46 protein-coding genes, 1 tRNA gene and 1 pseudogene (1 of these 48 only partly in view) are annotated in these 57,671 nt (G+C 70.9%); 31 read left to right on the top strand and 17 right to left on the bottom strand.

Annotation, left to right across the window (positions count from 1 at the left end):
* The first annotated feature begins 3 nt into the window (after positions 1 to 3).
* The 3 genes from AB0A90_RS17680 (at position 4) to wrbA (ending at position 2,027) form a co-directional block, all read left to right on the top strand.
* Complete coding sequence (locus AB0A90_RS17680) at positions 4 to 762, top strand: HipA family kinase (RefSeq protein ID WP_357248459.1); 759 nt, start codon at positions 4 to 6, stop codon at positions 760 to 762.
* Positions 759 to 1,127 (top strand): DUF3037 domain-containing protein, encoded by a 369-nt coding sequence (locus AB0A90_RS17675; RefSeq protein WP_357248456.1) that lies wholly within the window; start codon positions 759 to 761, stop codon positions 1,125 to 1,127. Before AB0A90_RS17680 ends, AB0A90_RS17675 begins: the two co-directional genes overlap by 4 nt.
* A gap of 282 nt (positions 1,128 to 1,409) precedes the next feature.
* Positions 1,410 to 2,027 carry an NAD(P)H:quinone oxidoreductase gene (gene wrbA, locus AB0A90_RS17670; protein WP_357248453.1) on the top strand — a complete coding sequence of 206 codons (618 nt, stop codon included), beginning with the start codon at positions 1,410 to 1,412 and terminating at the stop codon, positions 2,025 to 2,027.
* 87 nt (positions 2,028 to 2,114) lie between these two features.
* On the opposite strand, the gene AB0A90_RS17665 is transcribed toward wrbA, so the two are convergent.
* On the bottom strand, positions 2,115 to 4,034 hold the full coding sequence (locus tag AB0A90_RS17665; RefSeq protein WP_357248450.1) for an anthranilate synthase family protein: 1,920 nt from the start codon (positions 4,032 to 4,034) through the stop codon (positions 2,115 to 2,117).
* A gap of 209 nt (positions 4,035 to 4,243) precedes the next feature.
* Here AB0A90_RS17665 and AB0A90_RS17660 point away from each other — a divergent pair, with 209 nt between their 5' ends.
* The 3 genes from AB0A90_RS17660 (at position 4,244) to AB0A90_RS17650 (ending at position 8,712) form a co-directional block, all read left to right on the top strand.
* A complete protein-coding gene (locus AB0A90_RS17660; RefSeq protein ID WP_357248448.1) occupies positions 4,244 to 5,656 on the top strand; it encodes an FGGY family carbohydrate kinase in 1,413 nt (470 codons plus the stop codon).
* Between the two features lie 99 nt (positions 5,657 to 5,755).
* A complete protein-coding gene (locus tag AB0A90_RS17655) occupies positions 5,756 to 8,293 on the top strand; it encodes a nitrate- and nitrite sensing domain-containing protein (RefSeq protein WP_357248445.1) in 2,538 nt (845 codons plus the stop codon).
* Between the two features lie 5 nt (positions 8,294 to 8,298).
* Complete coding sequence (locus AB0A90_RS17650) at positions 8,299 to 8,712, top strand: roadblock/LC7 domain-containing protein (RefSeq protein WP_357248782.1); 414 nt, start codon at positions 8,299 to 8,301, stop codon at positions 8,710 to 8,712.
* A gap of 80 nt (positions 8,713 to 8,792) precedes the next feature.
* Here AB0A90_RS17650 and AB0A90_RS17645 read toward each other — a convergent pair whose 3' ends face one another.
* Positions 8,793 to 10,136, bottom strand: coding sequence for a GH1 family beta-glucosidase (locus AB0A90_RS17645; RefSeq protein ID WP_357248442.1), 1,344 nt, complete (start codon positions 10,134 to 10,136; stop codon positions 8,793 to 8,795).
* 842 nt (positions 10,137 to 10,978) lie between these two features.
* On the opposite strand from AB0A90_RS17645, the gene AB0A90_RS17640 reads away from it, so the two are divergent.
* A complete protein-coding gene (locus AB0A90_RS17640) occupies positions 10,979 to 13,885 on the top strand; it encodes a glycoside hydrolase family 48 protein (RefSeq protein ID WP_357248439.1) in 2,907 nt (968 codons plus the stop codon).
* A 317-nt stretch (positions 13,886 to 14,202) separates the two neighbouring features.
* Here the strand turns inward: AB0A90_RS17640 and AB0A90_RS17635 are convergent, their stop codons facing one another.
* Positions 14,203 to 14,925: a DUF3159 domain-containing protein gene (locus AB0A90_RS17635; protein WP_357248436.1), complete on the bottom strand. Its 723-nt coding sequence runs from the start codon at positions 14,923 to 14,925 to the stop codon at positions 14,203 to 14,205.
* Between the two features lie 82 nt (positions 14,926 to 15,007).
* On the opposite strand from AB0A90_RS17635, the gene AB0A90_RS17630 reads away from it, so the two are divergent.
* Complete coding sequence (locus AB0A90_RS17630) at positions 15,008 to 15,895, top strand: phosphatase PAP2 family protein (RefSeq protein WP_357248434.1); 888 nt, start codon at positions 15,008 to 15,010, stop codon at positions 15,893 to 15,895.
* An 8-nt stretch (positions 15,896 to 15,903) separates the two neighbouring features.
* Entirely contained in the window at positions 15,904 to 16,572 is a 669-nt protein-coding gene (locus tag AB0A90_RS17625) for a maleylpyruvate isomerase N-terminal domain-containing protein (RefSeq protein WP_357248431.1), read from the top strand.
* Positions 16,573 to 16,661: 89 nt separating this feature from the next.
* Here the strand turns inward: AB0A90_RS17625 and AB0A90_RS17620 are convergent, their stop codons facing one another.
* Complete coding sequence (locus AB0A90_RS17620; RefSeq protein WP_357248428.1) at positions 16,662 to 17,525, bottom strand: DUF1028 domain-containing protein; 864 nt, start codon at positions 17,523 to 17,525, stop codon at positions 16,662 to 16,664.
* A 40-nt stretch (positions 17,526 to 17,565) separates the two neighbouring features.
* Positions 17,566 to 18,780 (bottom strand): low temperature requirement protein A, encoded by a 1,215-nt coding sequence (locus tag AB0A90_RS17615; RefSeq protein WP_357248426.1) that lies wholly within the window; start codon positions 18,778 to 18,780, stop codon positions 17,566 to 17,568.
* A gap of 153 nt (positions 18,781 to 18,933) precedes the next feature.
* Here AB0A90_RS17615 and AB0A90_RS17610 point away from each other — a divergent pair, with 153 nt between their 5' ends.
* Positions 18,934 to 19,917 (top strand): LLM class F420-dependent oxidoreductase, encoded by a 984-nt coding sequence (locus AB0A90_RS17610; RefSeq protein ID WP_357248779.1) that lies wholly within the window; start codon positions 18,934 to 18,936, stop codon positions 19,915 to 19,917.
* Entirely contained in the window at positions 19,914 to 20,705 is a 792-nt protein-coding gene (locus tag AB0A90_RS17605) for an SDR family oxidoreductase (RefSeq protein ID WP_357248423.1), read from the top strand. The genes AB0A90_RS17610 and AB0A90_RS17605 overlap by 4 nt, the downstream gene beginning before the upstream one ends.
* On the opposite strand, the gene AB0A90_RS17600 is transcribed toward AB0A90_RS17605, so the two are convergent.
* The 6 genes from AB0A90_RS17600 to AB0A90_RS17575 all read right to left on the bottom strand — a co-directional run bounded on the left by AB0A90_RS17600 (position 20,702) and on the right by AB0A90_RS17575 (position 31,431).
* On the bottom strand, positions 20,702 to 21,505 hold the full coding sequence (locus tag AB0A90_RS17600) for a class I SAM-dependent methyltransferase (protein WP_357248420.1): 804 nt from the start codon (positions 21,503 to 21,505) through the stop codon (positions 20,702 to 20,704). The genes AB0A90_RS17605 and AB0A90_RS17600 overlap by 4 nt on opposite strands.
* A 116-nt stretch (positions 21,506 to 21,621) precedes the next feature.
* Entirely contained in the window at positions 21,622 to 23,952 is a 2,331-nt protein-coding gene (locus tag AB0A90_RS17595; RefSeq protein ID WP_357248417.1) for a transglutaminaseTgpA domain-containing protein, read from the bottom strand.
* Positions 23,946 to 25,115, bottom strand: a complete 1,170-nt coding sequence (locus tag AB0A90_RS17590) for a DUF58 domain-containing protein (RefSeq protein WP_357248414.1) — start codon at positions 25,113 to 25,115, stop codon at positions 23,946 to 23,948. Before AB0A90_RS17590 ends, AB0A90_RS17595 begins: the two co-directional genes overlap by 7 nt.
* Positions 25,116 to 25,129: 14 nt before the next feature.
* Entirely contained in the window at positions 25,130 to 26,125 is a 996-nt protein-coding gene (locus AB0A90_RS17585) for a MoxR family ATPase (RefSeq protein ID WP_357248411.1), read from the bottom strand.
* A 27-nt stretch (positions 26,126 to 26,152) separates the two neighbouring features.
* Entirely contained in the window at positions 26,153 to 28,780 is a 2,628-nt protein-coding gene (locus AB0A90_RS17580; protein WP_357248408.1) for a fibronectin type III domain-containing protein, read from the bottom strand.
* 188 nt (positions 28,781 to 28,968) lie between these two features.
* Positions 28,969 to 31,431, bottom strand: a complete 2,463-nt coding sequence (locus tag AB0A90_RS17575; RefSeq protein ID WP_357248405.1) for a hypothetical protein — start codon at positions 31,429 to 31,431, stop codon at positions 28,969 to 28,971.
* Between the two features lie 232 nt (positions 31,432 to 31,663).
* Here AB0A90_RS17575 and AB0A90_RS17570 point away from each other — a divergent pair.
* From AB0A90_RS17570 to AB0A90_RS17560, 3 genes are all read left to right on the top strand, one after another.
* Positions 31,664 to 31,747 (top strand) — tRNA-Leu (locus AB0A90_RS17570).
* A gap of 282 nt (positions 31,748 to 32,029) precedes the next feature.
* On the top strand, positions 32,030 to 32,356 hold the full coding sequence (locus tag AB0A90_RS17565; RefSeq protein WP_357248402.1) for an AbrB/MazE/SpoVT family DNA-binding domain-containing protein: 327 nt from the start codon (positions 32,030 to 32,032) through the stop codon (positions 32,354 to 32,356).
* Entirely contained in the window at positions 32,349 to 33,368 is a 1,020-nt protein-coding gene (locus AB0A90_RS17560; RefSeq protein ID WP_357248400.1) for a tyrosine-type recombinase/integrase, read from the top strand. The genes AB0A90_RS17565 and AB0A90_RS17560 overlap by 8 nt, the downstream gene beginning before the upstream one ends.
* 1,011 nt (positions 33,369 to 34,379) lie before the next feature.
* Here AB0A90_RS17560 and AB0A90_RS17555 read toward each other — a convergent pair.
* Positions 34,380 to 34,808 carry a hypothetical protein gene (locus AB0A90_RS17555; protein WP_357248397.1) on the bottom strand — a complete coding sequence of 143 codons (429 nt, stop codon included), beginning with the start codon at positions 34,806 to 34,808 and terminating at the stop codon, positions 34,380 to 34,382.
* A gap of 491 nt (positions 34,809 to 35,299) precedes the next feature.
* Between AB0A90_RS17555 and AB0A90_RS17550 the strand changes: the two genes are divergently transcribed.
* The 15 genes from AB0A90_RS17550 (at position 35,300) to AB0A90_RS17480 (ending at position 50,505) form a co-directional block, all read left to right on the top strand.
* Complete coding sequence (locus AB0A90_RS17550) at positions 35,300 to 36,208, top strand: hypothetical protein (RefSeq protein ID WP_357248394.1); 909 nt, start codon at positions 35,300 to 35,302, stop codon at positions 36,206 to 36,208.
* A 24-nt stretch (positions 36,209 to 36,232) separates the two neighbouring features.
* Positions 36,233 to 36,601: a hypothetical protein gene (locus tag AB0A90_RS17545; protein WP_357248391.1), complete on the top strand. Its 369-nt coding sequence runs from the start codon at positions 36,233 to 36,235 to the stop codon at positions 36,599 to 36,601.
* A gap of 141 nt (positions 36,602 to 36,742) precedes the next feature.
* Positions 36,743 to 37,333, top strand: coding sequence for a hypothetical protein (locus tag AB0A90_RS17540; protein WP_357248388.1), 591 nt, complete (start codon positions 36,743 to 36,745; stop codon positions 37,331 to 37,333).
* A gap of 202 nt (positions 37,334 to 37,535) precedes the next feature.
* The gene (locus AB0A90_RS17535) at positions 37,536 to 39,383 is read left to right on the top strand and encodes a hypothetical protein (RefSeq protein WP_357248385.1); all 1,848 of its coding nucleotides are present in this window, start codon (positions 37,536 to 37,538) and stop codon (positions 39,381 to 39,383) included.
* A gap of 13 nt (positions 39,384 to 39,396) precedes the next feature.
* Positions 39,397 to 40,893: an SCO6880 family protein gene (locus tag AB0A90_RS17530; RefSeq protein WP_357248383.1), complete on the top strand. Its 1,497-nt coding sequence runs from the start codon at positions 39,397 to 39,399 to the stop codon at positions 40,891 to 40,893.
* A complete protein-coding gene (locus AB0A90_RS17525; protein WP_357248380.1) occupies positions 40,890 to 42,464 on the top strand; it encodes a hypothetical protein in 1,575 nt (524 codons plus the stop codon). The genes AB0A90_RS17530 and AB0A90_RS17525 overlap by 4 nt, the downstream gene beginning before the upstream one ends.
* Entirely contained in the window at positions 42,464 to 44,317 is a 1,854-nt protein-coding gene (locus AB0A90_RS17520) for a TraM recognition domain-containing protein (protein WP_357248378.1), read from the top strand. The genes AB0A90_RS17525 and AB0A90_RS17520 overlap by 1 nt, the downstream gene beginning before the upstream one ends.
* Complete coding sequence (locus AB0A90_RS17515; protein ID WP_357248375.1) at positions 44,317 to 44,916, top strand: hypothetical protein; 600 nt, start codon at positions 44,317 to 44,319, stop codon at positions 44,914 to 44,916. Before AB0A90_RS17520 ends, AB0A90_RS17515 begins: the two co-directional genes overlap by 1 nt.
* Entirely contained in the window at positions 44,913 to 45,173 is a 261-nt protein-coding gene (locus tag AB0A90_RS17510) for a hypothetical protein (protein WP_357248372.1), read from the top strand. Before AB0A90_RS17515 ends, AB0A90_RS17510 begins: the two co-directional genes overlap by 4 nt.
* Positions 45,170 to 45,394: a hypothetical protein gene (locus AB0A90_RS17505; RefSeq protein ID WP_357248369.1), complete on the top strand. Its 225-nt coding sequence runs from the start codon at positions 45,170 to 45,172 to the stop codon at positions 45,392 to 45,394. The genes AB0A90_RS17510 and AB0A90_RS17505 overlap by 4 nt, the downstream gene beginning before the upstream one ends.
* Positions 45,391 to 45,894: a hypothetical protein gene (locus tag AB0A90_RS17500; protein WP_357248366.1), complete on the top strand. Its 504-nt coding sequence runs from the start codon at positions 45,391 to 45,393 to the stop codon at positions 45,892 to 45,894. The genes AB0A90_RS17505 and AB0A90_RS17500 overlap by 4 nt, the downstream gene beginning before the upstream one ends.
* Complete coding sequence (locus AB0A90_RS17495; protein WP_357248365.1) at positions 45,891 to 46,973, top strand: M23 family metallopeptidase; 1,083 nt, start codon at positions 45,891 to 45,893, stop codon at positions 46,971 to 46,973. Before AB0A90_RS17500 ends, AB0A90_RS17495 begins: the two co-directional genes overlap by 4 nt.
* Before the next feature lie 194 nt (positions 46,974 to 47,167).
* Positions 47,168 to 47,701, top strand: a complete 534-nt coding sequence (locus AB0A90_RS17490) for a MarR family transcriptional regulator (protein ID WP_357248362.1) — start codon at positions 47,168 to 47,170, stop codon at positions 47,699 to 47,701.
* Complete coding sequence (locus AB0A90_RS17485; protein WP_357248359.1) at positions 47,698 to 49,095, top strand: amino acid permease; 1,398 nt, start codon at positions 47,698 to 47,700, stop codon at positions 49,093 to 49,095. Before AB0A90_RS17490 ends, AB0A90_RS17485 begins: the two co-directional genes overlap by 4 nt.
* Before the next feature lie 81 nt (positions 49,096 to 49,176).
* Entirely contained in the window at positions 49,177 to 50,505 is a 1,329-nt protein-coding gene (locus AB0A90_RS17480; RefSeq protein WP_357248357.1) for an MFS transporter, read from the top strand.
* Positions 50,506 to 51,436: 931 nt separating this feature from the next.
* Here the strand turns inward: AB0A90_RS17480 and AB0A90_RS17475 are convergent.
* Positions 51,437 to 51,814, bottom strand: coding sequence for an Lsr2 family protein (locus AB0A90_RS17475; protein ID WP_357248355.1), 378 nt, complete (start codon positions 51,812 to 51,814; stop codon positions 51,437 to 51,439).
* 242 nt (positions 51,815 to 52,056) lie between these two features.
* A complete protein-coding gene (locus AB0A90_RS17470) occupies positions 52,057 to 52,422 on the bottom strand; it encodes a hypothetical protein (protein ID WP_357248353.1) in 366 nt (121 codons plus the stop codon).
* A gap of 257 nt (positions 52,423 to 52,679) precedes the next feature.
* Here AB0A90_RS17470 and AB0A90_RS17465 point away from each other — a divergent pair, with 257 nt between their 5' ends.
* Complete coding sequence (locus tag AB0A90_RS17465; RefSeq protein WP_357248350.1) at positions 52,680 to 55,529, top strand: hypothetical protein; 2,850 nt, start codon at positions 52,680 to 52,682, stop codon at positions 55,527 to 55,529.
* A gap of 150 nt (positions 55,530 to 55,679) precedes the next feature.
* On the opposite strand, the pseudogene AB0A90_RS17460 reads toward AB0A90_RS17465, so the two are convergent.
* From AB0A90_RS17460 to AB0A90_RS17450, 3 genes and pseudogenes are all read right to left on the bottom strand, one after another.
* A pseudogene (locus AB0A90_RS17460) lies at positions 55,680 to 55,814 on the bottom strand (IS5/IS1182 family transposase); the annotation flags it as partial.
* A gap of 38 nt (positions 55,815 to 55,852) precedes the next feature.
* A complete protein-coding gene (locus tag AB0A90_RS17455) occupies positions 55,853 to 56,131 on the bottom strand; it encodes a hypothetical protein (protein ID WP_357248777.1) in 279 nt (92 codons plus the stop codon).
* A 35-nt stretch (positions 56,132 to 56,166) separates the two neighbouring features.
* Positions 56,167 to 56,604 (bottom strand): phage DNA packaging protein J, encoded by a 438-nt coding sequence (locus AB0A90_RS17450; RefSeq protein WP_357248774.1) that lies wholly within the window; start codon positions 56,602 to 56,604, stop codon positions 56,167 to 56,169.
* Between the two features lie 15 nt (positions 56,605 to 56,619).
* Between AB0A90_RS17450 and AB0A90_RS17445 the strand changes: the two genes are divergently transcribed.
* On the top strand, positions 56,620 to 57,671 hold the 5' portion of the coding sequence (locus AB0A90_RS17445; RefSeq protein ID WP_357248347.1) for a PIN domain-containing protein. It continues 67 nt past the right edge of the window; only the first 1,052 of its 1,119 coding nucleotides appear in the window; the start codon lies at positions 56,620 to 56,622; the stop codon falls past the right edge of the window.

The raw sequence follows: 57,671 nt of genomic DNA, 5'->3' as shown, positions 1-57,671 counted from the left end.
GGCGTGCTCCGCCAGGTCACCGCCATCCGCTACGTCACCCCGCTGCGCGAGGGTGGGTCGCTGCCGGGCGTGGTGGAGGCCGACGACCTGGGCACGTACGTGGCGAAGTTCCGCGGCGCCGGTCAGGGACCCAAGGCGCTGATCGCCGAGGTGATCTGCGGCGAGTTGGCCCGCCGTCTGGAGCTGCGGGTGCCCCCGCTGGTCGTGCTCGACATCGACCCGGTCATCGGGCGAGCCGAGCCCGACCAGGAGGTGCAGGAGTTGCTGCGCAACAGCGGCGGGGCCAACCTGGGGATGGACTTCCTGCCCGGGGCGCTGGGCTTCGACCCGCTGGCGCACCCCGTCGACCCGGTGCTGGCCTCCCGGGTGCTCTGGTTCGACGCGTACGTGGAGAACGTCGACCGGAGTTGGCGCAACCCCAACCTGCTGGTCTGGCACCGGGAGTTGTGGCTGATCGACCACGGGGCCTCGCTGTACTTCCACCACAACTGGCCGCGGGCCGAGGCGGCCGTGCACCGTGCCTACCGGGCTGACGACCACGTGCTCGCGCCGTACGCCTCCCGGCTGGCCGACGCCGACGCCGAGTTGGCGCCCCGGGTCACCCCGGAGTTGCTCACCGAGGTGCTGGCGCTGGTGCCGGGGGAGTGGCTGACCGCCGCCGACTTCGAGACGGCCGACGCCGCTCGCGCCGCGTACCTGGCACATCTGTCCCGCCGGGTCGCCCGCACCGCCGACTGGCTGCCGCAGGGGAGCGCGGCATGAGGCACCCCTTCGAGTACGCGCTGATCCGGCTGGTGCCCCGCATCGAGCGCGGCGAACAGATCAACGTCGGGGTGCTGCTCTACTGCCAACAGCGCGACTTCCTGGCCGCGCGTACGCACCTGGACGCCGACCGGGTCCGCGCGCTGGCGCCGGACGTCGACCTGCCGGCGGTGGCCGCCGTGCTCTCGTCCCTCGACCGGACCTGCTCCGGCGACGGGCCGGCGACCCGGATGCGGCTCGGTGAGCGGTTCCACTGGCTGGCCGCTCCGCGCAGCACGATGATCCAGACCGGGCCGGTGCACACCGGGCTCACCGCCGATCCGGCGGCCGAGCTGGAACGGTTGATGGCGGCCCTGGTCCACTGAGCGGCGGCGGCCCGGGCTCGGCCCCTGATCGCGCTGCGCCAGCTCCGTTGCTGGCGAAGCGCGATCCCCCGTTCAGGTGCTCGGTGCGGGGCGGCGGTTGGTTCCCGCCGGCACCGGTGACATCAGGATCGCGGTCCGTACGGGGCGCGGGGTCGAAACAGTCGGGAAGTTGCGGAAAACTTGAGCCGGCGGACCGGAACAGGGGTCCGCGTGCCCTGCCGTTAGAGGTCGCGCCCAGCGGGTAGTCGCGGGAGCTGACCCGAGACGAGAAGGGGACATCCGATGGCTGCCCAGACCAAGGTAGCGGTGATCTACTACAGCGCCACCAGCATCACGTACCAGATGGCGCAGGCTGTCTGCGAGGCTGCCGGAGATGCCGGCGCCGACGTACGCCTGCGTAAGGTCCGCGAGCTGGCGCCGGACGAGGCGATCCGCTCCAACTCCGGCTGGCAGGCGCATCACCTGGAGACCCAGGACGTTCCCGAGGCGATGGTCGACGACCTGGCCTGGGCCGATGTGGTGATCATGGGTGCTCCGACCCGGTACGGCATGATCGCGGCCCAGTTGAAGCAGTTCATCGACACCACCGGTCCGCTGTGGGCACAGGGTGCGCTGGCCAACAAGGTCTACGCCGCCTTCACCTCGACGGCGACCTCGCACGGCGGGCAGGAGACCACGCTGACCTCGCTCTTCAACGTCTTCTACCACTGGGGTGGCGTCGTGGTCGCCCCCGGCTACACCGACACCAGCCAGTTCATCGCCGGCAACCCGTACGGTGCCTCGCACACGAGCAACAACGGGGAGATCGCCCCGGACGCCGTGGCACTCGGGGCCTGCGCGCTGACCGCCCGACGTGCGGTGCTGCTCGGCACCGCGCTGAAGGCGGGCATGGCCGGCTGACGACGGCAGGCGACCGGTGGCGCGGGCGGGGGCTCTCGGCCCGTCCACGCCACCGGTTGCATCCCGCACTACCCGGCGGCGGGACGGCTATGCGCGCCCGCCCGTGGCGGACAGCTCGTCGGCGCTCGGTGCCGGCAGCAGATCAGTCAACAGCTCGCTGAGCACCGCGAGCCCGTCCGGGCTGAGCACCGACTCCGGGTGGAACTGCACCCCGGCGAAGCCACGCCCCCGCAGGGCGTGCACGGCGCCGTCGCCCGCGTCCCGGGCCAGCTCCACCGGCCCGTACGCGCTGGCCACCCGGTCCTCGTCCGCGCGCGCCGTGAACGTGGAGTAGAACCCCACCCGGCGGTCCCGCCCGAACAGCGACACCTCCCGCTGCGTCCCCTGGTAGGGCGCCTCCCGGCGATGCAGAGCCAGCCCCAGCAGCCCGGCCAGCACCTGGTGGCCGAGGCAGACCGCGAGGGTGGGCCGCCCGGTCGCCAGCAACTCGGTCAGCAACTCCCGCAGCGCCACCATCTTCGGCTCGTCCAGGCTGCCCGGGTCACCCGGCCCGGGGCCGACCACCACCAGGTCGTAGCCGTCGACGGGCCCACCCGCGTGCCACGGCCGCAGGCTCACCGCGAGGCCCAGCGCGCCCAGTTGGTGGGCCAGCATCCCGGTGAAGGTGTCCTCGGCGTCCACGATCAACACTCGGCGGCCGACCAGTCCGGGCAACCCGGACGCGTCCGGCGCCCGCTGGTCCAGCCAGAACCGTGCCAGCGGCGCGTTGCGCGCGGCCAGCGCGTCGCGTACCTCCGGGTCGTCGGCCAGCCGGGCGACCGCGCCGCCGCCGGCGGACGCCGCCGGCCCGAGGCCGAGCGCGGCCAGCACACCGGCGGCCTTGGCGTGCGTCTCTGCCACCTCACCCGCCGCCGTCGAGTGTCGGACCAGGGTGGCGCCCACCGGCACCCGCAGGTGGCCGGTGGGGGAGATCTCGGCGGTACGGATCAGGATCGGTGCGTCCAGCGTCTGCCGACCGGCCTCGTCGTGACCGAGCAGCGCCAGCACCCCGGCGTAGTAGCTCCGGCCGCGGCCCTCGTGCCGGGCGATCACCCGGCAGGCGTTCTCCATCGGGCTGCCGGTCACGGTCGGGGCGAACATCGTTTCCCGAAGCACCTCCCGGACGTCGCGGGTGCCCCGCCCGGCCAGCAGGTACTCGGTGTGCGCCAGGTGCGACATCTCCTTCAGGTACGGGCCGATCACCTGGCCGCCGTCCTCGGCGACGGTGGCCATCATCTTCAGTTCCTCGTCGAGCACCATGTACAGCTCCTCGACCTCCTTCGGGTCGGCGAGGAAGCGCAGCAGCGCCGCCCGGTCCGCGGTGCCGCCGCCGGACCGGAAGGTGCCGCTGATCGGGTTCATCATGACCAGCCCGTCGTCGACGCTCACGTGCCGCTCCGGGCTGGCACCGACAAGCGTCCGGGTGCCGGTGTGCACGACGAACGTCCAGTACGCGCCACGTTCGGCCACCAGCAACCGGCGTAGCGCGGCCAGCGCGGCCACCAGCGGTCGGCCCTGCACGGTGGCGTGCAGGGTGCGGTGGATGACGAAGTTCGCGCCCTCGCCGCGGCCGATCTCCTCGGCGAGCACCCGTTGCACGGTCCGGGCGTACTCCTCGTCGGTGACGTCGAAGGCGGCGTCGCTGGTGCGGACCGGTTCGTCGGGCAGCGTGGCCAGGGCGTCGGCCAGCGCGATCCGCCGATGCTCGCGGACCTGGAGGCACTCCAGCGGAGCGCCGTCGTCGACGCAGGCGAAGCCGCGTTCGGTGATCTGGCGGTACGGCACCAGGGCCAGCGTCCGCGCTCCGGGCGTGCCCGGCGGCAGCGGGATGTCGGCCAGGCGCTCGACGGTGTCGACCGGGCCGGTGAACAACTCCAACTCGTCCGCGCCCTCGCGACGCAGCAACGCGAAGGGTCCCGGGTCGGCGCCGCTGGTCACGGCGGTGAGCAGGTCGGTCAGGTGGGTCATCGAGTGTCTCCGTGGGGCCGGGCGCCGCCGGTCGAGGCGGCCATCCGGGCCGGGGAGATCCGGCGGCCGCCTCGATGGCGGCCGCGTGGATGGAGCTACGCGCGGAGGGTGGCCGCCGGGTCGGCGGGCCACCAGCAGGTCGGATGCGCGAGCATGTGATCCACCCTACGCGCCCGGCGCCCGCCCGGCACCGGGTAACTTGACCGGCGATGAACATTCTCGCGCTCGACCTGGGTACCTCCTCGGTACGCGGGCTCGTGCTGGACCCCGACAGCCGTCCGCTGCCCGGTGCCCTGGCCCGGCGCAAGGTCGACCTCGCCATCGGCGACGACGGCACCGGCACGCTGTCCGGCCCCGGCTACCTCGCCTGCCTGATCGAGTGCCTCGACGAGTTGGCCGACGCGGGGCACCTGCACGACGTGGACCTGGTGGCGGTCTCCGCCCAGTGGCACTCGGTGCTGCCGCTGGACCGCGACGGCACCCCGATGGGTCCGGTGGTCACCTGGCTGGACACCCGGCCCGCGCCGGTCGGCGGTACGGCGGGACCTTCCGACCCGGACGGCTTCCATCAGCGCACCGGCTGCTGGTGGCACCGCTCGTACTGGTCGATGCGCCTGCCCTGGCTGCGCGAGCAGTCCGGCAGCCCGATCGCCCGGTTCGTCGGCCTGCCCGAGTACGTGCTGGGCGAGCTGCTCGACGACGCGCCCATGTCGGTGTCCCAGGCCTCCGGGACCGGTCTGCTCGACCTGCGCACCCTGCGCTGGGACGAGGAGGCGCTGACGCTGGCCGGGGCGCGGTCGGGGGACCTGCCGGTCCTCGGCGGGTTGGACTGGCACGGCCGGCTCCGGGCCGAGAGGGCCCGCCGGTGGCCGCAGCTGGCGCAGGCCCGGTGGTCACCGCCGGTGGGCGACGGTGGGGCGTCGAACGTCGGCTCGGGCTGCGTCGACCCGAGCCGGGCCGCGGTCACCGTGGGCACCTCGGCGGCCGTACGGCTGATGCAGCGCATCCCGGCCGGCGAGCCGATGCCCCGTCTCCCCGAGCGTCTGTGGCGCTACCGGGTCGACCACGACCACGTGGTCACCGGCGCGGCGTACGCCTGCGGCGGCAACCTGTTCGCCTGGGCGAACCGGGAGCTGCGGTTGCCCCAGGGCGCTGAGCTGGACGCGGCGCTGGCGCTGGTGCCGGTGGGCGGTGGCCGACCGGCCGACCCGCGCTTCGGTGGCGACCGGCCGCCCGGTCTGCTGCCGGCGGGCAGCGGGCAGCTCCGCGACCTCAGCTTCAGCACCACCTCGGTGGACATCCTGGCCGGGCTGATGCAGGGCTTGTGTGACCTGGTCGCGGAGGATCTCGCGGTGCTGGAATCCACCATCGACAAACCGGTGGGCGTGGTGCTGGGCGGCGGCGCGGTGGCCGCCTCGGTGTGGTGGCGGCAGGCCTTCGCCGCGGCGCTGGCACCGCGACCGGTGTCGCACCAGCGGAACCCGGAGATCGGTGCCACCGGGGCGGCACTTGTGGCGCTGGGCCGGTTCGGAGACGCGATCGGGCTCGCCGACATCGGCCGGACGGACGAGCTGGTCTTACCGACCACGGCAGGACGTTCCCACCCGCAGTATCCTTCCTGAACCTCCGCGTCGCCCGGGCCGTTGACAGCGCTCCCGAGCCTGGTTGGATGGACTGCGCTCCCCGGACCGCGGTGGACGCGGTAGGACCGAGGAGGCAGGGTGGCGGTGGGTTCCGACCCGGCGAGCGGCACGGTGTCGAGCCACCGCCGACGCCGTTTCGACGTCCGAGTCGTGCCGCATCGGCGTCGGTCACCGTTCCGGCTGCGGGACTGGCGGATGAGCACGAAGCTCGCGACCGTGCTGATGGTGCCGTCGATGGCGTTCCTGGTGCTCGCCGGGGTGCAGACCAGCGCGCTGGTCGGGCGGACGACGGCGTTGAACGACTTCTCCCGCCAGGTCGGGATCGGCCGGCAGATCACCACCGCGGTGCACCAGCTCCAGCAGGAGCGCGACCGCTCGGCCGGGGAGCTGGGTGAGCGGCGCGGGGGCGGCGACCGGGACAACGCGGCGTCCAACCTGAAGCCGTTGCAGACGGTGACCGACCGGGCGATCGTGGACCTGCGTCGGGCCGCCGAGCCGCTCGCGGACGCCGACGCGTCCTGGCGGGTCGCCTACTCCGAGGCGATGGAGGCGTACGACCAGGTTGTCGACATCCGGCCGGCGATCCCGCCGGCGGTGCTCAGCAGCGACACGATCCTGAGCAACTACCACCGGGCGATCAGCGCGATGCTCGACCTGCTGGCCGAGCCGACCCCTGGTCAGGACCAGCCCGCGTTGAACAACGCGGTCCTGCGCTACGTGCAGCTGGCCCGGGTCAAGGAACTCTCCTCCCGGCTGCGCGCCCAGCTCTACGCCGCCTCCCGCGCCGGCGGGTACGGCACCGAGGACCGGGTGCTCCTCGCGGACCTGCGCGGCCAGCAGTTGACCGCGCTCGGCGCGTTCCGGGTGGCCGCGACCGACGACCAGATCCGCCGCTACGACGAGACCACGGTGACCCCGGAGTTCCAGGTCGCCACACGGCTGGAGGAACGCAGCCTGCCGGCCAGCGACGCGCCGCCGAAGGTGCTGCCGTCGGAGCAGTGGTGGGCGGCCAGCCAGCAGCGCCAGGACCTGTTGCGCCAGCTCGAGGCGGGGGTGCTGGACGACGCGGTGCGGCAGGCCGACGATGCCAGCAGCGGTCAGCTTCGGACCACCCTGCTGGTCGTCGGCGGCATCGTCGTGGTCCTGCTGGTCGCCCTGCTGATCTCGTTGCTCATCGGACGGTCGGTGGCCCGTTCGATGCGGCTGTTGCGGAGTCAGGCGCTCCGGATCGCGCAGGTCGAGCTGCCGGACGCGCTGGACCGCCTCAAGACCGTCACCGGCGGGGTGCCCGCCATCGACGTCGCGCCCGCGGTGGTCCGCTCGCTCGACGAGATCGGCGAGCTGGCCGAGGCGTTCGTGGCGGTGCACCGCAGCGCCGTCACCGTCGCCGTCGAGCAGGCGCTCATGCGGCGCAACGTCAACGCGATGTTCGTCAACCTGGCCCGCCGCAGCCAGGTGCTCGTGGAACGCCAACTGGAGCTGCTGGACGACCTGGAGCGTGAGGAGAGCGACCCGGACCAGTTGGAGAACCTGTTCAAGCTCGATCACCTGGCCGCGCGCATGCGCCGCAACGACGAGAGCCTGCTGGTGCTCGCCGGCACCGACTCGACCCGACGGTGGAACCGGCCGGTCGGGATCGGTTCGATGTTGCTGGCCGCCGCCGCGGAGATCGAGCAGTACCAGCGGGTCCGCATCGAGTCGGTGTCCGACGGGTATGTGGTCGGGCACGCCGTCGGCGAGCTGGTGCACATGTTGGCCGAGTTGCTGGAGAACGCCACCGCCTTCTCCCGCCCGGACACCCTCGTGGTGGTGACCGCCAGGGTCGAGGCCGCGACCGCGCTGATCGAGATAGTCGACAGTGGTCTCGGCATGAGCCCGGCCGCGCTGGCCGAGGCGAACGCGGTGCTGGCCAGCCCTCCGGCCGCGGATGTCGCGGCGGTGGAGCGGATGGGTCTGTTCGTGGTCAGCCACCTGGCCGCCCGGCTGGGCGTCAGCGTGCGCCTCGACGGGGGCCAGGACGGCCTGGTCGCCCGGCTCGTGCTGCCCGCGGTGCTGTTGGCGCCGGAGGGTCCGGCGGAGCTGGATCCACCCGCGCCGGCGCGGATGCTGGCGACGAGCGCTGCGCGGGAGATGGTGGCGCCGCCCGGGGGCGCCCGGGAGGCAGACGCCCCGGGAGTGGGCTTCGGTGCCCGGGACCTGCCGGTGGCCGGCCGGCGGCCGGGGGCGGCCGTGCCGCGTCAGGCCCGTCCGGTGCCGGTGCGTTCCGAGGACGTGCTGACCCCGGCCGGCGATCCCGGCGCAGGGGCGGGCTGGTGGTCGCGACAGGGTCCGTCCGCTCCGGCGGTGCCCGCCGCGGCGGTGCCACCGGCCATCCCGGTGACCGCCGGCACGAACGAGCGCGGACTTCCGGTGCGGGTGCCGATGGCGCAGTTGAGCGCGGTCACCCGTACGGCACAACCGACCTCGGCGCCGAACCGCGTCGACCTGGACCCGGAAGCGGTCGGTGGCATGCTCTCCCGGCTCTACAGCGGGGTGCGGCGCGCCGAGGCCGAGGACACCACCGAGATTTCCGGGCCACCGCCCGGGGCGCACGACGAAGGGGGACGACGACAGTGACGACGTTGAGCCAGGAGGCGCGTGACCTGAGTTGGCTGGTGAGCGCGTTCGCGGACCGGGTGCCGGGCGTGGCGCACGCGGTGGTGGTCTCCTCGGACGGGTTGCTGGTGGCGATCTCCGATCATCTGCCGCGCGACAACGCGGACAAGCTCGCGGCGGTGACCTCCGGGCTGATGAGCATCACGGCGGGCGCGGCGCAGATGTTCGACGGCGATATCGTCAAGCAGACGGTGGTCGAGATGGGCCGCGGCTACTTCCTGGTGATGCAGATCCGCGACGGTTCGATCCTGGCCACCCTGGCCGCCGGGGACGCGGACATCGGTGTGGTGGGTTACGAGATGGCCCGGCTGGCCAAGCAGGCGGGGGAGATGCTCACCCCGGCGCTGCGAGCGGAGTTGCAGCAGGCGCTGCCCCGCTGAGCGGCCGGTCCGGGACCCGGACGGTCACCGGCTCACCCGAGCCGAGCCGTCCGGGCCCGGCACTCCGGGTGGCGGCCCGCTCAGAAGCCGCCGTCGGTGATGACGGAGCGGTACCAGGTGGCGCTGCTCTTGAGCACCCGCCGCTGGGTCGGGTAGTCCACGTAGACAAGCCCCCAGCGCTGGTCGTATCCGGCGTCCCACTCGAAGTTGTCGAGCAGCGACCAGACGTGGAAGCTCTCCAGTGGCACCCCGGCGGCGATGGCCCGGTGCACGGCGGTGAGGTGGTCGCGCAGGAAGCTGATCCGGCCGGTGTCCTGGACGGTGTCGTCCGCCCCCAGCGTGTCCGCCGTGGGCAGGCCGTTCTCGGTGATGGTGAGGGGAATCGGGCCGTAGTCACGGGTGACCCGGGTCAGCAGGTCGTACATCCCGTCGGGGTAGATCTGCTGCCACTCGGCCACCGAGGTCGACCAGCGTCGTACGGTGCCGCCGTCGCCGGTGACGTAGATCGGCGTGTAGTACTGAACGGCCAGCAGGTCGATCGGCGCCGAGATGATCTTCAGGTCGCCGTCGCGGATGCCCTGGACCATCCGGCTCTGCGGACCCAGGTCGGCCAGCAGGTCCTCCGGGTAGCTGCCCTTGAGCAGGGAGTCGAGGTAGAGGCGGTTCTCGTAGCCGTCGTAGAGGTGGGCGGCGGCGGCTGCCTGCGGGGAGTCGTCGGCGGGGTAGCAGGGGTGCAGGTTGAGCGCGGGGCCGATCCGGCTGTCGCTGCCGCTGGCCCGCAGCGTGCCGACGGCGAGACCGTGCGCGAGTTGCAGGTGGTGGGCGACCAGGTAGGCGGCGTCCGGGTCCTGTCGGCCGGGGGCGTGGTGACCGGTGAGGTAGCCGTTCTGCACCACGGTCTTGGGCTCGTTGATGGTGAGCCACGCCGGCACCCGGTCGCCCAGGGCGCGGAAGAGCACGTCGGCGTAGTCGGCGAAGCGGTGGGCGGTGTCGCGTGACTCCCAGCCGCCGGCGTCCTGCAGTGCCTGCGGGAGGTCCCAGTGGAACAGGGTGGCCATCGGGGCGATGCCCCGCTCGTGCAGGCCGTCGATGAGCCGGCGGTAGAAGTCGAGCCCGCGCTGGTTGGGCAGGCCGCTGCCGTCGGGCTGGATCCGTGGCCAGGAGATGGAGAAGCGGTAGCTGCGCAGCCCGAGGTCGCGCATGAGGTCGAGGTCCTCGGCGTACCGGTGGTAGTGGTCGGCGGCCACGTCGCCGGTGTCGCCGTTACGGGTGCTGCCCGGGACGCGGCTGAAGGTGTCCCAGACGGACTCTCCGCGCCCGTCCTCCTTCGCGGCGCCCTCGATCTGGTACGCCGAGGTGGCCGCGCCCCAACCGAAGTTGTCGGGGAAGCGCAGTGGGCCGGCGGGCCCGGTAGGTATCGACATGGATTCTCCTCGTGGATACGGGGCCACCGCCGAGATTCGGGAGCGCTCCCAGAATAGGCCAGGGGCGGCCGGCCCGGTCAGCTGGCCGTCATGGCGGCCGGCGGTGGCGGGTCGAGGCGGTTGGAGGCCCCAGACAGCGAACAAGGCCGCCGGGCGGCGCGGCGCGCCTGTCCCGTCGGCCTCTTTTCCCATCGTGTACGGGGGTTTAGTGTGGGGACGGGGGAGGGCAACCCCCGTCCCCACCGTAACTGCACACACACGGGCGGAATTTGGGTCCTGCCGTGCGTGTCGCGCGGGAGCCGGGCCACGCGAGTGGCTCTGGTTCCACCTCCCTCCGTAAGGCGGGACGATGGCTGACGACGGCGTCCGGGCTGGCCCGTCGTCGGCCCTCGGGTTGGTTCGCCGGGCCCGTCAGAAACGACCCCAGCGATCTTCTTGTTGGAACCTTGTCGATGGAAGCGCTCCCATCGACCGATGTTGCGACTGTAACGCCCGTCACCGCTTTGTGAAAGACCCAAAACGAGATCGAAACAACGGGCTGAACGAGTGGCGTGTGCGCTTGTTGTGGGAGCGCTTCCATGGCAGACTGTCGATTCAACGCGACAGGAGCCACATCGCGTGAGCGCGGGTTCACCGAGGGCAGCCGGCAGCACGATCCCGGTCACGGTCACCCGATCGCAGCCGGCGGGACCCCCTCCCGTGCGGGCCGCACCGCCCTACCCCGGCCGGGCCCGGGGGAGACCACCTTCCCGGCGCCTCGAATCTCCCGCGGACCACCACCCTCGCGGGCAGGCGCCTTCGCCGGGGACCGTCCCGGCCTGGTCCGAGGAGACACCGCGCACATGAGACAACTGGCAAGACGCCGTCGAGTGGCGATCATCGCTGCCGCCGCGCTCGCCGCCGGCGGGGTGACCCTGCCCGCCGGCGCCGCACAGGCCGCGCCCGCCTGCGACGTGGTCTACGCGACCAACGACTGGAACACCGGCTTCACCGCGAACGTGACGATCAAGAACCTGGGCGATCCGATCAGCAACTGGACGCTCAAGTGGACCTTCCCGAACAGCGGCCAACGGGTCGTCCAGGGTTGGTCGGCCAAATACAGCCAGACCGGCAGCGAGGTCACCGCGACGAACGAGTCGTACAACGGCAACCTCGCCGCCGGGGCCTCCACCACGATCGGCTTCAACGGCGCCCACTCGGGCAGCAACCCGAAGCCCACCTCGTTCACGCTCAACGGCACCCCGTGCAACGGCACCCCGGCCAACCTGCCGCCGACGGTCTCGCTCGGCCTGCCGACCGGGCCGTTCACCGCGCCGGCCGACGTGCCGCTGACCGCCACCGCCAGTGACCCGGACGGGACGATCAGCAAGGTCGAGTTCTACCGCAACGGCCTGCTGATCAACACCGACACCTCCGCGCCGTACGCCTACACGCAGGAGGACCTGCCGGCCGGCAGCTACACCGTCCAGGCCAAGGCGTACGACAACGCCAACGGCATCGGGGTCGACGAGAAGGCGTTCACCGTCGGTGCCGCCAACGGCCCGACACTCGTCGCCACGCCGTCCGCGGTGAGCGTCAGCGAGGGTGGCACCTCCACCTTCAACCTGAAGCTCAGCGCCGCGCCGACGGCCAACGTGCCGGTCACCCTCACCCGCACCGGCGACACCGACGTCACGGTCTCGCCGAGCACCGCCACGCTGACCCCGAGCAACTGGAACACCGGGGTCACCGTCACGGTCGCCGCGGCGGAGGACACCGACACCCTCGGTGGCGCCGCCACCATCACCGCGTCCGCCACCGGTCTCGCCTCGCTGGCGGTCACCGCCACCGAGATCGACAACGACACCCCCGGCGGCGACAACACCTACATCGCGAAGTTCCTCGAGCAGTACGGCAAGATCAAGAACTCGGGCTACTTCAGCCCCGAGGGCGTGCCGTACCACTCGGTGGAGACGCTCATCGTCGAGGCGCCCGACCACGGGCACGAGACGACCTCGGAGGCGTTCAGCTTCTGGCTGTGGCTGGAGGCGAACTACGGACGCGTCACCCAGAACTGGGCGCCGTTCAACAACGCCTGGACGGTGATGGAAAAATATATAATTCCGAATCATTCAGACCAGCCAACTGCTGGGTCCGCCGGGACTCCGCAGTACGCCGCGGAGTACAACCTGCCCAGCCAGTACCCGTCGGCGTTGAACGCGAACATCCCGGTCGGGCAGGACCCGCTGCGTGCGGAGCTGCAGTCCACCTACGGCACCGGCGACATCTACGGCATGCACTGGCTGATGGACGTCGACAACACCTACGGCTTCGGTCGCTGCGGTGACGGCACCACCAAGCCGGCGTACATCAACACCTTCCAGCGGGGCACCCAGGAGTCGGTGTGGGAGACCATCCCGCAGCCGTCCTGCGACACCTTCAAGCACGGCGGTCAGTACGGCTACCTCGACCTGTTCGTCAAGGACACCGGTGCCCCCGCCAAGCAGTGGAAGTACACGAACGCCCCGGACGCCGACGCCCGCGCGGTGCAGGCCGCGTACTGGGCGCTGACCTGGGCCAAGGCGCAGAACAAGCAGGCCGACGTCGCGGCCACCATCACCAAGGCCGCCAAGATGGGCGACTACCTGCGGTACGCGATGTTCGACAAGTACTTCAAGAAGATCGGCAACTGCGTCGGGGCCAGCACCTGCCCCGCCGGCACCGGCAGGGATTCGGCGCACTACCTGCTGTCCTGGTACTACGCCTGGGGCGGCGCGTACGACACCAGCCAGAACTGGTCCTGGCGGATCGGCTCCAGCCACAACCACTTCGGCTACCAGAACCCGTTCGCGGCCTGGGCGCTGACCAACACCCCGGAGCTCAAGCCGCAGTCGTCGACCGCGGTCGCCGACTGGACCAAGAGCTTCGAACGGCAGCTGGAGTTCTACACCTGGCTCCAGTCCGCCGAGGGCGGCATCGCCGGTGGCGCCACCAACAGCTGGGACGGCAGTTACGCCCAGCCGCCGGCCGGCACCAGCACCTTCTACGGCATGTTCTACGACGTCGACCCGGTCTACAACGACCCGCCGTCCAACCAGTGGTTCGGCATGCAGGCCTGGTCGATGCAGCGCATCGCCGAGCTGTACCTGCAGACCGGCAACGCGAAGGCCAAGGCGCTGCTGGACAAGTGGGTGCCGTGGGCGATCGCCAACACCACCCTGGGCGCCAACTGGTCGATCCCGTCGGACATGGCGTGGACCGGTCAGCCGACCACCTGGAACCCGTCCAACCCGCAGCCCAACACCGGCCTGCACGTCGAGGTGATCAGCAAGGGCCAGGACGTCGGCGTCGCCGCCGCCTACGCCCGGATCCTGATCGCGTACGCGGCCAAGTCGGGTGACGCGGCGGCCAAGACGACCGCCAAGGGGCTGCTCGACGGGCTGTCCGCCGCCGCCGACGCCAAGGGTGTCTCCACCACGGAGAAGCGTGGCGACTACCGGCGCTTCGACGACACCTACAACGCCTCCACCGGGCAGGGCGTCTACGTCCCGCCGGGCTGGACCGGGAAGATGCCGAACGGCGACACCATCGCCGCCGGCAAGAGCTTCCTGGACCTCCGGTCCTTCTACAAGAACGACCCGGACTGGCCGAAGGTGCAGGCGTACCTGGACGGTGGCGCGGAGCCCAGCTTCAACTACCACCGGTTCTGGGCACAGGCGGACGTCGCCATGGCGTACGCCGACTACGGCAGCCTGTTCCCGAACGGCTGACGACGACCCGGGGTGGGTGGCGTGGACCGCCCACCCCGGGATTCGGCCGGGGTCCGAGGAACGACGGACCCCGGCCGGCGGACGGCCTGACACCCACGGTCAGGCCGGGGTGGGCCAGCCATCTGGCCGACGCAGCGGATCGGCTGGCCCACCCCACCGCCCGGACTGGAGCCAACCGCGAAAAAGCCCAGAAATTCGGGCCGTCACGGGATCACGCCGAGGTCCGCAACGGAGTAACGTACGTCACCGGAGAGGCCGCTCCCCCCGTGGCGGCCTCTCCACTTTTTTTGCCCGTCCCGCCCCCGCCCCGCCCCTGGTCAGCTCGGCGGTGCCGACGGCTCTCCACCCACCGGATGACGCAGACCGGGGTGCCCGGCCGGCAACGACCGCCGCAGCACCACCCAGCTCAGTGCCAGCGCCGCGGCCACCAGCGGCCAGGTCAGAGCCACCCGGGCCACCACCAGTGCGAGGACCTGCCCACCCAGATACAGCGGCACGAACACCGCCAGCCGCACCAGGTAGGTCGCCGTCCACACCCAACTCGCCCGGCCGTAGCCGCGCAGCAGCGCCCGGTCGCGCCGCCACCGGGTGCGCTGGCCCAGCACACCGCCGACCAACACACCGAGCAGCGGCCAGCGCACCACGATGCTGACCGCCCAGGCGAGAGCGCTTACGGCGTTGGACAGCACCTGAATGAGAAAGAAGTCCTCGGCTCGGCCGGTGCGCACCGCGATCAGCGCCGCGACGCAGACGGCCAGCAGACCGACCAGCACCGAGCGCGGCCGGTCACCCCGGCGCAGCCGTACGCCGGCCACCACCGCGCCCACCGCCAGCGCCGCGCCGATCCCACCCCACAGCGACTCGCCGCCCAGCAACCAACCCGCCGCGAATGCGAGCGGTGGCAGGGTGGCGTCGACGGCGCCGCCCCGCCCGCCCAGCAGGTCCGCGAGCGACTCGGCCCGCGCCCGCCCACCGGAGCCCGACCGCTGGTCCGGGTCGGGTGCGGCCGGGCCACTGTCGTGCTCCGCTGGTCCGCCCATCGCCGCCTCCTCGCTCTGGCACAACCTAACCACCGGCGGGCGGCGGGCCACCGGTCGGCTGGCCGACACCTGCCGCTACGGTGTGCGGATGCGCGCGACGGCACGGGGTTGGACCGCGGTCTGGTTGGTCGTACTGGCCCTCGTCCAGACGGCTGCCTTCCTCGCCGTGTGGCGGGTCGCCGTGCACACCGAGATCGGCCAGTGGGTCGACACCGTCGCTCTCACCGGCAACCGGATCGGGCAGGACACCATCGAAGGTCCTGTCGACCGGATCCTCAACGCGATGTCGGTGGTCTCCCTCGTGGCCGCCACCGCGATGATCGGGTTCATCGCGCTGATCCGGGGACGGATCGCCCTGGCGATCACCGCGACCCTCCTGATCGCCGGGGCGAACGTCTCGACCCAGCTGTTGAAGTACGGGCTGAACCGGCCCGACTACGGCGTCGACCCGGAGCGCTCGGCGGTGGGCAACAGCCTGCCCAGCGGGCACACCACGGTCGCCGCGGCGGTGGCGGTCGCGCTCGTGCTCGTGTTGCCGGCCAAGGTGCGGGCGGTCGGCGCCTTCCTCGCCGCGGCCTATGCCGCCATCGCGGGCGTCGCCACCCTCTCCGCCGGCTGGCACCGGCCCAGCGACGCGATCGCCGCGTACCTGGTGGTGGGTGTCTGGGCGGCGCTGGCCGGGCTGGTCCTGCTGATCACCCAGCGGGAGCAGGCCGAGGTCGCTCCCGGCGACGCGCACCGCACGGCCGCGCTGGTGCTCGGGGCGGCCGGGGTGCTCGGCCTGGTCGCCTGCGGGCTGTCCCTCACCTGGCTGGTCGGCCTGCGCGACACCGTCCCGGACGAGCTGAGCCGCCAGCCCCTGTTCGTCGGCTATTCGGGCAGCGCCGCCGGGATCGCCGGCACGATGGCGGTGGTGATGGCGTTGGTGCTCACCGTCGTGCACCGGCTGGTGCCCAGGGTCAAGGGCTGAGCGGACCGATGGACCCGGTCCGCGTGGCGTTCTCCGCGGAGTGCGCGCAGCTCACCGAGATCCTCGCCGAGTTGGTCGACGCCGACCTGGACCGGCCCACCGACTGCGCACCGTGGACGGTCCGGGAGTTGATCGCGCACGTGCGGACCGGCGTCGGCCGGCTGACCGACATGCTCGCCGCGCCCGCCCCGGCCCGCGCCGAGGTCGACGCCGCCGGCTACTTCGGCAGGGCGAAGTTCACCCCGTCTGTCGACGCCGACCGGATCGCCGGAGGTCGCCGCGACGCGTCGCGGGTGGACCGCGCGACGTTGGCGACCGCGATGGACCGCGCTTGGCGGGCCACCGATGCCGCGGTCGCCGCCGCGCCGCCCGATCGCGTCGTACGGACCCGGCACGGCGACGCGATGGGCGTCACCGAGTTCCTGCGGACCCGGGTCGTCGAGGTGGGCGTGCACGGTCTGGACCTGGCCGCCGCGCTGGGCCGGCCGCCCTGGCTCACTCCTCCGGCGGCCGAGGTGATCGCCGACCTGCTCACCGGGGGCCGACCGACACCGGCGGGATTGCGCTGGGACCAGCTGACCCTGATCCGTAAGACCACCGGACGGGCGGCGCTGACCGTCCCGGAACGGGCCGCGATCGACGCCGCCGGCTTCCGCTGGCTCGCCTTCGGCCGCTGACCCGCGCGCTGCTGGCTGCCCCGCGCGCCGGCTTCGGACGCTGCTGGCTGCCCCGCGCGCCGGCTTCGGACGGTGCTGGACGGTCGAGGTCAGCTCGCGGCGCGGGGTGCGGGGACGTGCGGGGCGACGCCGCGCAGGTGCGTCAGCACCACCGGGTCGATCCGGCCCGGCACCAGCCGCTCCTCGAGGTTCTCCAGCCCCGCCCAGGAGACCAACGCCGCTTCCGTGCCACCGTCGGCCACCGGATGGCCCAGCGCGGCGAGCAACGCCGCCACCTCGTCGGCGACCGCGCCGCTCAGGTCCAGCAGGGTGGTCGGGTCGGGCCGGCTGAACAGCATGGTGTGCACGGCGAGCAGCCGGCCCAGCTCGGCGACCGGGTCCGGGTGATCGTCCACCCGGAGGTCGACGAGCACGTCGCTGGTGCCGCCGTACCCGCCGCCGCGCTCGACCACCAGCAGTCCGGCGCTCTGCCGACCCCGCCGGTCGCCGCCGGCCTCGTCGCCGGCCCGCAACGCGGCGACCAACCGCTCGGCGAACGGCAGCGCCGACCCGGCCAGCCAGGTGTCGGCCAGCGCGTCGACGACCTCCGGGCCGGTGAGTACGTTGCCCTGCGCGGCCCAGCCGTCGCCGGCCCGTCCGCCCGCCCACGGGTGGCAGGCCGGCCCGGTCCAGGTGGCACCCGTTCCGTCGACGCCCACCACGCCGAGTTGGCGGTGCTCCCGCTCGGGGTCCGCGGCGATCAGCCCGGCCACCACGTCGGCCGGGGCCACCCCGGTGCGCAGCAGGGTGAGGCCCTGCGGACGGTAGGCGAGGTTGACGTGCGCCTGGGTGGCCAGCGCGCCGACCTCGGCGGCGGCGGCCGGCACCAGCGCCCCGGCGGCGAGGAACTTGCTGGCGACGACGACGCCGTGCCGGCGACCGTCGGCGGAGCGGGCGACGAGCGAGAAGGTCACCCGCCGAGACTAGCGCCGGACGTCGTCGTACCGTGCCGGCTCAGAAGGGCGGCGTGGCGGCCTCCGGTGGGGCACCGCGCGCCCGGCGGGCGTCGACGACCGCGACGGCGGCCAACACGAACACCCCGACCGCGCTGGCGGCCACACCGGGCAGGAACAGCAGTGGCACCGCCGACGCCGCCAACACCAGCAGGGCGATCCACCGGGACGGCGACACCCGCGCGAACACCTCGTACTCCAGACGGGCCCGCCCGGCCAGGAACAGGGCCGGCCCACCGAGCGCCATGGCCAGCCACGCCCCCGGGATCTGTTCCAGCGGATTATGGATGATCAGCTCGTAACCGATCGCGGTGGCCGCGAGACCGACCACCATCACCAGGTGGGTGTCGGCGGCCGACCGGCCGATGGAGGCGGGGTGCCGGGCCTTCACCACCGCCTCGCCCAGGATCCGCCCGGCCCGCTGGACGTAGATCCGCCACAGCATGATCGACGTGGCCAACGCGAGCGCGAACGCCCACACGTGCCCCGACTCGTACGGTCCCTCGCTGTACGCGAAACCCGCCACCAGAATCGTCTCGCCCAGCGCGACGAGGAAGAACTGCTGGTAGCGCTCCGCCAGGTGTTCCCCGGCGATCTCCCACTTGGAGACCGTCGAGCGACCCAGCCACGGCACCGGCCAGCCGCACCGGGCAGCCAGGTACTCGATGGCCAGCGCCGCCGTCCAGAGCGTGACCTGCGCGTTGGTGCTCAGCAGCGCCCCGGTTATCCAGAACACCCCGCTGACGGAGAACACCACAGCCATGCGTACCTTCAGCCGGCGGTACGGGTGGGCGCCCAGCGCGAGCGACAGGATCACCGGTCGGGTCACCTGCGCGACCACGTACGCCACCGCGAACATCAGCGCGGTGTCGCTGAACGCCCGGGGGATCGCCACCCCGAGCACCATGCTGCACACCAACGCGGTGATCACCACGGTCTGCAGCGGCACCCGGTACGGGTCGTAGCGGCTGGTCGTCCACGCGGTGCCCTGCCAGACCGACCAGAGTGCGAGCAGCAGCAGCAACGTCTTGCCGCTCCCGGTGACCGCCGCCCAGCCATGCTCCCGAGCCGGCCCGTCGGTCAGGTCCTCGAACGCGCGCGCGGAGATCCGGGTGAGCGCGAAGACGAACACCAGGTCGAAGAAAAGCTCCAGGAAGGTCGCCCGGCCCGGGTCGCGCTTGGCCGGCTCCAGGTGCCCCGCTGCCCTGGAATCCATGGTCAGCGGCCTGCGCCGTTGGTCCGGTTCACTTCGAAGTCGTAGCATCCGCGCCGGTACGCTCGGCCGGAAACCGGCGATTCTGCCCAACCCGGGGATCTTGCCCGTACCCCCGTCAACGGGCACGATCGATCGGTGACGAATCGATGGGGCATGACGGTGCCGTTGGGCGGGATCGCGCTGGCGCACCACGACGCGGCCTACGCGGCCCTCGAGCGGGCGGGGTTCACCGACGTCTGGTCGTCCGAGGTCGCCGGGACCGACGCGTTCACCCCGTTGGCGCTCGCCGCGGCCTGGGAACCGGGGCTGCGGCTGGGCACCGCGATCGCGCCGGTCTTCACCCGGGGTCCCGGCCTGTTGGCGATGAGCGCGGCGGCGATGGCCGAGGCCGCGCCGGGCCGGTTCACCCTCGGCATCGGCGCGTCCTCACCCGTGCTCGTCCGGGACTGGAACGCCATGCCGTTCGACGAGCCGTTCCGCCGCACCCGCGACATGCTGCGCTTCCTGCGCGCCGCGCTGGGCGGCCAAACCGTCGACCAGGCCTACGACACGTTCACCATCCGCCGGTTCACGCTGGAACAACCACCGGCGGTGCCGCCACCGATCCTGCTGGCCGCGCTGCGCCCGGGGATGCTCCGGCTGGCCGTTGCCGAGGCCGACGGTGTCATCCTCAACTGGCTCAGCGCCGACGACGTGCCACGTGCCCTCGCCGAGCTGGGCGAACGGCGTACCGGCTTCGAGGTCGCCGCCCGGATCTTCGTCTGCCCCACCGAGGACGCCGCGTACGCCCGAGCACTGGGCCGCCGGCTCATCACCAGCTACCTCACGGTTCCCGCGTACGCCGAGTTCCACCGCTGGCTCGGCCGGGACGAGACGCTCGCGCCCATGTGGGCGGCCTGGGCCGCCGGTGACCGACGCGGCGCCAGCGCGGCGGTGCCCGACGACGTGGTCGACGCGTTGGTGCTGCACGGCGCACCGCAGCGGTGCCGCGCCGAGGTGCGCCGCTACGCCGACGCCGGTGTCGACGTGCCGATCATGGCGCTGCTGCCCACCCCGGAGGTCACCGCCGGCGGCGCGGCCGCGTTGCTCAGCCTCATCGCCCAGTTGGGCGCCGACCCCGTAGGAGCGTCCGCGTGAACCTCACCGACCGGATCGTGGTGGTCACCGGCGGGGCCGGCGGCATCGGGGCGGCGCTGTCCCGCCGCTTCGCCGCGGAGGGTGCCGCCGCCGTGGTGGTCGCCGACCTGGACCCCGAAGCGGCGGACGCGGTGGCCGAGGGGATCGGCCCGGTCGCGCACGCCATCGCCCTCGACGTCACCGATGAGGAGCAGGTACGCGACCTGGTCGCCGACACCGAGGAGCGCTACGGCCGGATCGACCTGTTCTGCGCCAACGCGGGAGTGACCACCGGCGGGGGAGTGGAGGTCGACGACGCCGGCTGGGACCGGGCGTGGCGGGTCAACGTGCTCGCTCACGTCTACTCGTCCCGCGCGGTGCTGCCCGGCATGCTCGCCCGGGGTGGCGGGCACCTGCTGCACACCTGCTCGGCGGCGGGCGTGCTGACCGCGGTGGGCGACGCCGCGTACACCGCGACGAAGCACGCCTCGGTGGGGTTCGCGGAGTGGCTCGCCATCACCTACCGGGACCGGGGCATCCGGGTCAGCGCGCTCTGCCCGCAGGGGGTGGACACCCCGATGCTCACCGAAGGGCTCGCCGAGGGGCATCTCGGCGCGCGGGTGGTAGCCGCGTCCGGTGCGGTGCTCACCCCGGACCAGGTCGCCGACGCGGCCGTCGCCGGGCTGGCCGAGGAACGCTTCCTGATCCTGCCGCACCCGGAGGTCGCCGACTACGCCCGTCGCCGCGCCGAGGACCCGGACGGTTGGCAGGCCGGCATGCGCAAACTCGTCCGCCGCCTGACCCGTTAGGGCAGCGGGACGCGTCCGGCGGCCAGGAGATGGGCACTCGAACCGATCAGCGCCGGTTCGCTGCTGTAGAGCCGGGCGAGGTCCAACGCCGCGGCGAAGACCGCGTCCGGTGTCGGCCCGTGTGCCGCCGCCTCCGCCGCGGTCCAGGCCGGGCCTTCCACCCCGTGTACGACGACGTCGGTCAGCCCGGCGGCGAAACACTCGTCGGTCAGTTCCTCGACCCGATGGAAGTAGGCATGGGTGAAACCGATCCGTGCGTCGTTGACGCCGTTGGTGAGCAGCGCCCCGGCCTCGTCGAGCAGCCTCCCGTCCAGTCGCCCGGTGGCGGCGAAGTCCAGCGGGCCGGCGAAGCGTGAGATGACAGCGGCCACGACGTGACCGCCGGGACGCGTGACCCGCACGGCCTCCCGCAGAGCCTGGATCCGATCGACGCGGCGCACCAGGTGGTAGAGGGGACCCAGGAGCAGCGCGGCGTCGTACCTCCCGTCGGCATCGGGCAGCGCACGAGCGTCGCCGACCTCCGCCTCGACCGGAGGCTGTCCGGCGCGGGCCTGCGCCACGTGACTCGGCACCAGGTCGACCAGGCGGACCTCGTAGCCGGCGTCCACAAGCATCCGCGCGTACTCGCCGGTGCCCCCACCGATGTCCAGCACCCGGGCGCCCGGGCCGGGCAGGAGAGCCCGCAGCAGCTCGCTCGTGCGGATCCACTCCAGTCGGGCCTGCGGCCGGGCGGACAGACGTTGGTCCTCGCGGTAGCGCACCGTGTAGTAGTCGACGATGTCGCTCGTGTGCTGATCCACCCTCTGATGGTCATCGCTGCGGCACCAGACCGCCACCGTGTTTCGGCCACCGGAGATGCGCCGGTGATCAAGAGGTTCGCGTCCGGAGCGGGCCGCGGTCGACGCGAAGCTCGTCATCACCGCGGGGACCGGCGGGCGCGGCGCAGGGGAGTGGGGTGCACCGACCAGAGGAGGCGCCGCCACCAGGGACGCGCGGAGCGCAGGCTGTGCACATAGGCCATCGCCACCTCGGCGGCGCGGGCGGCCTGGTCGGGTGTCGCGGCGCCCGGGGCGAAGCCCACCTGGTTGAGCAGGGCAGCCAGATCGTCGACGGCCGGGCCGTCGGTCGTACCGTCGGGGGTCGTGCTGTCGGCGGTCGTCTCCGCTCGGGCGGCGGCGAGGGCCCGGCGGGCGTGTCCGGCCACCTCGGTGGCGGCCAGGTCGTCGCCGACCGGGCGGCCGGCCAGCCGGAGCGCGTCGGTGACCTCCCGCCAGGCGCCGGCGATGCGCTGACCGGGGTCACCCCGGACCAGCCGGGCGCGGGTGAGTGAACGGCGCATCGCCAGCAGGGTGAGCAGCAGCGCCCCGACCAGCAGCAGCAGACCGCCGCTGCCGCCGGCGACCAGCAGCGGAGTGGACACGCCGCCCCGGCCGGGCGGACCGTCACCAGCGGCGACCGGCTCCGGTGACGCGGTGGGCTCCACGGTGGGCGCCGGCGCCTCCGACGGTGGCGGATCCTCCGGTGTCGGGCGGAAATCCTCCTCCACCGGCCTCGGCTGCTCGTTCGGGCGGGGCAGCGGATCGAACGGCACCCAACCCAGCCCGTCGAACAGCACCTCCGGCCAGGCGAACGCGTCACCGGCAAGCACCGGCCCCTGCCCGCCGGCCCGGAAACCCACCACCACCCGGGTCGGCAGCCCGGACAACCGGCCGAGCACCGCGAACGCCGCCGCGAACTGCTCCGAGGTGCCCTCCTGCCCACCGCCGGCGCGGGGCCCGAAGAGAAAGAAACCCAGATTCGGGTACGCGTGCCCGCTCGGCGCGTCCGCCACCACCCGGTAGTGCTCGGCCAGGAACTGCTCGATCGCCAGAGCCCGCGCGAACGGGGCGCCGTTGTCCTCGGCGAGCTGCGTGGCCAGCCGGCGCATCGGGTCGGGCACCCCGTCGGCCACCCGCAGCACCCGGGCCACCTCCTCGCCGGCGGGCACGTTCGCAGTGGCCAACAGGTTCGAGTCCGGCTGTTCCTCGGCGGAGGTCACCGCGTACCGCAGCCCCGGCGTCAACCCCTCCGGCCGGATCAGCGTCCCGCTCGCCGGGTCGTACGCCACCCGTGCGCCGCTGACCTCCCGGGGCGTCGCCACAGCGGGCAGCAGCCGACCGCTCAGCTCCGCCACGGTGATCTGCTGGCGGACGGTCTCCACCGTGCTGTCCCGGGACGGGGCGGGGGCCGGCAGGATCCGCCCCGCGTTGCGGTACGTCGCACCGACCCGCCAGGTCACCCCGTCGTAGTCGCTGAGCACCGCCAACCGCATCCGCACACCGCGACCGGCGTCGCCGGCCGGCTCGTCCCCCGGTGGGGCGCCACCGGACGCGGGAGGTGCGACACCGGTCCGCTCCGTGCTCACGTCGAGGAGCTTCTGCTCCGGGCGCAGCGCCCAGCCGGAGATCCGAATCAACGGGTTCTCGTCGAGCGTCTGCACCTGCGGCGGCTCCACGTACCGGCGGGGGTCCACCGGCCGCCCGTCGACCTGGTCGGCGACGACCGGTGCGAGCAGCGCGACCAGCCCGACCACCAGCGCCACCCCGAGTGCCGCGCTGGTGGCAAGCCGCAGCCGCACCGCCGCGCGTACCCGGGGAGCCAGCTCGGCAGTGGGGTCGGCGGCGGCCGACGCGGTACCGGTGGGGGCCGCCAGACCAGCCGCCGCGACCGCGACGAACGCCACCGTCACTCCGACCGCCGGGGCGGCATTCGGACCCACCACGTAGAGGGCGGCGGCGTAGAGCCCCGCCGCCGGCAGGTAGCCCAGCAGCACCCGGCCGGTGCGCAAGGCGACCTCCGCACCGGCCAGCCCGGCCAGCCAGGCCGCCACCACGGGCACCAGCACCGTGTCCGGAGTGGGCTCCACCGGGATCATCGCGGTCAGCAGCCGCGGAATACCGTTGCGCGCGGCGTCAGCGGTGATCTCCAGCAGACCACCTGGAAGCTCGGCCCGATCGGCGGCCAGCCGCAGCGACCACAGTGTCCAGCCGGCCATCGCGGCCACCGACACCGGCGCCACCAACCAGGACGGCAGCCGTCGGGCGGCCACGCTGACCAGCACCGAACCGGCCGCCGCACCGACGACCAGCCCGATCAGCAGGTTTCCCGCGTACACCCGGCCCAGCACCACCCCGGCCAGCGCGATCAACCCGATCAGCACCAGCGGGACGACCGCCGCCCGCAGCACTCGTCCGGCACGCGTCACCACCGGCGTACCCCGTCCCACTCGGCGGCGAACTGCGCGCCGTCCGCAGCGTCGACCACCACCAGGCCGGCCGCGCCCGGCGGCGTCGGCTCGGCCGCGCCGAACACCCCGACCACCACCGACGGGTACGCGCCCCGCAGCGCGCCGACGTGCCCCAGGTCGTCCCGCCCACCCGGCCCGGTCAGGAAGATCAACGTGTCACCGAGCCGGTCCTGGCGCAGCCGGGTGGCAGCCGCGCGGACCGCCTCGTCGGCATCCGAGAGCGCGGCGGCAGCGAGCCGGTCCAGCGGACCGAGCGCCGCGCCGACGTCCGGCGTCCCACCCGGCGCGGCCGGCTCCGCGCCGGCGAACAACAACACCACCGGCAGGTCGGCACGGTGTGCGGCGGTGACGATCGACGCCGCCGCCTCGCACGCCGCCTCGAACGACTCCGCCACCCCACCCACCCGCTGAGGGTGCGCGACGGCGCGATTGTCCAGCAGCACGATCAGGTGCGGCAGGCTGGTGTCCACGTTCTCCCGCACCATCAGCTCACCCACCCGGGCGCTGGTCCGCCAGTGCACCCGACGCAACTCGTCGCCCACCACGTACTCCCGCAACGAGTCGAACGTGATCGACCCGTGCGGCACCCCGTCCACCCGGCCGTCGAGGCTGCGCCCCGCACCGCGCGGCACCGCCGTCAGCGGATGCACCCGGGGGTAGACCCAGACCGGCACCGCCCCGCCGTACGGGCGGGCCAACGCCACCAACCCCAGCGGATCGCGTCGGGTCACCCGCAGCGGCCCCACCGGCACCACCCCACGCCGATGGGTCGGTACGTCGTAGCGGACCTCGGTGTCCCGACCGGGCCGCAGGCGCAACACCGGCACCGGCACGCTGCGTTCCCCGCACCGGTCCTCGGCCAGCAGGTTCGCCGACCGCAGCCGGCCCGCGTTGCGCACGGTCAACATCATGCTCGCCGGCTCGCCGCGGGCCACCCGGTCCGGATCGGCGTGGCGGGTCACCGTCAGCCGGGGCCGCCAGGCCGCGACCAGCGCGGCGTAGCCGACGGCCGCGCCGGCCGCCGCGCCCAGCAACGTCAACTCGGGGTACGCGAACCGGAAACCCACAGCCAGCAGCACCACGGCGGCGACGAGCAGCCCGATCCCACGGGCGGTGATCCCCATCGCGCTGGTGCCGGTCAGCCCTGCACCGGAGCGGGCTGCCCCGACGGCAGTGGCACCGGCACCGAGGCGACGGCCTGACGCAGCACCTCGGCGGCGGTCAGCCCGCGCACCTGGGCGTCCGGCGTCAGCAGCAGCCGATGCGCGAACACCGACTCGACGAGCGCCTTCAGATCCTCCGGCATGATCCAACCTCGCCCGTCGATGAGCGCGTACGAGCACGCCGCGCGGGTCAACGCGATCACGCCCCGGGGACTGACCCCGACCCGCACCTGCGGGTGGGTGCGGGTCGCGGCGGCCAACCGGACCGCGTACGCGTAGAGCGGCTCGGCGATGTGCACCCGACGGGCCATCCGGACCATCTCCCCGACGGTGGCCGTGTCGGTGACCGGGGCGAGCGCCTCGGGGGAGCGCACGGTCGCGCCGCGCAGCACCTCCACCTCGACCGCCTCGTCCGGGTAGCCGACGGACAGCTTCACCAGGAAACGGTCCAGCTGCGCCTCGGGGAGCCGGTAGGTGCCGTCCATCTCCACCGGGTTCTGCGTTGCCACCACCAGGAACGGCGACGGCACCGGGTGCCGGACCCCGTCCACGGTGACGGTGCGTTCCTCCATCACCTCCAGCAGCGCCGACTGGGTCTTCGGCGACGCCCGGTTGATCTCGTCGGCGATGACGATGTTGGCGAAGACCGGCCCCGGATGAAACTCGAAGTCCCGGCTCGCCTGGTTGAAGATGGTCACCCCGGACACGTCCGACGGGAGCAGGTCGGGCGTGAACTGGATGCGCCGCCACTGCCCCTTCACCGTGGCGGCGATGGCCCGCGCCAGGGTCGTCTTACCGACGCCCGGCACGTCCTCCAGGAGCACGTGACCCTGCGCGAAGAGCGCGGTCAGCGCCAGCCGAACCACCTGCGGTTTGCCGAGCACCACCGCGTTGACGTTCTCGGCCAGCCGGGCGGCCAGGGCGGCGAAACCCTGCACCTCCGGCTGGGTGAGCGGCTCGTGGGTGTTCACGGTCGGCGGTGCTCCTTGCCTGGTGGTTCAGCAGGTGGGCAGGACGTTGATGTTGTCGCCGCCCTCCAGGTTGAGCCAGGCCCAGGGAATGTAGTTCTTCCCCTCGTACTCGACCTGCACCCACCAGGTGCTGCGCTTGTCGTTGTTGTAGATGTACGCGTAGACCTCTTCGCCCGACTTCTTGCAGAACGCCTTCAGCCGGGTCCCGTTGGCCACCCATCCTGCCTGCCGGTCATTGTCCTGCTCGGTAACCTTGAAGATCTCGTTGCCGTTGCGCGCGCCGGCAACCTCCCGGGTGCAGTAGCTCGCCTCCGGCCCGGAAGCGCCATTGCGGCAGGTCGCGATCCCGTACAGCGGTTGGGTGGTCTCGCCCTTCGTGGCCGTGCCCTTACCGGCGGCGTTGGTGGCCGTCACCGTGAACGCGTACGCCGTGCCCGGCGTCAGTCCGGTCATCGTGATGCTGGAGCACGCCCCGGCCTTCGTCGGCTCACCCGGCGTGCTCACCGCGCAGGTGGCCTGACCGCCGCCCGCGTCCACCGTGAACGTCACGGTCGCCGCGGTGGCCGTCGACGACGAGCCGGTCACCGTGACCCGTGGCTCGGCGACCGTACGCGCGGTGGCGGTGGCCTCCGGGCCGGGACCGGCCTCGTTGACCGCCTTCACCTTCACCACCACGTTCTGGCCGTTGCCCAGCCCGGTGACTGTCGTGCGGGTGTCGTTCACCTCGCTGGCCCGTCCACCGACGTCCACCAGGTATTTCGACACCGGCCGGCCGTTGGCCTCGGCGGGCGCCCACTGCACGGTGACCGCGCCCGGCTGGTCGGCGACCGTGGCGGCCCGCAGGTCGAGCGGCGCACCGGGCGTCGTGAAGGGCACCACCGTGTTGCTGACCGGCGACGCCGCCGAACCGGCGCCCTTGTCGTTGACCGCCACAACCGTGAACGCGTACTGGGTGCCGAACTCCAACTCACCGGCGGGCACCACCAGCTCGGTCTTCGTCGACTCACCGACCGGCGCGTTCGTCCCCGCCGAACTGGCCGTCACCGCGTACCGCGCGATGGTGTTGCCCTGGCCGTTCGCCGCCGGCCACGTCACCAGCACCGTGCCGTCCGGTCGCTCCTGGGCGGTCGCGCTCGCCGGCGGGTCGGGCACCGCGGCCGTCGGGATCACCGGGTTGCTGGTGCGCGGCGGACCGTCGCCCTTGGCGTTGACAGCGTGCACCGCGAAGCGGTACGTCTCGCCGTTGGTCAGACCCGTGACCTCCACCGCGCGTTGGTTGGCACCCACCTCCAGGCGCTGGCCGCCACCCTCCACCACGTACTTGATGATCTCGGCGCCGTTCGCGGCGGCCGGCCGCCAGCTCACCCGCGCCTGCGCGTTGCCGGCGGCGGCGGTGACACTGCGCGGCGCGCTCGGCTTGTTCACGCGGGGCTTCTTCGGCGGCGGCGGGGGCGGCGGCGGGGCAACCGGTGGCGGGTCGCCGCCGAGCACGTCGTTGGCGTACTTGTCGACATCGCGCACCTGGTGCTTGTCGTCCACCACCCGGGCGGTCGCCGCGTCGGGAGAGTTGATGAACAGGCGATTCTCCCGCACCTCAAGCTCCAGCGGCCCGTTCGCCCGCCCCTTGATGGTCTCGACCAGCTGACCACCCGCGTCGAAGGCGTAGATCGTGCCGGTGGCCTCGTCGGCGCAGTAGAACCGGTCCGCCCAGGCCACCGCCGGACTGAGCCGGTCGCCCTCGCCCGGCACCGTGAACGCCTGCTCCTCCCCACCGTCACCCACCACCAACACCCGCCGTTCGGCGGGCACGGTGACCGGAACCCGCTGCCCGCTGGTGCGCGTGGGCATCGCCGCCGCACCGGACAGCGTCAACGGCGTCGGGTGAACCTTGCCCTGCTGCACCCGCACCAGCTTCCCGGCCGTGCGGTCGAGCACCGCCACCCCCTCGTCCAGGGTGGACACCACAAGCTCGTGGCTCGCCTCGGCGACGTCGTAGGACTCGACCTGCTTCGGGCTGAGCCCAGGGCCGGCGGGCGCGGCCGAGGCTGGCGTGGACGGCAACGTGGCGGCGGTGATCGCCGAGACGGTGCCCTGGCTCGGCACCGCGATCCAGAGCCGGCCCTCGCCGTCGAACGTCCCGCCGGTGATGCCCGGGGGATAGTGCACCGGCTCGCCGACCGGGGTCAGCGACCGCGGGTCGAGCTGCCGCACGATGCCCTGCACGGCGTCGACGACGAACGCCGAATCTTCGTGCAGAGCGACACTCACACCGAGGCCAGGGGTGGTCCGGGTGGTCGCGGTGAGCTGCAGCGTGGCCAGGTCCAGTGAGCTGACCTGCCCGGTGTGCAGGTCACGCAGGACCAGCAGCCGGTCGGTCTGGGTGATCTGCATCGGGTGCCGGACGGCGTTGGGGATCTCGGTGCGGGTGTCCACCTTGGCGGTGACCCCGTTGACCCGGGCCAGCTCGCTGCGCGCCGCGCTCCACAGCCACGAACTCGCGTCGTAGTTGGCCACCGCGTTGTCGGCCGCGCCGAGCCCGAGGACGGTCAGACCCATGGCCGCCAGCAGCGCGGCCACCGTGCCGACGGTCACCAGCCCGCCGCGCAGCCGGGAGCGGGGGGCGTTGGTCTGTACGGCGTCCTCGATGCTGGCCACAGCCGGCTGCCTCCCGTAAGTCATGGCAGGTGACGCGCATCGCGGCCACCCCTCCCCTGAGCCGGGTGCCATCATATGGCGCTGCTGGTGACGGGGGAACCCGCACCGTCACCCCTGTGGATACCGAGCGTGTGCGCAGTGGACGCCCAGCTCAGCCCGGGTCAGCCCGCACCTCAGCTCGGCACGCCTCAGCTCGGCGACGGTCGGGCCGACGGTCTGCCGCTCGACGGGGTGGTGCGCTCCCGCGTCGTACAGACCTGTCCGGAGGTCGCGAAGCTGTCGGTGGAGTAGACCGCCAACACCGTGAAACAGTGATCCAGCCGCGAGTTCAACCCGTTGACCGTGTAGCTCGTCGCACCCGGGTCCACGGTGGCCATCACCCCCAGGGGCTGCCCGGCCCGACCGGCGGCGACCATGAACGGCACCGCACCGCCGGACGGGTCCGTCCAGGTCAGCGTGATGGTGGTCGCGTCGTCGCGGAGCTGCAGATCGCCGGGGGGTGGCCCGACCGACGCCTGCGCCGCAGCGGTCGGCGAGGTCCCCGCGGGCGGCGGATCGTCGCGGGTCAACACCACCACACCCAGGCCGGCCACCGCCACGACGGCCACCCCGGCCGCCACCGCCGCCCCGATCAGCGTCGCCCGGTTGCGCCCCGCCGACCCGCCTTCACCCGCGTACGAGGGCCGGTGCCCGTCGTGCACCGGGTGGTACTGCTGACCCGGGTACGGCACCTGCGCCGGCTGGTGCTCCCGGCGTGGGTACGGGTCGTGCGTGGGGTACCGATCGTGCGTCGCGTACTGGCCCTGCGGCGGGTACTGGTCCTGCCTGGGGTACTGGTCCTGCCTCGGGTACTGGTCGTGCGTCGGGTACTGGCCCTGCGGCGGGTACTGGTCGTGCGTTGGGTACTGGTCGTGGTGGTTCGGCGGTGCCGCTCGCGGCGCGGTCGGCCGCGACCCCGCCGCCTCGACGCCTGCGTCCGTCGACCAGGCCGCCGGCGTTGGCTCGGCGGACGGCACGACGGCACCCGACCATGCGGCGGTCGGCGCTGGCTGGAAGGCGACGGACGGGGCCGACATGGCGTCACCCCTGGTCGGATCGCTGTCCGGCTGGACGGCCGGGATCACCTCGGTCTGATCGAACCTCGCGGAGACGGGCTGGGTGTACCCGGGTGGTGCGGAGACCGGGTAGGTCTGCCCGGGTGGTGCGGAGACGGGCTGGGTGTGCCTGGGCGGTGCGGAGACCGGGTAGGTCTGCCCGGGTGGTGCGGAGACGGGCTGGGTGTGCCTGGGCGGTGCGGAGACCGGGTAGGTCTGCCCGGGTGGTGCGGAGACGGGCTGGGTGTGCCTGGGCGGTGCGGAGACCGGGTAGGGGTGGGCTGGTGGTGCGGACGTCGGGGACGGGTGTGCCGGTGGCCCGGAGACCGGGTGGGGGTGGCCGGGCGGCGTCGTGGCCGGTGGTGCAGCGCCTGGTGGTCCGCTGACCGGATGCGCCGGCCCTGGTTGCCCGGCCGCCGGGGACGGTCGGCCCGACGTTGTCACGTCGACGGCGGACGCGACGACCGGTCCGGTCGCCCCGGCGGGTCCAGCTGCGGCTCGGGCAGCCTCCTCGGCGAGGAGCGGTTCGATCTGTCGTACCTGGATCGTGGGGTTGTCCCACGGAGGTGCCGGCGGCCCCGACGTTGGCGCCGGGACGGCCGGCGCCGGGGCGGGTGGGGTCGACGACGGGTGCGGCACGTCGACCGCCGGGTGGGTCGACTGCTCGCCCGTCCGCTGACGGGGCGGGGCGGTCGGCCCGGCCGTCGGTGGCGGTGGGGGCCGCTGACCAGACGGTGGTGGCTGGCTCTCAGTCCGTTGCCGGGGTGTTTGGCCCTGGGCGCTCGGCTGGCCCTCCGACACTGGCTGGGATGGCTGGCTGACCGCCGGCCGGGCGGACCCGGGTGGTTGCTCGTCGGCGCGTTGGCGGGGCGCCACCCCGGGTGCGGCGGCGTTGCCGGGTGACTGGGGTGCGGCGGGGCCGTGTACCCCCGGAGGGGTTGCCTGGGGTGCGGTCGGCGGAGGCCAGGGCGAGTTGGCGGGCGCCAGGCCATCGGCGGAGGGCCGCATCGCGGCCAGGGTCGCCATGGACAGGGTCGGGCCGGACAGTGCCGACCGGACGCCGGACTCCGCCGCCGCGTCGACCGGGGCCGGATCGGAGACCGGCCCATCCTGCTCGGTCGGCGTCGGCGCGGATGGGCCGAGGTAGGCGCGGGCGGCGCGTACCGACGGGTGGTGCTCCCCGAGGGTGGCCGGCCCGGCGGTGGCGACGCGGGTGTAGTTGCGACGGGCCTCGTGCCGGTTGCCCAGTTCCTCCGCGACCTCGGCCAGTTCGAAGGCGAGCGCGAGCATCACCGGGTTGGAATGCTCCCAACGCCGCTCGCCCGCCGCGAACGCCTCCTCCAGCACGCGGCGCGAGGCGAGTAGATCGTCCGCCTCGCGGTGCAGTCGCGCCAGCAGGTGAGCGGTGTGCAGCATCTCAGGATGATCCACGCCGTACGGCGGGGGAGCGGATCCGACGGCCTCCGCGAGCAACTGCCGGGCGGCCTTGAGGTCACCTGTGGCGCGCACGGCGAGGGCCCGGTGCTGGGCGGCTGCCAGGGGGGAGGGATGGGACACGTGGCAATGCTGCCGGCAGAGGGCCACCGGACGCTACCCAGACACGCCCTGGGCGGCGGGTCGACGGCGGGTCCGCGGCCCTGTGAGCAGCGACGGGAGCGCCGGGAGAAAGGCGTCGGAAGGCGATGTGCATGATCCACGGGCGGCGTGTACAGTAACTCCCCGTGCGGCCCGCCGTACCGACCATCGGGTGGCAAGATCATCTGGTCGGCAAGGTAGGCTGAACGTGTAGGTCCGGGTGGCGGAATGGCAGACGCGCTAGCTTGAGGTGCTAGTGCCCGTATAGGGCGTGGGGGTTCAAGTCCCCCCTCGGACACAAGTACGTCTCATATGTGCGACGTAGACGTAGCGGTGGTCAAGGATGCTTGACCACCGCCGAAACCCATCCGACACCGCGTCTGGCGCTACTCTCAGTGACCAGCGCCGGGCGAGCTCCGCGATGACGCGCGGTGGCTCGTCAGTGATTCCCGCCGTTGCTCTGCCCGGTCTGGCACCTGGCCTGCGCGTCGCTACTGGCTCCCCCGCGACGGCCATGAGGCGTCCTCCGCTACCACTTCCGAGACTTGCCGCCACCCGAAGCAGCGCAGCTGTCTATGGTGTGGCGACGCTCGACTCGCGTGGTCGGATCGCCGACCGGTGCGCGATGAAGGAACTCCAGTGGACCCCCGGATTGCGACTGAGCATCCGGGAGCGTCGAGGCCTGATCGTCGTATCTGCTGACAAGCAAGGCGTCTTCAAGGTAACGAAGGAAGGCCACGTCCGACTGCCGGCAGTGGTCCGTCAATGGTGCGGCCTCGCCGCCGGTGACCGCGTACTCATCGTGGCTGAATCAGCCAGCAACCGCCTGGTGGTTCATCCGCCGGCAAAGCTCGACGAGATGATCGGGCAGGCTCACGATGCGGTCTTCGGGGGCGAGCATGAGTGACGCATCGGCGAGCCAAGCTGAGGTGGCAGCGGCTCGGCTCCTTCTTGCTCGGATGGGCATCTCGCCTGCCGACCTTCTGGAAGCCGCCGTGGCTCGGTCTTCGTCGCCGACCTTCGCCGAATACGTTCCCGTGGTGGCGGCTGCGGTCTCGGAAGGTACGAAACGTGCCTATGGCTCCTACTGGAACCGTGTGGTGGAACACTGGGGACAACGCAGGCTGGACGAGCCCACGCCGTCGGAGATTGAGAAGTTGGCGGAGTACGTCAAGACGCACGTTGTGGCTCGGCGGAATGCCCGCGGGGGCCGAAGTGCGGCGGAACATCTGATTGCCGCCTTGCGATGTCTCTACAAGAGGGCGATAGCTGATGGTTTCATCGCAGAGTCTGACAACCCTGCTCTAAAGGTGGCGAAGCCGCGGCGTCTGCCAAGCACGCGCCGGGCGGTGGCGGACACGCGGCTGGCCGAGATAAACGAGGTCGCAGCCAGCACGGGTAACGATCCGGCCCTTGACACCTTGCTCTTGCGGCTGCACACCGAAACGGCGTGTCGGCGCGGTGGAGCTCTGGCGCTCCGTCCGGTTGACCTTGACCCTGAACAATGTTTGATTCTGCTTCGAGAGAAGGGGGACTCGGTACGTTGGCAACCCGTTTCTCCCACGCTGATGAGATACCTGCAGCGGCATGCTGAGGAGCGGGGTGCGACGGAGACAGGGCAGCTGCTGCGCTATCAGAACGGTGAGCCCATCACGTACCGGCGATACGACCATCTGTGGGTACGCATCGGCGAGCACCTGCCGTGGGTCTACGCGCAACAGATCAGCATCCACTGGTTACGTCACACTACTTTGACATGGGTGGAAAGGAACTTTGGCTACGCTATCGCGAGAGCCTACGCCGGCCATTCAGAGGGTGGCGGCGACGCTGGCACTACAGCCACCTACGTGAAAGCAACGTTGCAGGAAATCGCCGCTGCCCTGGCGGGGCTTACCAATGAACGGCACCCTCTAGCCTAGTCGTCTGGTGGGGTCCGGTCTTGCGGGACCGGACCCCACCGCGGGATCTTTCGGCGGTATGAAAGTGCAACAAGGGACTTACCTTCAACTGGGCGGCCTGTCATTAGCTTCTGCCTTGGTCGAGTTCTGAACGACCGGTTCATCTGGTCAATGAAGCGGCGCGGACTTGCCGCAATCGGGATAAGAGCAGTAACCATTGGCTCCTGGGGTGTAGGAGTGACTTGGGCGGGTGCTCGATGCGCGGCGCGCGGTGGGACGATGTTTGTTGTTTGGATCCAGTCCGGCAGCCGTACTAGATCCGTCCGGCTGCCGGACTAGCCGTGGTTCTGTGGCCGTACCAACCGCTGAGCCCGTGGGAACTCGAAGGCGATAGGCGGTCCGCGCCTTTCTCCGGCGAGCGTCTTCCACCTTCGGCCTGAATCGGATGACCCAGCCCAACTTCTCAAGTCGGTTTAGCCAGACACCGATCGTGGAACGGGCCAAACCTGTGGCACGTTCCAAGTCCGTCAAGCTCGGCGAGAATTGCGGAGGGATCACCGCGGTTGCGGTATCGGTCCAGGTCAAGAGTGTCAGGACAAGGTGGCGCCCGGAAGGGCTAAGACAACAGTCAGCGTCTCGAACTGCACGCTCTACGGCCCATCGATCTACCATGCAGTACGCCCCTTCCGGCCATCGCATTCGCCGGTAGCTCTTGACGCCGTCTGGCATCGGAGCCTCGTGACGCTAGCGATGAACCTCAGCTCTGGCTAGGCATGCACCTGCTCGTCATGCGTTTCGGAGTGTCGGTGGCGACGGTGACCTGCGGCTTTGGTGTACGTGGACATGCGGCCACCATTGGTTGGTTCGGCTCGTGATTCGGGCAGGCTGGCAACTGCAGACGGGCAGCCGAAGTCGCCGCAGGCGCGAGGCGTGTCGTCGCGATACCAGGCGAGGGCGTGGGATCGCCGGGGTCAGATTATGGCTGCGGGCGAGTCGGCCGGCCCGGGTCGCGCCGCGTTGCGGACAGCGAGATCAGTGCGCGTCTCGCCGGGCTTGTTCGGTGGCGAGTTGGGCGGACTCCCGCGCGGCTTGCTCCATCCGCAGTGTGCTTTGGATGATGGCGTCGATGCCTTCCCTTGCTCCGTCGGATAGTTGCTCGATGGAGCGCGTCATCACCTGGACCTTCGCGCTGACCGGCGCGGGGTCAAGGAAGTAGCCCGCGCCGACGCCGAAGAACTCGGCCAGGGCCGTCAGCGTGGAGGCTGTCGGGTTGTCGTGCGTTCCGATTCGGAGCTTGCGGATGTTTTCCGCCGAGATGCGGAGCCCCTTGGCTTTGAGCGCGTCGGCCACCTCGGCGTCGGTATAGACGTGGTTCGGGCGGTGCTTGACGTACAGCTCCTGCAGCCGCTCGCTGATCAGCGTGGGGCTCGGGCCACTGGGTGGCTTCTCGTTCTGTCGCATCGTGGCGCCCCCCGACTCCAACTAAAGTTGGTCCGAACGCAAGTTTGTGTGGAACCCTGCCGTGATCTGTGCTTGACTCTCAGTGCCCGATCCACACAAAGTTGGACTCGCGCCAACTTTGGTTGGTTGAGGGTAGCGCATCGGTCGGCCTCCATGGAGGGGGTTGCGAGGCCCGTGATGCGTTCGTGAGGACGTAACGCCTTGTGGCGATGCGGTCTCTGATTTGGCCTGATCGTGTGGTCGACGTCCAGGTCGTGACAGTAACGGGGGACCGGCTCGCGGCGGCGTCCTGCCGTCGCTGGCCAGTGCTGTGCGGCAAGCCCTCGGGGGAGGCGGACGTGTCAGATTTATCGACTGACCGATCAGGCCACCTCGCCGGCTCCGGGACCTCTTCGGAGGTGCCGGAGACCGGCGAGTGGGGGGCGCTGGCGGAGCGGGCATCACCCGCTCCGCCAGGCGGACCCGGCCGATCTGTCGCGCCAGCTGCGGCTGTGGAGAGCGACCTGTGGTGGGCGCGGGCAGCGGAGCGGGCCCCGCGGGAGATTCCCCGCGAGTTCGGCGGCGGCAGTCAGGTGGAGTCGCTGTGGCTGCGTGCGGCGTCGCTGCGGGCGGGGTGTCCCTTGGTGGCCCTGTCGTCTGCGGACGGCGGTGTCGGTCGATCGACGCTCACGGCGGCGCTCGGTGGTGTGCTGGCGCTTGCCAGCCCTGCTCCGATCGTGGCGATGGACGCGACCGGGCGTGCGTGGGGTGGGCTGGGCCATCGTGTGGCCCGGGGCAACTCCGCATCGACGTGGGATGCTGCGGCCGCGGAGGAGCGGTTGGCTGACCCTCTGGTCGCTGAGGGGTTGATGCAGCAAGGGCCGACTGACCTGCGCGTTCTGGTCGGTGAGAGCAAGATGACGGCGCAGCGGCGCCCAACTACCTGGCCGGAGACATTCGGTGTGATCGGCCATTTGCGGTCGGTTTACGCCATGGCGTTGCTGGATCTCCCTGCGGCGGACAATACGCCGACGTGGCGGGCGCTGGGGTGGTCGACGGTACCGGTGTTGGTGACCCGCGCGACCGTAGATGCGTTGCAACACACCATGCGGTTGCTGGCGCACCTTCGCGCTGCGGGACTCGATCAGGTCGCGGAGTCGGCGGTGGTGGTGGTCATGACGACCACACACTCCACCGCTCGGGAAGTTCGCGCCGTCGAGCACCTGGCGCGAAAAGCGGCGACGCATCTCGTCCGGGTGCCCTTCGATCCAGTGCTCGCACGCCCTGACCCGCTCGATCCGCGGTCGCTGAGCAAGGCCACGCGGACCGCATTGACCGAGGTCGCCTCAATCGTCGTCGAACACTGCCCCGCTGATCCTGGCCCATCACGCGAGGGGGCGTCTGTCGCCCGAGGACGGTGACTTCACACGGGGGAGGAACTAGTTGTGATCGTGCATTGGGTAGCTGCCGTGATGACGGTGCGGATGCCTTCGGTGGTGGCCGCGTTGGCACCGGATCCGACGCCGACGCCGTCGCCATCTGGGGGCTTCGACTTCGGTCGGATCAGCCCTGACCCGGCGGCAGTGCCGCGTTCGGACCTGTTCTACAAGTTGGCAAACGCCGCGCTGTTCCTCGGCGTGATTTCCGCCGTGGCCGGTCTCGCGGCCGGCGCGATCGCGTTCGGCATCGGACCGATCTTCGGCGCGCACATCATCAGCGATCGAGGCAAATCGATGATGTGGAAGGCCGGTCTCGTGGCGATCGTCGTGGGGTCGGCGACATCGATCATCGGCTTCCTGTTGAGCGAGATTTAGGGGGTGCCCCGCGTGCCGGGAGCAACTTACAAGGCAACCGACGGCGGACGCGGATCGGCCGTAGTTTCGCTGCTTCTCTGCGCGGTGGTTGCAGGGGGTGCCGTCTTCGCTGCGGGCCGCGCGAGCGCACCTGAGCGGAGTGTGCCCGGGCACAGTGCGCCGGAGCGCTACGGCGACCGTCTCGTCCGGGGAGTGCCGGTTGGCTTCGCTGGCACGCCTCGCGGCGCCGGTGACGCGGCGGCGGCGTACGTGGTGGCGGTGCCCGTCGCAGCGGGCCGCCCGGACGTCGAGCGGCAGGCGTTGATCGACACGATCGCAGTCGACGGTTCGGGCCCGGCGGTGGCCGAGATGATGGGTGCCGGCTCACCGTCGGCCGACGGTGAGGGGATCTCCCAGACCGTGGCTGCTCGGGTGTGGGTGCCCGACGCGGACGTTGACGCACGGGTGCAGCAGGGCGCCGAGGTCACGGCGCGGCTGCTGCTCTGCGCGCTCAGTGGGTCAGCGACCGATGGCGTGGTCGCCGGCCCGGAGACGGGTTTGGCGGGTGGCTGGTACGTGCAGTCGGTGACGGTGCGGTGGACGCTCGACCGTTGGCGTGTGGTGGCCGCGCAGCGGCCGTTGCCGGTACCTCCGCCTGATCAGCGCGGCACACGACGCGACGGCGGTCCGCGCGACACTCAACCGCTGCTCGACGTGCTCAGCGGTCGCTCGTGGGTGCCGGGGACGGTCTGATCTCATGTCCTGGGGCAACGCTTGCCGGCGGGGGATCGGCGTGGCGATCAGCGTGCTGGCCTTGGTTGGCGCTCTAGTGCCAGCGCAATCTGCTGCGGCAGCACCCGCCCCGACGCCTGCTCCGTCCGCCCCCGCCAAGCCGTGCCGTGCGCCGTCGTCTAGCGGGCAGTTGTCAGGGCCGCACGAGCAGGCGAGACCGCAGGTGAACTGGTGCCTTCCGTGGGCGGAATGGGAGTCCGGCGACGGGTGGATCACCGACTGCGGTAAGGCCGTCGGCGCTGTAGAGCAGGAACGCTGCGACGCCGTATCGCTCACCCTGCAGTCACCGCCGCCGGCGGACACGGTGTCGGTGCTCGACGATCAGTCTCCGAAAGACGGCGCTTCGCCCGTGAGGTGCGAGCGGTTCGCCGACAGCGCCGCCGAGGACGCGGGCAACGCCGACCGGTGGACCGCCAAGAAAAATCGATGCGAAGCGTTGCGTACGTCGCTGCTGCCGTTCTCGTCGGTCAAGCCCGAGGGCTGCAAGTTCAGTGTGAGCTGCAGAGTCGACGAGAAGGCCAAGGATATCGCTCGGTCCGGGTTCGAAGGCTTGGCCGACATTGCCGTGGCGGGTTTCGCCTGGGCGTTGAGCAAGCTGGCCGAGGTGGTGTTCGAGCAGTCCTCCGCCGTGCCGGACGAGCCGTTCTACGACGTCTACAACGACATCTCCGGCGTACTGATCTTGATGGTGCTGCTCATCTTCCTCATCTCCACGGCGATCAACGGATTGCGCATGAACGGCCCCGGGCCCCTGGCCACCCTCGGCGGGTTGGTGCGCGCGATGTTCGGGATCGCGTTCGCCGGCGGCATCGCCTACATCCTGATGGCCGCGTGGGACGAGGCGACCGTGGCGCTGATCGCCCGCAATCAGGAACGCGACTGGCAGCCGAGCATGTGGGTGGACGCGCTCAACGCGCTCACCGCGGACACCGGCACGATCCTGCTGGCCTTCGTCGTCGCGGTGATCAGCGTGATCGGGCTGGTATTGGTGTTCGTGATGCTGTTGTTCCGCTCCCTGCTGGCCGCCGGGGCAGCGTTGTTCGGGGCGATGGCGATGACCGGTCAGGTGATGGCCGAGACGCGCTCGTGGGGCCGTAAGTGGTTCTGGACCTGCAACGCCCTGGCCAGCTCGAAGTTCTTCATCGCCGCCCTGTGGATCTACGGCACACGCAGCACCTACGAGAGCGACAACGTCCTCAACGTGCTGCGCGGCATGTTCATGATCATCCTGATGGTGCTCGCGCCGTGGATTCTGCTGCGGCTGACGAGCATGTGGGACGGCTACCTGGCCGACGTCGACGCCCGAGGCTTCCTGACCTCCGCTGCCGGCGCGGTCGGTATGGACGCCGCCGCCCGCCGCCTGGCCGATCCACTCAGCGGTGGAGGCGACAGCGGCGGCGGCCCAGACGCCGCATCTCTGATGCAGGGCAACGCCGACGCCATCCCGACAAACCCCACCAGCGGTGCTGGCCCGCTCGGCACGCGGCCCAGCGCCGTTCCCGAGGCGGTGGAAGCGCTGCAAGGAAGCGGCGACGGCAACCAGGTCGGAAAGCCAAGCGGTGAACCGGGAGCTGAACACGACGGTGGAGAGAACGGCCAAGAAGCTGAGGGGATCGAGCGCGACTCCCGCACCGCTCAACACGATGTGGCGGAGGGACAGCTCACCGCGCCCGGAGACGCCAGCGGACAGCCCGCACTGCCGGTCACACCGAACGCCATCGGAGAGAAGGCCACCGGCGCGGCAGCCGGCAGCTCGCAGGGCGAGGACGCCCCGCAGGCCACGAGCGGCGGGGGCGCCACCACCCCGACCGGTGCACCTTCTGCCGCCAACTCGCCGTCACCTGCGGCTCCGACGCCAGAGGCGTCCGGGCACAGCCCAGCCGCAGGCTCAGCCGGGCCGTCCAGCTCAGGCCAGCCTTCGCAGGGCGGTGCCGCCTCCGGCGCCGGGGCAGGTCGCGCGGGTAGCGCCGCTGCGGGTGGCGCCGCCGAAGTACCCATCGTCCCGGTCTAGGTGAGGAGTCCAGGTGACCCAGTTCCAGTTTCCGCCGCGGTCCACGCGTGGCTCGATCATGGGCTTTTCGGCGGGGCAGATCGGCACGGCTGTCGCCGGCGTGATCTGCCTAGTCGTCGCCGCGAACCTGCTCGCGACCGGCCGGCAGGGTGCTGCCGGTGGCATGCTGCTCGCGGCGCTGCTCCTGCTCACGGTGGGCCTGCTGCGGCTACGCGGGCGGCGGGTCACCGAGTGGGCGCCCATCGTCGCCGGGGCGCTGGCGCAGCGCGCCGCCCGTCAGGATCGCTACCGGGGTGGTGCCTTCGCCGCCACCCCGGGCAGCGCGCATCTGCATCTGCCCGGTCCTGCCGCCGGCTACCGCTGGCTGCCGGCGGTGGCTGCCGACGGATTGACCGAGGTGGGGCTACTGCACCACCGCCGCGAGGGCACCGTCACTGCGGCCCTGCTCTGCGCGGGCAGCAACCTGGTCCTGGCCGACACATCGGTGCAACAGCAGCGTCTAGCCGCGTGGGCGGACGTGCTGAACCTGCTCGGCACCGAGTACGCCGACAGTGGTCTGGCCAGGTGGGCGCTGACGGCCCGCGCAGTTCCGGACTCCGCTAACCGGGCGCAGCGCTACCTGGTGCAAAAAGCGGTCGACACCGACACTCGCGCGTACCGATCGCTGGCGGAACTGACCGCCGCGGCGGCGCCGTCGACGCAGCGCCACGAGGTGTACCTCAGCGTCGTGTTCGACACCAAGAAGCTATCGGCGGAGATCACCGACGCGGGCGGCACCGATGCGGCCATCGCCACCGTCGTGCTCGACAAGCTCGGCGGGGTGCAGGCCGCGGTCGCGGAGGCCGGCGTCGACACCGTCGGCTGGTTGACGCCCCGGGAGTACGCGGCAGTGCTGCGCACCCAGTTCGACCCCGAGGACCAGCCGCACGTGGACATGCGGGCTGCGGCCACCCCCGGGGTGGCACCGCATATGGCCGGGCCGATTGCCGCCGAGAATATCGGCTGGTCGTCCTACCGCCACGACTCCGGGTTCTCCCAGAGCCTGTGGGTCTACGAGATGCCGCGTCAACCGGTCGCGATGACGTGGATGACCGCCCTGTTCACCCGCACCGTCGGCCGACGCGCGGTAACGGTCATCGCCGAGCCGGTACCCGCGCAGCTCGCCCAGTTGGCCACCCGCCGCGACAAGGTCGCCCGCGCCGGCGACGAGATCACCAAACGCAAGATGCGTCTGGTGCGCACCGCCCGAGAGGACGACGAGGCCCGCTCGGTGGAGCAGGTCGACCGGGAACAGGCGGCCGGGCACGTGCGCTACCGCTACGCGATCGTCGTCACCGTCACCGCCGACAGCGAAGAGCAACTCCGCCATGACGTGCGCGCGATCAAACGGGTGCTGGGCCGCACCGGCTGCCAGGCGGTGGTGCTCTACGGCGAACAGGACCAGGGCTTTATCGCCGGGGCGCTTCCCCTGGCCCGCGGGCTCAAGCCGATGCGGGGATGGTTCGCGTGAGCCGCGCACGGGTGCAACGAGAAGGATCACTCGCGCACCGCATCGCACAGGCCGCAGACCGGCGGGATCTCTCGGCGGCCCAGGCCGAACTGGAACGCGAACAGCGCGCCCTGCGCCGGACATCGGAGCGGCTGCTGGGCGCACCGCCGGTTGACGGGCGCGGCGCCCTGGGCCGCGCCGCCGGGCGCGCGTTCTGGCGGCTGCGGCTACCGCCGCTGGTCACCACCAGCGCGCAGCTGTGCAGCGTGTATCCGTTCGTCGCCGACCCCGGCCTCGGGGTGGACGGACCGCTGATCGGTCAGGAGGTGTACTCCCGGACCGGGTTCGTGTTCTCGATGCGGGAGTTGTACCGGGCAGGGCTGCTCAGCGCACCGAACATGGTGGTCACCGGCGAGATCGGCTCGGCGAAGTCGTCGCTGCTCAAGAGCATCGCGTTCCGGGGAATCCCATTCGGCACCCGATTCTTCGTCGTCGATGTCAAGGGCGAGTACGACGCCCTCGCCGAAGCTGCCGGGATCCGCCCGGTGCGCGTCGGCCCCGGCGCGGGTGTCGTGATGAACCCCTTGGCGGGCATCCGCCGCCAGCCGGGGCAGGCCGAGCCGGAGTGGCTGCAGATCCAGCGGGCCCGCCGGCTGCTGCTGCTCGAAGGGCTCCTCGAGATTCAACTCGGCGGTGCCCTCAGCGAGGCAGAGCGCTCGCTGATCGAATACGCCCTCGACGCCGTGACCCACAGCGACGACGGCACCAGCGCCGAACGGCTGGCCACTCCGACCCTGTCGCTGGTCCTCGCGGCGATGGGTGACCCGCAGGCGTGGGCGCACCGCCTCGCCGGGGTGAACTACGACGTCGACCAGTTCGCCGTCGACAGCCGACGTGTCAGGCTGGCCCTGGAGCGGCTGATTACCGGCGTCCTCGGCGGAATCTTCGACGCACCGACTGCTGCGACGCTGACGGTGGACTTCGACCAGCCGGGGGCGATCCTCGACCTGCGGGCGGTGCGGACCTCCGATCAGATGACGGCGATGGCGATGACCTGCGCCCAGTCGTGGCTGGAGACGGAACTCACCCGCCCCGACGCCCCACCGAGGGTGTGCCTGTATGACGAGTTCGCGCTGATCACCCGTCACCTCGGCCTGATACGGCGGATGCGCGAGCAGATGAAGCTGGCCAGGGCGCTGGGCACGGAGAACATCCTGGCGTTTCACCGATTTTCGGATTTGGCAGCCAGTGGCAGCGCCGACTCCGAGCAGGTCCGTATCGCCCGGGGCCTCATCGAGGACACCGGTGTGCGGGTCTCCTACCGGCAGGCGCCGGGCTCGTTGGACGCCGCCCGCGAATTCTTGGGCACCACCGATGTGGAGACCGATCTGCTGCTGCACCTACGCCGTGGCGTCGGGTTGTGGAAGGTCGGACTGCGCTCCTACGTCGTCAAGCACCAGCTCTCCAGCGTCGAGCAGGCCATGGTCGACACCGACAGCCGGATGCGCGACAACCCCGAGAACGAACCGCGGGAGCTGACCGACTCCGAGTACGAGGCGCGGGAGTCCGCCGCGGTGGGGCAGGTGCGCTGATGGCCGGCTCGCTGATGTCCCCCGGAAGCCGGCTGCCGCGCCGCGGCATGCCACGCGCCGACATCCTGGCCCGGCTGGTTCTGCTGGGCATTGCCGTGTTCTGCACGCTGCTGGGCACCTTCACTCTGTGGCTGGCCGGGCAGGTCGGTGGCGTGCTCACCCACGCCACGTGGCCGGACACCTCGCCGACGGACGCGCCCGGCATTGCCGGGCGGATGATCCTCAACGGCGGCGACCCGGCGGCGGCATGGCCCACCGCGGCCCAGGCGGACCTGCCCCCGACCGCGCTGCTGTACGTGCTGTGGTTCGGCCTGTTCATAGGAGCCTTCGCTGGCCTCGGCATGCCGGCGATCCGGCTCGTTCAGCGGCGGGTGCAGCGGCGAGGGTTCGCCAGCCGAAAGGACCTCGACCGGGTGGTAACCGCGTCGGCGGTGCTTCGGCGCGTCGACGTCCTTCGGCCTGGCCTGACCATTCGAGCGACCGACCGCCCCGAGAGCGCGCACGCGAAGGCCCAGCGCCGCAAGGACCCGTTGGAGGTGGCGCGGTTCCTGGGGCACCACGCGCTAACCGGGGAGCCGCTGTACCTCGCCAACGAGTACACCGAGCTCCTCGCAGGAGCCGCCCGGTTCGCCAACAAGACGTCGCGCTACATCGTCCCCCGGGTCGCGGACGCCCGAGGGGCAGTGATCTCCACCTCCACCCGCCTCGACGTCGCCGCGGTCACCTACTACCTGCGCGCCGAGGTTGGGCCGACATGGATCTTCGAACCACAGGAGCAGGTACCTGGACTGCCCCGGCTGCGGTGGTCACCGATCGAGGGGGCACACGATCCCGACATCGCGGCGCTGCGCGCGAAGGGCTTCGCCGCCGGCGCCGGCCTCAAGGGTGATGTAGAAAACGGCCAATACTTCCAGGATCAGGCGGCATCGATCATCCGCGGTCTGCTGCACGCCGCCGCTCTTGATGAAAAGGCCACCCTGACCGACGTGGCCAGTTGGGCGGCCAACCCCAGCGACCCGCGGGCCGAGCGGATCCTGCGCCATCACCAGCAGACCGCGTGGGCCGACCGGCTGGCATTCCACCGCGAGTCCACCGGCCGTGGCCGCGAAAGTATCCAGTCGGTCGTCTTCGGAGCCCTGGATCCGTTCAGCAACGCCCGGATCTTGCGCGCCTGCTCCCCACCGCGCGGCGAGCAGTTCCAGCCCGAGCAGTGGCTGGATGAGTCCGGCACCCTATATCTGGTCGGCACCCGCAGCGGGCAGTCGCTGATCGCGCCGCTGTTCAGCGCGATCGCCGAGGACATCATCTACCGCACCCTGCAACGCTCCTTCGTCGCACCGGGCGGGCGGGTAGAGCCCTGCCTGTACCTGATCGGCGACGAAATCACGAACATCGCGCCGTTGCCGTCGCTGCCCGCGCTGGCCTCTGAGGGCGGTGGCGCTGGTATCGCCTTGTCGATCTCTTGCCAGAACACCCACCAATTGGAGGAGCGGTGGGGCCGCGACGGTGGGCAAGCCCTGCGCGACGGTGCGAACGCCCGCTTCGTGATGGGCGGCACGCAGGACGTGGCGGCACTCAAGGACGCGCAGTCCCTGCTCGGGCAGGTGCAGGAGCTGTCGTCGGCTGCCAGTTGGGGTGGAGGGCGCGCCAGCGTGCAGGAGAACGCTCGACGGGAGAACCTGCTCGACCTCGCCGAGTTGCGGACCCTGCCGACCGGCCACGCCCTCGTGCTGCTCGGCAACATGCCCCCGGTCGAAGTCGTGCAACCGGCGTGGTGGGAGCGCCCCGACGCCGATCGGTTCAAGGCCGCCCAGGCCGCGTTCACCGCCCGACTCGAAGGGCGGCGCCGCTGATGACCGACCGCGCGTTCCTGTTCGATGTCCCGGCCGAGGCGTCGGGAGAGCAGCGGGCGATCGCTGAGCTTGCCGAACTCATCGACTCGCTGCGTGTCAGCGTAGAACGCCTCGCCGAGGCGCACGTCGCACTCGGTGAACGCGTCGAGGCGATCGACGGTGACGCGGCATGGGCACCGGCGGGCCACTGCTGGCGGAACGTGGACGCCGATGCCGCGCGGCAACTGTGGGCGTGGCTGATCGCCTGGACGCGGTGGCTCGTCGACCGCTACGGCCTCGCCCAGGACCTCGGCGCGTGCTGGCCAGCACACCCGGCCCTGGTCGAGGAGCTGACCGCGCTGAGCGTGTCCTGGCACCACGCGTACTCCGGCAAAGCCGACCCGGACGCGCCGCTGCGCTGGCATGAGGCGCTGCACCGGGCACGGCACCGGTGGCAGGCATGGGACAGCACCCGCTGTCGCCACGGGAACCACACACCCCGCAGCGCCGACGCCGTCTGGTCCGCACCGTGGCCCGACAACGCCGAACAGGCCGTCACCGACGACATCGCCGCACGGCAGCGTGCGGCGCCGGCGCACCCAGAAGGAGGGACGACATGACTCAGCCGGCAGAGGTCACCAACGTCTGGGACTGGCAACGCTTCGAAGCCGCATTGTTCGGGCTGCGCGAGGGCGTCGACTCGCTCCAGGACTACATCGCCGAAATACACAACGCGCGCCACGACCGGCGCGACGACCAACAGGAGGACAGACAGCAATGGACAGAGTTGGACGAGACGACGCGGCGCGAGACGGAGCTGGACTGGTCCAGCGACGGACACCTCGACGGGGACTACACCCGCGACGTCGGCGAATGAGTGTCACCGTGCGCACCGCCAGCGCTCCGCTGGCCCGCATCGGCGTCGGCATGGAGCAGCTGCGCCACGACATCGACGCTCTGGTCGAGGTCGTGGCTGGCCAGCCGCAAGCGCGCCCGCAGCTCGTGGAAATCCACCACCAGGTGCGCCTGCTGGGACAGCAACTCAACGCCGCGCTTCGGTCGCCAGACGAGCAGGTCCCGCCGGAGGAGCAGCAGTGACACCACGTTTCGTCAGGGCGACCATCGCGGGAGCAGCCACGCTGCTGCTCAGCGCGTGTGCCGGGAGCGGTCCCGCTCCGAGCGGTAGCACACCGGCCACCGGCCCCTACCCCGAAGGTGCGGTGCCGACCGAGACACTGGCTCCGGATCCCGACGGCGTTCTGCGGGCCACGCCAGGAACGGCCGATCCGGCGGCGGTGACAGCCGCGCTGCGGTTCGTGCGGGCCTGGGCGCGCCCTGACCTTCCCGCCGAAAGCTGGTTGGCAGGGGTACGTCCCTACGCCGTTCCCGCCTACGCCGATCTGCTCGCGACGGTGGAGCCGGCCAACGTGCCCGCCACCCGGGTTACTGGCGCGGGCCGCGCGGCGGCGGCCACGGCGCAGCGGGTCGACGTCGATGTCAGCACCGACGCCGGGGTGTTGCGGGTGGTCTGTGTGCGCAGCGACGCCGGGTGGCTGGTGGCCACGCTCGGTGCCCGTGAGGAGGCTGCGGCGCGGTGAACCGCGGATGGATCGGGCTCGGCGCAGCGATCGTGGCCGCGTTGCTGCTATGTGGGCTGCCCGTGGCGGTGGTGCTCAACAACCCTGCGCCGACGTCGGCGTGTGCCGCCACCGGCCCCTTGCGCTCGGCCATCGGGGCCGTCGAGGCGGTGGGACGGTGGAACGCCGAACAGGTCAGCAACGCCGCGCAGATCGTTGCCGTGGGGCGGGCGAATGGTGTGCCGGCCCGCGGGTGGGTCATCGCCGTGGCTACGGCCATGGTCGAGTCGAGCCTGCACAACCTGAACGGCGGTGACCGCGACTCCCTCGGGTTGTTCCAACAGCGCCCCAGCCAGGGGTGGGGCACACCCGCGCAGATCATCGACCCGGTCTACGCCGCCACGAAGTTCTACACGAAGCTGCAGCGCATCGGCCGGTGGGAAAGCCTGCCGCTGACCGTCGCCGCGCAACGCGTTCAGGTCTCGGCGTTCCCCGACCGCTACGGCAAGTATGAAAGCGCCGCCGAGCAGGTCGTTGCTGCGGTCGTCGGCGTCGCGACGATCGCCGACCTACCCGGGGCCAGCCTCGCCGACTGCTCGTCAGACCCGGTGACGGTGGCGGCGTCGGGGTGGACGGCGCCGCTGGGTGCTGCGGTGGGTAGCCGCTACGGGCCGCGTGACGGCAAATTCCACGCCGGAGTCGACCTGGGCGCAGCACGTAACACGGTCATCCACGCGGCCAGCGCCGGGCGAGTGGTGTGGGCGGGCTGCGACTCGAGCACCGGCAACTGTGACGTCGACGGCAGCCCCACCACCAAGGGGTGTGGCTGGTACGTCGACCTGGTGCACGCCGACGGGTACGGCACCCGCTACTGCCACATGGTCCGCCGGCCCGACGTCAGCGAGGGCGACACCGTGCAGGCCGGCCAGCCGCTTGGCCTGGTCGGCACCAGCGGCCACTCGTCCGGCCCGCACCTGCACTTCCAAACCCACCAGAGCGTGTGTTCGGGATCGCGGTGCGACCTGGACACCTCCAACTCCACCAACCCAGTCGAGTTCATGCGCCAACGCGGCGCCCCGCTCGGCGACGAGAGGGGGTGAGGCGCTGGTAGGAGCCGGCAGGTAGGTCATCAGTAACAGCACGGGGGAGAAGACATGTACGACGAGGATGAAGACATCGAGCGTCCGCGCCGACCAGCGCCGCAACCGCCGCCGCCGCAGGACCGCGGCGGACAGGTCGGCCAGCGCCGCAACCGCAAGCCCAACCGGCGCCCGGCACGGCGCAGGTGGATCCAATGAGCGCCGCCACGGACCGCCGGCCACGTCGAGTCGCGGGCATCTACCGACCGCCGGTCAACGCCGCTCGGATGCCACCACCGCGGCCCGGGCCACTGGCGCAGCTGGTCCGCACCGCCAACACCGTGCGCGCTCAGGTGGAACGCGGCGTCCTGCGCGACGAGGGACTGACCTGGACCACCTACGACGTGCTCGTGTTGGTGTGTGCGCGCCGCGCGGTCGAAACCCGCACGGCCGCCGCCGAGGTTGGCATCGCCAAGGCCACCCTGACCAACGCCCTCGTGTCGCTCGTCGACCGCGGGCTGGTACGCCGGGACCTTCAGGAGGATGACCGGCGGCGGGTGGTCCTTCGCCCGACCCAGGCCGGCATGGACCTGGCCCGCCGCGTCCAAGGCCCCGTCGAAGCCGAACAAGCACGCCTGTTCGGCGAGCCGGGCATGCCGTCGGGAGACAGCCTGGCCCGGGTCCTTCGCTCCCTCGCCACCCGCTCCCGTCAGGACGGCGCCACCGACGAGCCGGACGCGACCCGGTGAACGGGCGCATCGGTGTAGCCCGTGGCACCGCCCTGTATGTCGGGGCGGTGCTCGGGCCCGGTGTTCTCGTCCTACCCGCGCTGGCCATGCACGCTGCCGGCCCGGCGTCGCTGCTGGCCTGGGCCGCCATGTTGGCCGTGTCGGTGCCGATCGCGGCGGCGTTCGCCGCCCTCGGTATCCGCTATCCCGACGCCGGTGGGGTGGCCACCTTCACCCAGCGCGCATTTGGACCCACGGCTGGGGCTGTGGCCGGATGGTGGTTCTTCACGGCCGTGCCGATGGGCATGGTCGCCGGTGCGATGGCGGGCGCCCGGTACGCCGCCACTGTGCTGGGCGTCGGGCCGAGCGGGGCGGCGGGGATCGCCGCCGGCATGCTCGCGGCGGCATACGCAATGAATCTCGTCGGACTGCACCTGTCCGGTCGCCTGCATCTAGCGCTCACGGGTGGCCTCTGCGCGCTGCTGGCCACGGTGATCGTCGTGTCGGTGCCGCACATCGACGCCAGTCGGTTCACGCCGTTCGCTCCGCAGGGCGTCACGGGTATCGGTAGCGCCGCCGCGGTGCTCTTCGTCGCGATCTGTGGGTGGGAAGCCGCCGCTCATTTGGCTGGTGAGTTCGCGCACCCCCGCCGCCAGCTACCGATCGTGGCTGCCGGAAGTCTGAGCATCATCGCGCTGCTCTACGCCGGACTGGCCATCTGCACCGTCGGCGTGCTCGGCGCGTCCGGCGGTCAGAGCGAGGTGCCACTGCTGCGCCTACTCGGCCCGCAGGCCGGTGTCGGCGCAACGGCGGCGGCTGCGCTCTGTGCGCTGTTGTTGACCTTCGGTGCGTGCTTCACTTTCATCGCCGCTGCGGCCCGCGCCGGCGCGGCCTTGGGCCGCGACGGCGCGTTTCCGGGATGGTTCGCCGTCACCGGCGTCGACGGTGTGCCCCGGCGTAGCCTCGCGGTCCAGGCAGGCGGCGCGGCCGTGGTCGCTGTCGCGGCGCTGGCCGCACCGACGGTGGTCGACGTGGACCTGCTGATGCGCCTGTTCTCAGTTTTGGTGGCATCGGTCACCCTGCTGGGGCTGGCCTCAGCGGTACGGCTCCTCGGGTCGCCGCTGATCCGAGGTGGCGCGGCTGTGGGCGCGATTGTCGTTGGCGGGGTTGCCGTATGTGGTGGCTCATTGGTGGTCCTCCCGGCGGCGGTCGCTGTCGCGGCCCTGATCTGGCGGCGACGCCACCCGGCGCCGCGCGACCTGCCGGCCGGAACGCAGCCGGCCAGGCCCACCGTGGGCACAGCGTCACGGCAGATGGCGGTGATGGATGTTCAGCCTCGCCGGTCGTACGACCTCCTGAATCCGGGTGCCGGGATATCCGCGTCGACCCGAAGCCGTCCCGCCAGCGAGCGGTGACGGTCGGCGGCGGTCGCCGGCACTTCCCTGGCCGGCGACCGCCGCCGCCTCCTGTCTAGCGTCCGGCAAAGGAGCCGCCTGATGGCAACCACAGTCGTACCCACTGCCGCCTCGGCGACCAGTGTGGGCTGGCGCCTCGGGGTCCTCTACGGGCCGGCGATCTACGGCGTCAGCGCCGCGGCCGTCGCCTTACCCGTCGCCGCCAAGGGGCTGCACTCCGCGCCGGCAACGGCCGTATGGATCCTGACTATCCACGCTCTGGGCCTCGGCGTGGGCGCCGCCGTCGCCGGGCGGGCCACCGACATCTGGGGGCCGCGGCGTGTACTCAGCCTTGGGGCGGTGTTACTGGCGGCAGGTGCGATGATCTGCGCGCTCGCGACCGTTCTCATCGTGGCGGTAGGGGGCCGCGGAGTACTCGCTATGGGATCGGGAGCGATGACCGCCACCGCCCTGACGCTCGCCACCGGCCGGCCGCCAGGGCAGCGGCCGGCAGTCCTGGCCCGGCTCGGTGCCGCGATGGCCCTGTCATCTGCCACCGCGCCGTTGGCCGGGGCACTGGCAGTCACCGCGTCATGGAGAGCAGCGCTCGTCCTGCCCGCGCTGTCACTTACCGCCATCCCTCTGTGCTGGCCGCTCGCCCAATCCCGTCAGTCACTGCCGACACGGGTCGACTGGGTGGGTGCAGGCTTGCTGGCACTCACCGCAGCAGGGCTGCTCCTGACGATTCAGTCCGCCACGTTGCACTTCACGCCGCTGTCCGTTGCCGGTCTTCTTGCGGGGACGTGCGCGCTCGCATTCCTTCTCGATCAGCATCGCGGGCGACATCCCAACGGCTTCATTTCCGAGGTGATTAGCCAGCGACGCTTCCTCTTCGCCGGTCTGAGCGGTGCTGGTATCTACGGTGGGATGTTCGCCTGCGTGTACGCCGTCCCGCAGTTGCTTACCGCCTTCGGGTACAGCGCTCGGAGCATCGGGCTGATGCTCTTGCCAGGGGCGATCGTGGCTGCGGTGGCGGCCCGCGTTGCCGGCTACGCAGCGGGCGATCTAACGCGGCGCCAGGTGCTGGTTGCGGCGGCCATGTTGTTCAGTGCCAGCATGCTGCTCGCCGCGTGGAACCGTCGCCCTGCCACGCTGATGTTCGCAGCAACTGCCGGGTTCGCCGCCTTTGCCATCGCGCAGACGTACTTGACTGCCGCCATCACGGCTCGCGTTGACCCTCGGCAACGAGGTGGCGCGCTTGGCCTTCTGAATCTCATGTTCTTCGTAGGAGGCGCGTTGGGCGCGGCGACGTGCTCGGCCCTATGGCAGCCGTTGGGGTTGCCCGCTGCCCTCGCCATGGTCGCGGCGCTACCGGCGGTCGCGGCGGCTGGAGCACGAGCGGCGCTGCGGGAACCACAGCGGGCAAGCTGAGCTATGGCGCGGGAATTCGTGCCCGGCACACTGCAGAAACACCGGCGAGATGCCGTCCCGCCCTTCCCTAGGATCCTGTAAGCGAACAGCTACGCCAGGTGGGGCGATGTGTATCTGTCACGGCACTGCGGCCAAGGATCGGGAAGGCGAAGGCGAGACGGCCGCCGAGCCGGGAGCAGACCTACCGGAAGTTCTGCTCAGGATCTTAAGCACCTGCGTGACGAGGCGCGGGAGACCAACTCGACGTGACAACTGGCCGCCCCTGTGGCTGATTCTCACGATTGCCGGGATCGGAGTCGGCATCGTGCTGATGACCCGGCGCGAGCGCGGTCCCGGCACTTCTCACGACGAAGTCGTAGGCGCTCGCCCAGGTGGCTGGCTGACCCAGGCGTAGACCCAGGGCGGACCATGGCCGGCGACCGGTTCCAGCTCGTACTTTCCGTTCGTGTCGAGGTCGAACAGTTCGCTTCCGTACTCCACCCACAGCCAGCTTTGGTCTATCTGGGCAGGGGGAAGACCATCGTCGTCAAGCGGTACGCGAAGAGACCGGGCATCCACCGGACCACCGACGCACGGCACCTCGATCCTCTCCCACACCTTGTAATCGTCGGCTCCAGTGTTGCTTGACGCGGGAGCTTTGAGGAATCGGAGCGAGCAGGGGACCGCGCACCGTTCGGCCCCGACGCCTCCGTCGACAGTGACTGAGGCTTCATGCTCCGCGTCGTGCTGCCCGAACTCGGTCCCAGGCGCGAAGCCGACCCCGATGGACGGACTACCGCAGCGGACCCATTGAGTAGGGACCTCACCCCTGATCGAGGGGAGGAATATGGCCTGGTGCTCCGCGCTGCGGCGGTCCGCGATCATTGCTCGTTGATTGGCTTGTCGACTCGCTGCGGGCCACTGGTTACGCCTTCGCGGCCAGGGTGGAAGGTCAGCGGCCTGCTTGCGCGTGATACTGGTTAACGATTTCTACCGGGATCCGCCCACGGTCGGAGATGTTCTTCCCGGCTTTTTTCGCCCAGTCCCGGATCGCTCTGTTCTGCTCCGGGTCGGTGGTAGTGGCTCCCCGTCGTCCCCCGCTCGCGCCTGCCGCAGCCCGGGCGGCCCGCCGGCCGTCGCCGATCGAGACTACCCGGCCGATCTTGCTGCCTTTGCTCACGTAAGGGGCGAGGACGTCACGTAGCTGCTTGGCGTTGGCGTCTGACAGGTCGATCTCGTACTGGACCCCGTCAAGGGCAAACGTGACAGTCTCGTCGGCGTCTCCACCGTTCAGGTCGTCGAGCAGTTTATGAATGATTCGCCGAGCCACGTCGCTGCTCCTCTAAGTCAATCTGGGTCCTAACGGAACTGTAGGGTAACCCGTCTGGGTCAATTGCAAAAGCCTTGGTGTGGCAAGCGCGCTGGTTGACGGATTCAGGGCGTTGAAGCATCAAAAGTAGTCGTATTCCGTGGTGCGCAATTGCTGTCGCAGGGTAGGCGCGGAGTTGCTGGTTGTCTCTGTGATGCGGTTGCGACCTGGCGCCGCTGCCGGCTCCCTCTGCCGTGGAAACTTCACTGCTGGGTGGGCTTACCGTGGTTCGGGTTTTCGGTAAAAGTCCGGCGGAGGAGAAGGGCGAGGACTTTGCGGGCGTCGCGGCGGCGGACGGGCGTGGGTGCGAGGAGCACAACGAGGGCTGCGGTGGTGATGCTGGCGGTGTACAGCAAGCCGCCGCTGGCGGTCTTCGGCAGTTGCTCGTTGGCCCTGACAGCACCTGGCTCGCCGTCGTTGGCGACGATGCTGTGGCCGTGTGGTGCCGGGAGCGGTCGACGCAGGCCGCAATGCCGATCGGGTCGACCATTCGGGACTGCGCCGTCGCGCCGCGCGGGCGCGTCATCTTTGTCGTGAGCGCGGCGGGTCTTCACGGCTTCGACGTTCAAGCCTGAAGACCGTACGGGGACGGACCACCGCCGCCGTCGACCCTGGCCATCAACGACGTCGTGCTGCTGCTCGGCGAGGAGGAGGGCTACTTCGGCGAGTCGTAGTGAGCGTGCAGTTGCGGGGCGACTCTCATCGGCCGTGAGATGCAGGATTTCCTGAGCGCGCCGGCTGCCTGGCCTGGCGCCCTGCCCGCGTAGGCTGCCCCCGGAACTGAGGCAGCCTGATCAGGGTTACAGGGTGGTCGAGAAGGTGTGATGTGAGCGACGACTTGGAGAAGTTGGGTCCAACAGGCTTCCAGGACCTTGCGGCCAGCCTGGCGGTCGCCTCCTTCGGGCCGGGTGTCCAGGTGATGGGCTCAGGCCGGGACGGCGGACGGGACCTGTACCACCGGGGTTCGCTCATCTGGAAGCCGACGGAGGATCAGCCTGCCGAGGTGTGGGAGGGGTACACCGTCCTGCAGGTGAAGCACCGGGCGACCCCGTCGGCCAGCCACCAAGAGAATGCGGCCTGGCTGTGGGGGCACGTCCGCGGCGAGCTCGATGCCTGGGCCAACCCCTACGGAGATCGCAATCCGATTCCCGACTTCCTGATCATCATCACGAACGTGATGCTCACGCCGTTCCCCCAGGTCGGCGGTCATGATCTTCTCAACGAGAACATCAAGCGCTATCTGGAGCGCCTTGCCGACAACAGTCGGGAGGTCGACCCCGAGGCCGTGGAGGAGCGGATTGCCCGCCTGGCCAGGCTGAAGCGCATCAAGAAGGTGCGTATCTGGGATGGCAACCAGATCCAGGCGTTGCTCAAAGTGCACCCCGCCGTCCGCGATGCGTTTCCGGGGTTCCTCACCGCCGGCGACGTCTTTGCCGCGTTGGCGCAATTAACCGACACCATGCCGCTGAAAGACCTCGAAGAAGGCCTCCGGGAGCACGCCAAGACCACGCTCATGGGCGAGGGCTTCATCTATTTCGACGAGGCGGGCAGCGGCGACGGCCAGGGGATCCCCGTCCACGAGGTGGCCATCGACCTGCCCATCACCTTCGCCGGCGGCGCCAGGCGTACGAGCGTGGTGAAGTACGTGCTCGACCGCGCCGAACATGTGCTCGCTCCCGGCGTCACCACCCAGGCGGCGCCCCGGCACTTGATCGTCACCGGCGCGCCTGGCAACGGCAAGACGACGATTTCCAAGTTCCTCGTCCAGGTGTTCCGAGCGGCCATGCTCGAACACGCCGAAGACCTCAGCGACGGGTACCGCGACGTCATCAGGGGCACTGCGGCAGCCCTGAAGCGCTTCGGCCGTGAGCTGCCGAAAAACCGCCGATGGCCGATGCGCGTCGACCTGGCCCTGTACGCCCAGGAAGGAGGACTCAGCGACGACTCGACTCTGCTTCGGTGGATCGCCCACAAGGTTTCGCGCCGCTCCGACATGGGAGAGGTGAAGCCGTGGGCGCTGAAGACCTGGATGCAGAAGTGGCCCTGGCTGCTCGTCCTAGACGGCTTGGACGAAGTCACCGAACCCGCCGTGCGCAAGCGCCTGATCGAGCGCGTCACCGAGTTCGTCAACGCCGCTGACGCCGATAAATGCGACGTGCTGGTTGTCCTTACTACCCGCCCGGTCGGCTACACCGAGAACATCGCGCCCGCGCACTTCGAGCGGATCGACCTCGACTTCCTCGAACTCCCCGAGGCCGTCCGCTACGGCAAGCTCGCGACGAGGGTCCGCCTTCGCACGGACCTCGATCGCATCGAACGAGTGCTCACACGCCTGCACAAGGCCGCGGACGACGAGGCGCTGCAACACCTGCTGAGGACTCCGTTGCAAGTCTTGATCCTGACCATCATCATCGATGGCGCCGGTCAGCTGGCCCCGGACCGCTACAGCCTCTTCCGGGGCTACTACGACGCCGTCTTCAGGCGAGAACGTGACAAGCCCGGTGGGTTGCATAGGATGCTGCAGGAGTTTGGCCAGCAGATCCAGCAACTACACGAACGGGTTGGCTTCGAGCTGCAGGTGCGCGCCGAGACGGGCGACCGCTCCTACGCCAGCCTCACGGCAGTCGAGCTGCGGCAGATCGCGTGGCAGGTCCTCGACGAAGCCGGGTTCAAGCCATCGGGCAAGGACGAACCCCTGCTGGACAAGATCTTCGATGCCGCCACCAAGCGGCTGGTCCTGATCGCGCCTCGCGGCGCGGAGGGCTACGGCTTCGATGTCCGCTCCCTGCAAGAACTCATGGCGGCCATGCACCTGACCACGGGGCTGCTCGACGACGTCCTTCAACGCCTTCGCTCCTCGGCCGCCAGCCCGTATTGGCGGAACACCTGGTTGTTCGCAGCGGGCCAGCTCTTCTCCGCTCCTCAGCCGCATCAGCACGACGCCCTGGTCCGCCTCGTCGAGACCATCGACGACAAGGACGCCGACTACCGCCTCGGCCAGGCCGTACCGATCGGTCCGCGGCTTGCGCTGGACATCATCGACGACGGCATGGCCCGCTCCTACCCAAGGTGGCGCGACCGGCTCGTCGCACACGGCTTGAGGGTTCTGACAGAGCCCAACCCGCCAGATCTCTCCCCGATCACCAAATGTCTGGTGCGCTTCGCCAGCACCGGCGACGACCAGCGCGCGGCAGTGGCAGAGGGACTGCGGGCCTCGCTGGCAGGGACGCCCACGACGCGGGAGACAGCAGCGGCGCTTCAACAGCTGGTTCCGGCGATCGTCGACGAGATCCGCGCGCACAGCAGCGTGCGCGGCCTCGCTGGTGTCAGGAGGCACCCGGATTCGGCGCTCCAGTCCGAGCCGGCGAGGGGTTGGGAAGACTTCGAAGTCGAAATCCTCACCAATCCATGTACCGGTTTAGAAGCGGACCTATTGCACGACGCCGCCGATGCGCTTCGCCATATCGCCGCGTACGGCGGCCGGGGTGAGGACGCTGCCGCCATTCAGCGAGCGCTGGAGGTAGAGCCAGTGGCGGCAGGGCTTGCTGCGGCCATTGCGCACGTGATCGGCCATGAGCGGCTGCTTGTCGAGAACCTTCGAGACGGCGTCGTGCCGGCCGTGCACCGTCGTCTCATCGGTGAACAGCTGCGCTCGATGTCGACCGGAGTGACTTAGCCAGCGGCGTTCGGGAGGGGCTGCTGTCCAGGGCAGCCCGGTCACGAACGCGATCGCCGCCCAGCACGGCGCGCTGTGGCAACGGCCACCGCCAGATCTGAAGTTGTGTCCGCGCAGCAGACAGGCGATCATGCGGTAGCCGCACCTCGTCTACGCGGCAAGGTGGATGGTGGCCGCGTAGCGCACGGCGAGCTTGTCGAAGCGGCTGGCCACAGCTCGGTTGCAGTTGAGGCGGCCGATGCCGCACTCCACGGCGTGACGTTGCTGATAGAGGTGCGAGTCGAGGGCTGGCGGACAGCCGCCCTTGGATCCCATGGCCGCGCCTACTCTCGCAGCTTTTCGCCTCCATCCGAGGAGGCTTGATGGGGCGGGGTGCCGCCTTGTTGCTCGCGCCACCGGCCTGCGGTGTCGGAGCGCAGGAGGCGGTCGACCATTCTGGTTGCGTCATCATGTGAGTCGTACGTCCAGCGCAGCACCCGCCCGCTTTCGGTGTCACCAGCGCGCGCGACGACCAGCCACCGCGCCTGACGGATCAGCCACACGTCGCGCCGGGTCAGTCGTCCCCACACTCCGTTCCACCATCGCCGGACAACTTCCTCCATCACGCCCCGGATCGTACACACGTTCGATGGCCTGTTTAAGGTGAAGGTGCACGTGAGGTCGGGGGTGGTCTGCATGGCCCTGGCCGCCGTGAGCGAGGGGCCGGCGCGGTTTCCGGCAGCCGCAGCATGCCGACCATTGCCCCGGCGCCCGGAAGTACCGCTCCTGACAGCTGCCGAGCGGCGACACGCGACACGACAAGTGGGACGATGTGAGATCTTGTATGGCCTGGGGGCTGAAAGCGCGGTCTGGGGGACGTGGTCAGCACGCGCGGAATCTTCTCGGCGTTGCTCCTTCGGTGTTGTTGGGCGTTCGGCGTGCCGCGCGAATCCAGTTGCCACCGATCGGAGGATGGTGACATGAACTTTGTGCTCAAGTCGATGCCGCAGCGGTCTCGGCGAGTTCCTCGCAGCGGCTGGGAGGTGCCGGGGCGATGACCGCTACGCCACCCGATCCTCCCGGCGCGCCGGCGCACGGCGATGCTGTCCGCATGTTCCTCAAACAGGCTCACCGCAGAAACTCGGCGAGCCCTGTGAGTATTCCCGACGAGCGCGGTAGGTTCGCACCGGCCATGTTGCCCGAGGTTTTCCCGGTCGTGGTCGATGCCAATGCTCTACGCGACGACTTGCTACGAGTGGCCGCCGGCAAGGGTCGAACTCTCATGCTGAACGCCGCCAACAGCGGGGTGCTGCGCCTATTCTGCGCGCCGCACGTTGTGAAGGAAATCGAGCAGCACCTAGAGGAGTGGTCGGCGCAGAAGAGGCTCGAACCTGCAGCGGTTCGTGCGGCCTGGCGCGGTGACGTGGCGCCGTTGTTGCGGTGCGTTCAGGTGCCCGATGGGTTGACGACCCCCATCGAGCAGCGGCGTCTGGACTTCCTTACTCAGCCCTCCGACGCCAGCGACTACTGCGACCCCGATGACGTCCCCACCGCGACCTTGGCGATCCTGCTCAATGCGGCGCTGTTGAGCAGAGACCGAGCGCCACTCCGAGCCGTGTACGGCGAACAGCACGACCATCTGGCCCACGCACAGTGGCTAGACGAGTTGCGGGCCGTTGGCGATCTCGGCCCCCTCGGGGGCCTGATTGGCGCACTCAACGCGCTTCTCGGTGTGGCTGCCGATGGCTTGCTCCATGGGGTCTTCGCCACGGCCCGGCGCGTTCCTTGGCCGTGGCTAGTGGTCGGCGCATTGGCCACGGTCGGCACGATTCGCTACCTCGTTGCACCCGAGACCCGGCACCGGTTGCAGACAGTGTTGGGCACGAGCTTATCGAGCGTCTCTGCGGCGGTGGCTGAGGTCCTGGCACATCGGGAGGACGCGAAGCGCCAGTTCGCAGCGCTCCTGCCGGTCCAGCCGGACTGGCCCGAGGTCACCGAGCACCGCAATCCGGCAGCTACGTTGACCAGAGCATGCCTTCACCACTTGGCGCGCAGCCCTCAGAGCGACCTAAGTGCCAAGGAAACGACCGAATTGCTTCGGCGAACGGGTGACGTCGCCGCTGGCGAGGCGAGGGTGAGGTCCACGCTTCGCAGGGTGGACGC

Origin of the sequence: Micromonospora sp. NPDC049204 (genome assembly GCF_040647935.1) — a bacterium.
Lineage (GTDB): Bacteria > Actinomycetota > Actinomycetes > Mycobacteriales > Micromonosporaceae > Micromonospora.
This window is presented reverse-complemented; position numbering and strand designations above follow the sequence as displayed.

Bases quoted from the DNA above. Each gene is read 5' to 3' on its own strand.
- AB0A90_RS17675 (WP_357248456.1), top strand. From the start codon at position 759: ATGAGGCACCCCTTCGAGTACGCGCTGATCCGGCTGGTGCCCCGCATC.
- wrbA (WP_357248453.1), top strand. From the start codon at position 1,410: ATGGCTGCCCAGACCAAGGTAGCGGTGATCTACTACAGCGCCACCAGC.
- AB0A90_RS17665 (WP_357248450.1), bottom strand. From the start codon at position 4,034: ATGACCCACCTGACCGACCTGCTCACCGCCGTGACCAGCGGCGCCGAC.
- AB0A90_RS17660 (WP_357248448.1), top strand. From the start codon at position 4,244: ATGAACATTCTCGCGCTCGACCTGGGTACCTCCTCGGTACGCGGGCTC.
- AB0A90_RS17645 (WP_357248442.1), bottom strand. From the start codon at position 10,136: ATGTCGATACCTACCGGGCCCGCCGGCCCACTGCGCTTCCCCGACAAC.
- AB0A90_RS17640 (WP_357248439.1), top strand. From the start codon at position 10,979: ATGAGACAACTGGCAAGACGCCGTCGAGTGGCGATCATCGCTGCCGCC.
- AB0A90_RS17635 (WP_357248436.1), bottom strand. From the start codon at position 14,925: ATGGGCGGACCAGCGGAGCACGACAGTGGCCCGGCCGCACCCGACCCG.
- AB0A90_RS17625 (WP_357248431.1), top strand. From the start codon at position 15,904: ATGGACCCGGTCCGCGTGGCGTTCTCCGCGGAGTGCGCGCAGCTCACC.
- AB0A90_RS17615 (WP_357248426.1), bottom strand. From the start codon at position 18,780: ATGGATTCCAGGGCAGCGGGGCACCTGGAGCCGGCCAAGCGCGACCCG.
- AB0A90_RS17610 (WP_357248779.1), top strand. From the start codon at position 18,934: ATGACGGTGCCGTTGGGCGGGATCGCGCTGGCGCACCACGACGCGGCC.
- AB0A90_RS17590 (WP_357248414.1), bottom strand. From the start codon at position 25,115: ATGGGGATCACCGCCCGTGGGATCGGGCTGCTCGTCGCCGCCGTGGTG.
- AB0A90_RS17560 (WP_357248400.1), top strand. From the start codon at position 32,349: ATGAGTGACGCATCGGCGAGCCAAGCTGAGGTGGCAGCGGCTCGGCTC.
- AB0A90_RS17555 (WP_357248397.1), bottom strand. From the start codon at position 34,808: ATGCGACAGAACGAGAAGCCACCCAGTGGCCCGAGCCCCACGCTGATC.
- AB0A90_RS17520 (WP_357248378.1), top strand. From the start codon at position 42,464: ATGGCCGGCTCGCTGATGTCCCCCGGAAGCCGGCTGCCGCGCCGCGGC.
- AB0A90_RS17515 (WP_357248375.1), top strand. From the start codon at position 44,317: ATGACCGACCGCGCGTTCCTGTTCGATGTCCCGGCCGAGGCGTCGGGA.
- AB0A90_RS17510 (WP_357248372.1), top strand. From the start codon at position 44,913: ATGACTCAGCCGGCAGAGGTCACCAACGTCTGGGACTGGCAACGCTTC.
- AB0A90_RS17505 (WP_357248369.1), top strand. From the start codon at position 45,170: ATGAGTGTCACCGTGCGCACCGCCAGCGCTCCGCTGGCCCGCATCGGC.
- AB0A90_RS17490 (WP_357248362.1), top strand. From the start codon at position 47,168: ATGAGCGCCGCCACGGACCGCCGGCCACGTCGAGTCGCGGGCATCTAC.
- AB0A90_RS17480 (WP_357248357.1), top strand. From the start codon at position 49,177: ATGGCAACCACAGTCGTACCCACTGCCGCCTCGGCGACCAGTGTGGGC.
- AB0A90_RS17455 (WP_357248777.1), bottom strand. From the start codon at position 56,131: ATGGAGGAAGTTGTCCGGCGATGGTGGAACGGAGTGTGGGGACGACTG.